Source organism: Micromonospora sp. NPDC047521 (assembly GCF_055587305.1).
Genome location: NZ_JBVJGN010000008.1, coordinates 173,015 through 230,237, shown reverse-complemented (window position 1 = coordinate 230,237; position 57,223 = coordinate 173,015). Strand labels below are relative to the sequence as shown.

The following is a 57,223-nucleotide window of genomic DNA, read 5'->3' as shown; positions in this document are numbered from 1 at the left end:
TCGGGGTGGAGACCTTCCTGCGTGTCTCCATGACTCTGGTACGTGGCTGCTCCTCGACCGGCTGGATGTACAGCCTCGGGGCCTCGCACGCGCTCATGGCCGCGACGATGTTCGACGAGCGGGCGCAGGCGGAACTCTTCAGCGGCGGGGACTTCGTGTGTCCCAGTACCGCGGTTCCCAGCGGATCCGCAGTACCCGCTGCCGGCGGCGGCTGGACGGTCAACGGCACCTGGTCGTACTGCTCCGGGGCGCCGTACGGGACCCACTTCATGGCGCACGCACTGATGCCCGGGGAAGGTGGACGCCCCCCGTCGACGCTGCTCTTCGTGGCGCCGCGGCGCCAGTGGGTGCGGCTGGACGACTGGGGACAGCTTCTGGGCCTGCGGGGTAGCGGTTCGCACAGCATCACGATGGAGAACAGCCACATCCCCGACCACCTGGCTCAACCCGGCGTACGGATCGTCGAGCACGACGCGACGTCGGGCACGCCTGGGCGGACCCTGCACGGCAACCCGGAGTACGGTGGCACGCTGCATGCCTTCATCAGCCTCCTCAACTGTTCCATGGCGGTGGGCATGGCGCGGGGAGCGCTCGACGCGTACGAGGACCTGCTGCGCGACCGGACGACTCTGGCGCCGCCGATGGTGCCCCGCTATCAGGACCCGGACTACCAGCTCTGGTACAGCGACGCCTTCGGGATGATCGGTACCGCCGAGGCGGCCCTGCTGAACGCGATTCAGCAGTGGCACCACGTGGCGGCCCAGGGTCCGGCCGCCGCGACCAGGGAATCGGACCTGCGCCTCTCGGCCATCTGCCGTCAGGCCGCCAACCTGTGCTGGGAAGCGATGGGGCAGTACATCATCCCCACGGCGGGCTCGAGTGCCCTGCGGCACGGTGAGCGCCTCGAGCGGGTGTGGCGGGACATGTCCACGCTGCGCACCCACGCCGGCCTCTCGGTCCTGCTGCCCACTGTCGCCCTGCGCGGGCTCGCCAGGACCCTGGCGCGCTGACGCGCTGCGCGAGCCTGGCGCGCTGCCTGCCCTTGGCGCACGACGACCCCTGAGTCGGCGCCGACGACGATCCCGACCCGGTGCACCACCGCCTGGAGGGATCGTCAGGCGTGCCCATGGTCGCAGGATCGGTGTCGGAACGCCGGCGTCGAGGGCTGTCGCACCACGACACCGCCGGCCGATCGAGCCGACCTGCGGTGCGCGGACGGCGGCCCGGCCACCGCAGGATCTCCGGTGGTCCTCACCGGCTGTCCGGTGGCCGCTCCCGTACCGGGCGTACGCACGAGTCAGCACCGCCGCGCGGGGGACTCCCGGCGCGCGGCGGTGCTGCCCATTGCGGTGGAGTTCGGAGCGCGATCGGCGTCGACCGGCCGGTCGCACGAACGCCCGGCCGGCCCTTCGGCCGTCAGCCGCTCGACCCGCTCGCGGCCGATGCGGATGCCGTCACGGCGCCACCGCCGGTGAACCCGGTCCGTGCGGGTGCGACAGGCCACCGCCCGGATCGCGTCACGCGGTCAACAGCTCGAGCCGCTCGGGCCCGTCGCTGATGATGTCGAGGAAGTGCTGCCTGATGTCATCGACGAGGCTGGAATCGTGCAGGTCGGTGCGCACCTGCACGGCGACGTGGAGCCCCTCCGGGGTCGGCGTCACCAGGAGCATGACGACGAAGAAGGACTTCGTGGCGAACGCGGTGCCCTCGCTCACGAGAACCCCGTCCATGTCACCGAGGCTGAGGCTGGGCGTCGAGTTGTAGTTCAGCGCCACCATCCGGTCGAGGGGGATCACTCCCTCGGAGCCGCTGAGCGCGTCGGCCAGATCCTTCGGGGCGAGCAGGGCGTCACGCGCGGACATGGCCTGCTGATACGAGCCGCGCACCCGCGCGAGGAGGTGCCGACCCGAGCGGGACGGACCATTCGGCCGCAGCAGGATGGTGCCCACCCTGTTGGTGACGGTCCTGTCGATCACCTCACCGGAGTTGTTCGCGATGGGCACCATCACCGCGAAATCCGGCAACGCGCCCGCCCGGACGATCGACTCCACGTAAACCGCCGCTATACCGACGGACGGCGGCATGCCATTGGCTCGGGCGTAGTCGTTCCAGGACCGTAGCTGGGACTCCGGTACCTGGAAGCTGCGCAACACGGCCGGACCCGCGGGCGAGTACCGCGATCCGTCATGCATCGGGGTTGCCTGTGCCGCCCCGTCGCTGCGGCCCGGGAACTGGCAGGTCGGCAGCTCATGCAGTTCGTCGCGCCAGTACTGACGCTGAGCCTCGATGTCCGACGACGCGAGCTGGTGCCGGAAGTCGCAGGCCATCTCGGCGAGTGAAGCCGTCCGGCCCGGCCACTGCGGCGCCTTTCCGGCCACCCGCGCCGCGTAGGCCACCGGTAGTTCTGCCGTCAGGATGTCCCACGAACGACCGTCGAAGCCCGAGTGGTCCACCGCCACCCCGAACAGGGTGCGGCCGCTCTCTCCACTGCGTACGAGCACGCACCGCCAGACCTTCCCCTCGTCGACCCGCAGCGGTATCCGCAGGGTCCGCCTGAGTGCCTCGGCCGCTGCCTTGTCACTGTCCTCGTCGGCCAGCCGATGAAACTCCGCCTGTCCCGGATCGGCAGGCACCTCAGCGAGGCCGAGCTCCGGACCGTGCAGATACCGGGCGTGCAACGCCTGGTGACGGCGGTGAACATCGGTTGCGGCACGCTCCAGAGCGGCCACGTCGATCTCGCCGTCGAACCACCAGGCGATCTCGACCACGATCTTCTGCGGAACCGTTTCGGCCTGGATCGGAGTGATGGCCACGAGTTCGTCGCCTTCGGCGGCGGAGGGCGTGGTGGGGACGTCCGGTTCGATTCTCGCGGGGGCTCGGTTGGTATCGATCCAGGCGGCGAGCTGGGCCACGGTGGGAGTCCGGAAGACCTGGGTGAACCTGACCCGCACCCCTGTCATCTGCTCCAGCCGGGCACAGGCGACAGTCACCCACACCGAGTCGAGCCCGAGATCGAATACGGAAGCCGTACGCGGCAGGCCAGGAACGTCAAGCATCTCGGCGAAGAGGCGCTCGACCATGACCTCCGTCTCGCCTCGTGGGCGCTCGTCCCCGACAACGCCGGACCCAGCAGCGGTATCGGAGGCCTCCAGGGCTTCTTGCTGCGTCATTTCCACTCCTCGAAGGGATGGCAAGGGCTGGCAACAACGGTTGCCCAGGAGCCGAGGATCGCTCGACCCTCTCCGGCGTGGCACCTCTCGGGTTGCCTCCCCCACCCACGTCAGACACCGTCACGACTTCGCCGGGCCCGGGGCAATCCCTGAGGTGCGTCCCGGCGAACCGGCTGCCACGTTGGGACCCGCACAGGACCTTCAGCTCCGGCATCGCGAATGGGGAAAGGTATGGGATCCAGCTCCGACCGGGAACAGCTCGCCACACAAGCCACTGAGGCACCGTCGGCGGAGCTGCCCGAACCACTGTTCGCCAACCCGTCGGCCTACCGGGCCCCCGGCACGCGCCAACAGGAGACCCTCTGCTCGCTGTTCGCGGAGGCCCTCGGCGTGGCCAGGGTGGGAATGGACGACAGCTTCTTCGACCTCGGCGGCCAGTCACTAAACGGCGTCCGGCTGATCAACCTCATCAACAAGGAACTCGGGTCGGAGCTGTCGATCGACGAGTTGTTCGACTTCCCGACCGTCGCCGAACTGGACCAACACCTCGGGACCGACGGGTACGGGGCTCCCACTCAGCATCAGACGGCAACCAGCAGGAGGCAGGCGTGACCACAACCGACGCCGAGGGTCGGGCCGCAGCGGCCACGGTGGCCCCGCTATCTCTCAACCAGGAGTTCAACAGCCTCTTCGACGGGGGCGGCGACGACGGCCCGTTCGGTTGCCGCAACCACGCGGTCTCCGGGTGGCGCGTCACGGGCGGTCCCGTCGACAGTGACGTCCTGCGCGATGCGCTGCTCGACGTCGTGACCCGGCACGAGGCGCTCCGGACGCGCATCGCCGGGCCGCCCGACGACAGGTACCAGGAGATCCTGCCGCCGAGCCCGGTGCGGTTGGATGTCCGCGACTTCCCCGCCGTTCCCGAGGCGTCCCGCGAGGAGCTGGCCGAGGCGCTGATCCACGAGATCGAGACGGAGACGATAAGCGCGTACGATTCGCCGTTCCTGCGTGCCACGCTGGCCAGGTTCGATGACCGGGACGCGGTCCTGGTCCTGATGGCGCATCACATCAGCGTCGACGGACAGTCCCTGACGGTGATCGTTCGGGACCTGGCCAATCGCTACGCCGCCCGGACCGGGCACAGCGTTCCGGACCTGCCAACGGCCCCGCAGTACCGCGAGTACGGCACCTGGGAGCGTGAGGTCGCCACATCGGAGGCGGCGCGCGAGTACTGGCGCCGGCGGCTGGACGGCGCCCTGTTCACGGCGATGCCGACAGACCTGCCGCGCTCGATGGGTCTTGCCGAGTCGACGGCCCGGCACCGCTTTCTGGTGCCGGGTGACGTGGTGTCGGCCGTCGACCGCGTGGCCAGGTCGAACCGGGCCACCCGCTTCATGGCCATCGCCGCGATCTACCAACTGCTCATCAATCGGCGGACCGGCGTCACGGACGTGGTGATCGCGACGTTCACGCCGGGCCGCGGTGGAGGGCTCTTCGACGAGACAGTCGGTTCGCTCTACAACTTCGTACCGCTGCGAACGGACCTCAGCGGGTGCAGGTCGTACGAAGAGGTGCTCCAGCGGACCCGGCGGACGTGCCTCGAGGCGTTCGCGCACGACATACCGTCCATTCAGATCTTCAACGAGGCGCCGCAGCTCATGGGCCCGGTGATGACCGACAACGCGACGGCGATGGTCCTCCAGAGCGTCCCCCTGAACCCGATCGTGGACGCGCCCGGTGACCTGAGGTACGTGCAGATCACCCGTCTGCTGAAGTCGCAGGAGCTGGCTTCCGCGGTGCCGGACGGCGCGCTGTGGGACGTGAACAAGGATCTGTCGGGCGATGCCATCGGGTCCGTCTCCTACAAGAGAAACCTCTTCCACGAGGAGACCATCGCCTCCATGGCAGCGGAGTTCGGTGAGATCGCACGCGCCTTCAGCTCGTCCGCTGACGCTTCACCGGGTCTGGTCTGACATCCGCGCCGCGAGGAAAGGACGTGCTTCGTGACAAGTAACCCGAACAGCATGCGATTCGGTATGTTCGTCCCCCAGGGTGGCGATTTCGAGCTGGCCGGCATACCGGCGACCAAGCAGTGGGACGTGATACTCGATCTCGCCAAGGCCGCCGACGCCGGGCCGTTCGAGTCGATCTGGGTCTTCGACCATTTCATCACTGATCCGCCGTCCGACGAGTCGACGTTCGAGGCATGGTCGATGATGGCGGCCTTCGCCGCCAGCACGTCACGGGTACGGCTGGGGCAGCTCTGCACGTGCGTGGGCTATCGCAATCCGGCCTACCTGGCAAAGGTCGCGGCCTGCATCGACGTCATGTCCGGCGGCCGGCTGGACGTGGGCATCGGCGCGGGCTGGTACGAGCACGAGTGGCGTAGTTACGGCTACGGCTTCCCCAGCGTCGCGGACCGGCTGGGCATGCTCGACGAGTGCGCGCAGATCATGCGGCAGATGTGGACGACAGGCTCGGCCACCCTGCTGGGGAAGCACTACCAGATCGACGGGGCGATCAGCCGGCCGCTGCCCCTGCAGGAGGGCGGGATCCCGCTGTGGATCGGGGGCGCCGGTGAGAAGAAGACCCTGCGGACCGCGGCGAAGTACGCGCAGTACACGAACTTCGGGGCGTCGCTTGAGGGGTTCAGCCACAAGTCCCAGGTCCTGGCCGAGCACTGCAAGGATGTGGGCACCGACTTCGACGCGATCGTCCGCTCGGTCCTGCTCAATGTGACGATCGGCGAGACCGAGAAGGATGTCGCCGACAGGTTGGCCTGGGTCCGGGCCCACTACGAGCCGCTGCTGCCGGCCAAGCAACTCGAGGCTCTCCTCGGTTACTGGACGGACGGCCTGATCGGCACACCGGAACAGATCGTGGAGCAGCTGAACAAGGCCGGCAAGCTCGGCGTCGGGTACGTGATCGCCAGATTCATCGACGCCGCCTACGACCGGACGAGCATGGATCTGTTCGCCACCAAGGTGCTGCCGGAACTGACCAGGTAATTCTCGCCCGGAACAGCACCCGGGGGTGGCTCAGCGGGCGGCCGGCGCCACCGTCGCGTGGCGCGACCCGGTCCAGCAGCGGTGACGCGGTCACCGCTGCTGGACCCTTTCACGAACGGGGGCGGCCGAGCGGACCGTGACGCTCGCCGCCAGCCCGGCAACGCCGAAACCCGACCTGCCCGACCTCGTCGTTCGGACCACACAGCAGCTGAAGATTTCACTCTGCAGCGGTTACCATCGATTGCCGCACCGGCCTCGTGGCCGAGGCGGCGGTCGCTGTCGAACGGGCGGGCTGAGTCGCCGATCGGGCGAGTTGAGGGGGCGGCGGGTGTCGGCTGGCGGGTTCTCGGCGAAGCGATGGGTTCGGGTACGGGACCTGCTCGAGCGTCTCGTCGGCTCTGGTTTCGTTCCCGGCGCCCTGGTGGCGCTCTCCCGCCACGGCGAGGTTGTTGTCGAAGCCACGGGAGCCCTCGCGTTCCAGGGCGCCGGGGCGGGGATCCCGATGGCGGGAGACACGATCGTTCGGTTGGGGTCGATGACGAAGCCACTCGTCGCCGCGTGCGCGATGACCCTGGTGGAGGACTGCACACTGCGTCTGGACGACCCGGTGGACGACCTCCTGCCGGAGCTCGCGGACATGAGGGTGCTCGCCGATCCGGCTGGGCCGCTGCACGACACGGTCGCGGCGAACCGCCCGATAACGCTGCGGGATCTGCTGACCTTCACCCTCGGTACCGGCACGATCATCGCCGATCCGGGAACGGTTCCGATCGACGAGGCGCTGAACGCGATCGGCAGGCGGGATCTGGACGAGTGGGTGCGCGACCTGGGGGCGCTGCCGCTGGTCCATCAGCCGGGTGAGCGCTGGATGTACGACACCGCCGCCGACGCCACAGGTGCGCTCATCGCCCGGGCCACAGGCATGTCCGTCGGGGAGGCCCTGCGCGAGCGGATCTGTGCGCCGTTGGGGATGAGGGACACCGGGTTCAGTGTGGACGGTGACAGCCTCGGCCGGTTCGCGACGGCGTACGAGCGGGACAGCGGCCCCGCCGGCGAGGCGGTCGTCGAGGACCGTCCGGACGGTCGGTTCAGCCGGCCGGTGACGTTCGAGGGCGGTGGTGGTGGGCTCGTCTCGACTGCCGACGACTACCTCGCCTTCGCTTCGGCTCTGCTCGCCGGAGGCACCCGCCATGGCGAGCGGGTCCTCTCACGGCCGTCGGTCACCCTGATGACGACCGACCATCTGACAGCCGCGCAGAAGGCGGTGTCCGGATTCGAGCCCGGGTATTTCGACAATTTCGGCTGGGGTTTCGGGATGGCGGTCATCACCCGGCGTACCCGCCTGGGTCCCTCGGTCGGCAGCTACGGATGGCCCGGCTTCTACGGCACGGCCTGGTACAACGATCCCGCTCAGGACATGGCGATGGTCGTCGTCATGCAGCGGGCGCACATGGGGGATCAGAAACTTCCGCTGTGGAGCGACTTTTGGACCGCCATCTACCAGGCGATCGACGACTGAGCCGCACAGCACCGTCGGCAGCCACCGCTCGCCCCCACCTCGGTCGTCAGGTTGGTCGGAGGTGCCGACAGGTACGCCGACTCGCGCATATCGGTCGATGGAGTTGACGGTGCCAGCCAGTCGATCGTGTTAACGTCTCCCAACCACTTTCATCCTGCGGCCAGTTCGGAGGGTTGACGATGCCGACGAGCGAACGCGTCGACAGGCGCTACAGCGATGAGGCCGGCCGGCTGGTCCCGTGGGCCGAGGCCGAGGCGAGGCTGGCCGCGGCGGATCTCGCCTGGGTGGTGACCGTACGACCGGACGGCCGTCCCCACGCGACGCCTATGGTGCCGGTGTTCCACGACGGGAAGGTCTACTTCCACACCGGCAGCACCGAGGTGAAGTACGCCAATATCCAGGCCAACCCCCACGTGCTCGTGCTCGCCGGCGACACCGCCTGGGAGCAGGGTCTCGACGTGGCCGTCGAGGGGATCGCCGTGCCGGTCACCGACGACGCTCTGCTGCGCAAGCTCGCCGAGCTCTACCGCGGTCGCTGGGACGGCCGCTGGCAGCTCGACATCAAGGACGGCGCCATCGTCTCGGATATGCCCGACACCCAGATCGTGGCCTTCGAGGTGACGCCGAGCAGGGCGTTCAGCCACGCCAAGGGCGACCCGTTCAGCCAGACCAACTACCGCCTCTGACCCCAGCGGTGCCGACGCGGCCGGGCCGAGCGCAATGCCGCTCGGTCGCAGTTGACGATGAGCCCGCGCACCACGCGACACACCCGCGCAACGACGCGGCTCGCGGCAGCCGGCCCCGCCCGTCAGGCCGCCGACACCGTCTTGCGACACCGTGATCACCGCCGCTGCGCTGCGCTGTGAGCACCTCGACCACCGCGCCGGCCTGCCCTGACGCGCGCCATCCGGACGCCTTTCGCGACTCCGGCCGCCGTGGGATCCGCACCGTGCGGGCGCCGACATCTCCACCGGGCGCCCGGCAATCTCAAAGATGCCGCATCTGCTGCTCAAGCCGCATTGTCGTAGAACGAGCACAATGCGGCCCTGGTCAAGGACGCCAGGGCAGCTGAGATGCGGAAGGAAGATCTGCGTGTGACCGTTGACATCGCCAACACCCCGGGGCAATACGATCGGACACTGGCAGAAGAGTTTCCCATTCTCCCACCCACACAGTACGACTCCACGATTGTCGGGGTGGGCACGGCCTCGTCCGCCACGTCCTACTCGCAGCAGGACCTACTGGACACCTTCGCGATCTCCGACCCGAAGATCCGCTCGGTCTTTCTCAACAGCGCGATCCGCCGGCGCTTCCTGGAGCTACCGCTCCCGGCACCGGACGGCACGCCGTCCTCGGAGACGCAGGCGGACCTTCTCGGACGGCACAAGAAGCTCGCCGTGGACATGGGAAAGCGCGCCCTCCAGGCATGCCTGGACGACGCCGGTGCGACGATTTCCGATATCCGCCACCTGTGCTGCGTGACATCCACCGGATTTCTCACGCCGGGGCTCAGTGCCCTGCTCATCCGCGAACTGGGCATCGACAGGCACTGCAGCCGGACCGACATCGTCGGGATGGGATGCAATGCCGGTCTCAACGCCCTGAACGTGGTGTCGAGCTGGTCCGTGGCCAACCCGGGCGAGCTGGCCGTGGTGTTGTGCACCGAGGCCTGTTCCGCCGCCTACGTCCTGGACTCGACCATGCGCACCGCGGTCGTGAACAGTCTGTTCGGCGACGGCGCCGCCGCGCTGGCCGTGGTGGGCCGCCCCGCCGGCGAATCCGCGGGCACACCTGGTCGTCCGCGCATCCTCAAGTTCGCCAGTTGCATCATTCCCGACGCGGTCGATGCCATGCGCTACGACTGGGACAGCGTCCAGAACCGGTTCAGTTTCTTCCTCGACCCACAGATCCCGTACGTCGTCGGCGCTCACGCGGAAATCGTCGCGGACCGCCTGCTGGCGAACACCGGCCTGCGTCGCAGCGACATCGCGCACTGGCTCGTGCACGCCGGAGGCAAGAAGGTGATCGACGCGGTGACTGTCAACCTGGGACTGAACCGTCACGAGGTCCGGCACACCACAGGCGTTCTACGTGACTACGGCAACGTATCAAGCGGATCGTTCATTTTCTCGTATGAACGGCTCCTGCAGGAGAGAGTAACCGCCCCGGGCGATTATGGAGTGCTGATGACCATGGGTCCTGGTTCCACGATCGAGACGGCGCTGGTCCAGTGGTGAGCGCGGAAACCGTCCGGAGAGGTAGGGGTGAGCAGGATGCCGCCGACGGCGCGCGAGATGACGTGGCGCTTCGCATCGACGGCTCGAAACCCCTGACGATGGAGTCCGTCGCCGCTGTGGAGGCCATCTGCGCGGCGGCCGAGTCGGAGATGTCCACCACCATGCTTCCGGTGCAGGTGACCGGGACGCCTGGCAAGGACTGGGCCCACGGCCTGGACGTGGCACTTGTCAGCAAGTGGGAGCGGTCACTGCGCCGGCTCGAGCGGCTCACCGTCACGACTGTCGCTGTGGCCTCCGGCGACTGCGGTGGCCTCGCCCTGGACGTCCTGCTGGCGACCGACTACCGGATCGCCACGCCGGACATCCGGCTGTCCCTGTTCGTTGACGGGGAGGCCACCTGGCCGGGCATGGCGGTCTATCGACTCGCCCAGCAGGCCGGCGGGACCCGGCTGCGCCGAGCGATTCTGTTCGGTGCCCACCTGGACGCGCAGGAGAGCGTCGACCTGGGCCTCGTCGACGAGGTGACCGACGATCCGACCACGGCCCTGGCCGCCACCGCCGAGATGATCAGCGGTCTCTCCGGCCGGGAGCTGGCCATCCGCCGGCAACTGATGTTCGATGCGGCGAGCACCAGTTTCGAGGACGCGCTCGGTCGCCACCTCGCAGCCTGTGACAGAGCCCTGCGGCGGGCGGCCGCTGCCGGGACGCCGTAGCGGATCCCACCCCGAGGTCGCGCCGGGAATCCGGGTGAGTTGGGGCCGTGGCTGGCGAGCCACGGCCCCAACTCACCTTTCGTCATGTGGGCGGGCAGCCGGCGGCCCGGGATGGTGGAGGCGGACCGGCACACCGCGGCGTGGAGGCACCCCGCCGTCAGGACCCGCGGACCTGTGGCTACGCCGAGCTGAGCAGGCGATCGACGTGTCGGTGGGCAGGCCCCTGGCACTGTGAAACCGACCTGGTCCGGTGACGGGCTCCGGTCACGCGGAAGGCGACCGGCGCTCTGGTGAGCACCGGTCGCCAGTGACGTCCCGTCGGACAGCTCAGTCGCGCGGGCAGTTCTGGTAGACCGCCAACTGCCACCTGTCGTCGCGCCGAACCAGGATCCAGGAGGCCCGGATGGCGTCCCGGTCCGCCAGTTCCGTCTCACCGGACGCGATCACCCCGCCCGTGGTCAGCAGCGCCACGGCGCCGTCCGCGAGCGGCTTGAGGTCGATGGGCGTACCGGTGACCCGGGTGCCCTCGTACGGGCCGGCGTAGCTGGCCGACATGAACTTCCGGATCTCGTCGCGGCCCTTCTTGTAGACGCCGGGAAGGATCAGCGTTCCGTCCTGGGTGAACAGGTCGGCGAACGCGTCGGCGTCGTGCGCGGCCCAGGCCGCGACCATCCGCGCGGGTACGGCGGCGATCTCGGCCTGCTCGGCGCCGGAGATGGACGGCGCGGCGACCGGGGAGGAATTGGTCGTCATGGTCTCTCGCTTTCGTCGTACCGGATCGGACACTGCTCTGCTGGGCTGGTGCACGCTCGGGCGCCGGTGACCCGGGCGCCGGCGCGGTCAGCGTCTGAGGGAGCGGGCGAACGTGCGGATGTCGCCGACCAGCAGCTGCGGCTGCTCCAGGGCCGCGAAGTGGCCGCCACGGTCGAACTCGGTCCAGTGGGTGAGGGTCGGCATGATCTGTTCGGCGAACCGGCGTATCGGCCGCACCGCGTCCTTGGGGAACGACGCGACACCTACCGGCATCGCCAACGGCCACGGCCCGCCCCAGGTCCTGGCGAAGTCGGCGTCCATGTGGCTCGACTCGTAGTACAACTGGGCGCTGGACCCGGCGGTCGCCGTCAGCCAGTAGATCGACACCGCGGTGAGGATGGCGTCGCGGCTCACCGCGTCCTCGGGCACCTTCGCCGAGTCCGTCCACTCCTTGTACTTCTCGGCGATCCAGGCGAGCTGCCCCACCGGTGAGTCGGTAAGCGCGTACGACAGCGTCTGCGGACGGGTCGACTGGATCCGCTGCCAGCCGGTGCCGTCCTGCATGAACCGGCCGGTGAACTCCAGCCGGGCCAGGTCCGCCTGGTCCAGGCCGGCCATCGCCGCCGGGTCCTGCGGCGGGAAGGTGACGCACATGTTGAGGTGGATGCCCACGACGTGCTCGGGGTCGGCCAGGCCGAGCCGCAGCGAGATCGGCGTGCCCCAGTCTCCGCCCTGGACCGCGTAGCGGTCGTAGCCGAGGCCGCGCATCAGTTCCTTCCACGCGCCGGCCACCCGGCCGGTGTCCCAGCCCACCTGCCCGGTGGGGCCGGAGAACGCGTACCCGGGGATCGACGGGATGACCAGGTGGAACGCGTCGGACGGGTCGCCGCCGTGCTTCACGGGGTCGGTCAACGGCTCGATGACGTCCAGGAACTCCGCCACGGTGCCCGGCCAGCCGTGCGTCATGATGAGCGGCAACGCGTTCGGTTCAGGTGACCTGATGTGCATGAAGTGCACGTTCGCGCCGTCGATCTCGGTCACGTACTGCGGGTACGCGTTCAGGCGTGCCTCGGCTGCCCGCCAGTCGTAGCCGCTCTGCCAGTAGTCGGCCAGTTCCCTGAGGTACCCCAGCGGTACGCCTCGGCCCCAGCCGACCCCTGGCATCTCGTCCGGCCAGCGGGTGTTGGCGAGCCGCTGCTTCAGATCGTCGAGTTGGGACTGCGGAACCTCGATACGGAATGAGCGCATCCTGCACCTCCAAAACTAGTCACGGGCCTCTGCGAGCGGCGCGGTGGCCGCAGGCGTACGGCCACCGGATTGCCGGAACGTCCGAAGAACCCTGCCGGGGCGAAGGAGAGCCGACGGCTCGTCGACGAGGCCGGCGACCCTCATGAAGGCATTGGTGAGGCTCTCGTCGTGGACCGCCGCCCGCTGGAGCCGGGCGACGTAGCTGTTGATCATGCGGACCTTGGCGGTCCGGCGGCCCTCCACTCCCGAGTAGCCGAGGTCCGCGATCGCCGCGAAATCCCAGGGTGAGTCGATCTGGCGGGAGATCGCCTGGAAGAACTCACGCGCCGGTGGCACCTTGGCCTTCGTGAGCTGATCGGCCAGGACCTGGGACTCGATGGCGGCGACAGCCATGCCCTGTGCGTACACCGGGTTGAAGCTGCACACCGCGTCCCCCATCACCAGCAGGCCCTCCGGGAACCGGGACAGTCGCTCGTAGCGACGGCGGACGCTCGCCGGGAAGCGGAACATCACCGGGTCGTCGATCGGCTCGGCCTCGCGGATCGACTCGTAGATCTCCGGCACGGGCAGCGACCGGACGAAGGCGAGGAAGCCTTCGGGGTCGGTTGGCGGGTGGTCACCGAGTACACCGGTGAGGGACAACTCGACGCGGCCGTCCTCCCCGGGAAGCCGGTAGTAGAAGGCGCCACGCGGATGTGAGGGGGTCGCCGCCGCGATGATGGCGATGTCGCTGCCGAACGGATCGCGAGGTACCCGGTAGTGACGCGTGGTGTAGGCGAGATCGACCTTCACCCGGTCCTCGGTCGGCCGGGAATAGCCCAGCTCCTCCAGCCAGGCCGGCGTCCGTGACCCTCGGCCGGTGGTGTCGATGACCAGGTCGGCGGAGAGCACCTCGGGGCCCGAACCTCCGTCCCGGGCCTGCACGCGCACCCCCGTGACGCGGGCCGCGTCGGGGGTCGTCTCCAGCCCGACGATGTCGTACTGCTGGAGGAACCGGACATTGCTTATCGCTTCCACCCTGCCGCGTACGAACCGCTCGATGACAGGCCGGGTGCAGGGCACCGAGAGCAGGCCCGTCTGTGCCTGGCGAAGCTGCATGCCGTTGAAATACCAGCGGATGTCACCGCTGAAGTCGCCCGGCCGGACACCGGCGGCCTCCAGCTCCGCCATGAGGCCGGGGAACCGCTTCTCGAAGATCTGCTGGCCGCGGCCGACGAGGCCGTGGGCGTGGCGGCCGTGCGGCACGCCGCGCCGGGGGCCCGTCACACCGGCCAGCTCGTCCCGATCCACCACGACCACTTCCGGGTAGACCCCGGCGAGTACGTCGGCGGCGAGCAGGCCAGCCAGGCTCCCGCCAAGTACCACCGCCCGGTTACCGAGCTGATCAGGCATCGCGATCTCTTCCTTCCCTGTGGGGCCAGGAACGTGCGCCTTGACGTACCGGCGGCCGCCGTATCGGGCAGGCGAAGGCCCGTCATTCGCCTCGTGTCCCGGCGGAACCAGAGCCAGAATCGGGGATGGCGGCGGGCCGGGCACCTTGCGCTGTGCTCCGGGACCGGGACCTGACGCCCCGTGCGCAGGAACCGATCGAGCACCGTCCGACAAGGCTCCGGGGGCTCATCGGCGAAGACTGGCTATGGACGACGGTCAGTCGATTCGATCATGAGCTGGCGATGACCTGGCGGCACCGATCCCTGGGCGGCGGTTGGCCCTCGGACGGCGGGGCCGCCAGCCGCATCGGCGGCGCGAGTGCACGAGGGAGCGGCATGACGCATTCGGGCGACGAGCGGATCCTCAAACGGTTGAGCCCCGGCGACACCGATCCGATCCTGGTAGCCGACTTCCAGGCGATGTCCATGTCACCGCGCCTGAGCGAGATGCTCAGCGAACGGATCCAGGGCCGGGCCGTGTTTCAGATCGATCCCATCGGCGTGCTGTCCGAGGACCGCCGGTACCTTCCGCTGCCGGAGCTGGCCGCAGCCTGCGTGGCCGAACTCCTGGACGCTGGCGCGGACCACGGCCAGGTGCAGGTCATCGGGCACTGCAGCGCCTCGCCGCTGGCCCTGCGGGTCGCGGGCCTGCTGTCAGCCACCCTTCCGGTCACCGCCGTTCTGGTGAACCCGACGTGGCCCGACGACGACCACGTGATCGGGAAGTTCACCGAGTTCCTCGGCAAGTTCGGTCCGACCACCCGCACTCCCCCGGACCTGACGGCGGACCCCGAACTCGTCGTGTCGACAATGGAGCGGACCCTCCTGGACGAGGTGAACGCCCTGGCAGCCAGCAGGGGTCTCAGCGGCTCGGCGGGAGCGTTCTCCGACCTGGTGGTCTGGTATCGCGCCTGGCTGGCCTTCGTGCTGGCCGGCCGGAACGACACGCAGGCCGGGCCGGCCGCCGGACGAGCCGCGGTGACGGTGCTGTCCGACTCGCCCTCGACCCTCACGGTGCCCGGCCGGAACGAGGACTCCTACCTGGTGCGCGAGCTGCCGGCGCAGCCGGTCGGCACTGTCACCCCCGAGCTGGCCGAGATTGTCGCCACGACCATCGTGCCGAACCTCCGGACGGCGTGACGAACCCGTCCGAGAGCGACGACCACGAACCCTGTTGCGGGCCGCCTGTGCGATACGGGCGGCCCGCATGTCGTCGACCGCCTGGTGGACGGCGGACCCGACGGTATCCACATCGACAGCCGCAGGACCGTCCCGTACGTGTCGACGTAACGGCGGTGACGGCAGGGCCGGCCGGACCGATCCGTCGGTCCAGCCGGCCCTGCCCCGGTTCCGTGGCCCCGGCCTGGCGCGTGGGGCGCCGGCCAGGGCCTGTCCGGATCACTTCACCGCATCGACAGCTGTCAGATCGAGGTCTTCCTGCGCCTTCGGCCTGGTCCGCTCACCCCACCGCGTCACGGCCGGCATCAGCAGGCTCGGCAGGAGGAAGAACACGCCGAGTCCGATCAGCCCGGGCACACCGAGGCTCAGAACCACACCGAGGAGCAGCGCCGGAGCGGCCGCGTTGCCGGTGCCGGCGAAGATCCCGCTGAAGCCGTCGTACTGTGCCTGCGCGTGCGGCGGAGGCAGTTTCAGGGCCACCGAGAAGAGGCCTGCCGTGTGCATGATCTCGCCGTAGCTGTGCAGCACCACTGCCGCGATCACCACCACCAGCGCCGCCCAGCTGGGCAGCCCGGCCGCAACGGCGAGCACGCAACAGCTGAGGAGGAAGGCCAGCCCGGCCCGCCGCCAGGCGAGCCCGCCCTGCCGGATCGTCTGCACCTGACTGCCGAGACGGACCTGGAGCAGGATGATGAAGACCGTGTTGATCGCCAGGGACACCGGGATGGTCCACCGCGGGGCGTTCGTGTTGTCGACCACCCAGAGCGGAAGCAACAGCGTGAGGACGTAGAACTGCGGGTGCATCAACGCCTTCAGAAGCGCGAACGTGACGTACGGCTTGTCACGCAGGGCGATCCAGCGCGGACCCGTGGCCGGCCTCGGAATCGGCTTGTAACGCGGCAGCCTGTCGAGAACCAACCAGGCGACCAGGAAGCTGAGCAGGTTGATGACGATGAGCGTGCGATACGCGTTGGCGGTGCCGAGCTGGATCGCGATGCCGGAGGGTATCAACCCGAGCGACAGGCCCACGTTCGTGACCGCGTAGATCGAGGAGCGGAAGGCTGGCGCGTCCTCGCCGGCCACCCGTCGCAACAGCGCTCCCTCGACAGTCCCGAGCGCATTCGACGCCACCAGGTGCACACAGGAGGCGACGAGGAAGCTGATGAAGTCGCCGATGAAGAGGATGCCCAGCATCGACACGGTCTCCACCAGCAGCAGGGCCCTGATCACCTGGACGGGCCCGCGCCTGTCGGCGAGTTCACCGAGCGGGAGAGCCATCACCAGCGCGGCGGTGAGCGCGATGGTCAGGCCCAGCCCGACCTGCGCGGCGGAAAGGCCCACGACGCGGGTGTAGTACAGCGGCAGGCTTCCAATCAGCAGCCCACTTCCGAACGTGTTGATGAGCGTGGCCACCACGTACAAGCGCTTGGGGCCCGGCTCGCTGGGAAAAAGGGAGCTGACAACGCGAACGGGATTCCATCGCGGCATGGCTCGGCCTCCGATCTCTGTGTCGGTCGCTGGCACACGATCTCGGATTCGGCCTCACGGTGACATCTCCGGGCTTGCCTGGCCGTACGCCCGCCCGGCGTCGGTTACGCCTGGCCGCCCAGGGCAGTCAGCTCGAGCAGGCTGTCGGCCTGGCTGAGCTCTTCGACGCGGCGGTCATAGGCGGAGTACGTGTGGAACACGTCGCCGCTGTCCCGGATGAAGCAACTCAGGCCGACGATCTCGACCGGGATCTCGCTCACGACAAGCTCGATCGGCGAGCCGGCAGCCAGGATCTGCGCCTTGGAGTCGAAGTTGTACATCACGGGGGCGACGCGCTCGTCCAACGTGGCGTGAAAGTCGTAGTTGAAGTCGCTACCGAACGACGAATACCACGGGAAATGCCACCGCTTCCATCCCGGGCTGGCCCTGAGCTTGGTCAGCGGCGCGCGGGACACGGCGACGAACGCCGTGTCCCGCGTCCGCATCGACGCCAGAAGTCCCGGATGGAGTCTTCCGGAGAACGCCGAGCAGCTCGGGCACGCGTCGTCCCAGTCCGGATCGAACATGAGGTGGAAGACGATCAGCTGACGGCAGCCCTCGAACAGCTCCGGCAGGGTCGCCCACCCACGGGCGCCCTCGAAGACGTAGTCCTTGTCGATCCGTACCATCGGCAGACGACGGCGGGCGGCGACCACCGCGGCATGCCGCGGGGGGAGCTGCTCCTCCCTGGCGAGGAGCGCCCTACGGGCCGTCAGCCATTGATCGCGGGAGACCACCTGCGGCAACACCATGAGCATCTCCTCTTCGGTTGATCGGGCCCATCAGACGCGGCCAACCTCGACCGCTGCCGACCCGTCGACCCCAGGGCCATCTGCCGTCGCCCGTCCGAGTCCAACGGGAAGGGTCAGCTGGCCAGCTGGTCGCGTCGGCGGGTGAGGTAGGCCCGTTCCGCGGGGTTGCCGGCGAGATCGATGGCCCGGTCGTAGGCCGTCCGCGACTCGCCGCCGCGCCCGGCTCGCCGGAGCAGGTCGGCGCGAGCGGCGTGGAAGGCGTGGTACCCGTCGAGGATCCCGGCGAGCCGGTCGATCTCAGCGAGCCCGACCAGGGGGCCGTCGACCTCGGCGACCGCGACCGCCCGGTTGAGCCGAACGATCGGCGACGGGTCGAGGAGCACCATGCGGCCGTAGATGGCGACGATCGTGGACCAGTCGGTGTCCCGGGCGGAGGGGGCGTCGGTGTGGACCGCGTTGATGGCGGCCTGGAGCTGGTAGCACCCGGGTGGGTCACCGCCGGTCGCCGTCGCCCTGACCCGTTCGTGGACCAGGGCTCTGCCCTCGGCGATGAGGGCGCGGTCCCATGCGCCGCGGTCCTGCTCGTCGAGGGTCACCAGTTCCCCGGTACGGGACACGCGCGCCGGCCGCCGGGCATCGGTGAGGAGCATCAGGGCGAGCAGGCCGGCCACCTCGCCGTCGTCCGGCAGGAGGGTCCGGAGCAGGCGGCCGAGGCGGATCGCCTCGTCGGTGAGGTCGACACGCAACGGGTCGTCGCCCTCGCTGGCGAGATAGCCCTCGTTGAAGATGAGGTAGACGACTGCGAGCACGCCGGCGAGCCGCTCGCGGATGTCGTCTTCCGAGGGCACCCGGTACGGGATGTGCGCCGCTTTGATCTTCGTCTTGGCGCGGGTGATCCGTCGCGCCATCGTCGTCTCCTGCACCAGGAAGGTGCGCGCGATCTCGGCGACGGTGAGGCCGCCGAGCAGCCGCAGGGTGAGCGCCACCCGGGCCTCGATCGCGAGCGCGGGGTGGCAGCAGGTGAAGATCAGCCTGAGTCGGTCGTCCTCGACCGGACCGGTCGGCTCAGGAGGGGTGTCGTCGTACACCATCAGGGCCTCCTGGTGCTTGGCGTCGCGCTGCAGCTCCCGACGGAGACGATCGATCGCCTTGCGGGTCGCGGTGGTGGCGAGCCAGCCGCCCGGGTTGGGCGGCACGCCGTCGCGCGGCCACCGCTCCGCCGCCGCCGCGAACGCCTCGGCCGCGGCCTCCTCGGCTATGTCGAGGTCGCCGAAACGGCGTGCGAGGCTGGCGACCACCGGTGCCCACTCCTCGCGGTGGGCACCGGTGATCGCCTGCTCGACGGTGGGGCCACTCACGGTTGCGGCAGCGTCCGATCGGATCCCTCGGTGCGGAAGGGACGCACCTCGACGGCGCCGCCGCACGCTCTCGACCCCTCGGCGGCGAGCACCAGGGCCACGTCGAGGTCGGCCGCCTCGACGACCCAGAAGCCGTCGAGTTGCTCCGCCGTCTCCAGGTAGGGCCCGTCAGTGAGGACCGGCTTGCCGCCCTGTCCGTCGACGGTGGTGGCCGTCGTCACGGGCTCCAGGCTGTCGGCGAAGACGAAGTGACCGTCCCTGCGGAGCCTCTCGGTGAAGGCGCCGGCGTCGGCGGACGCCTGCGGTGTGGCCTTCCCGGAGGGGCAGGTGCCGGACTCGGTGTGCTCTGCCGGTCCGTAGACGGACAGCAGGTACCTGGGCACCAGACTCACTTGTCTCCAGAACCGTTGAACCGGTTCTGCCCGGGATTCGGGAAGCGGTGCACCTCCTGCGGCCACTCGAGCGCGGTCGCCAGCTTGCCGGCCCAGTGCCGCGCCGCCTCGTCGTCAGCGACCTCGATGACGGCGAAGCCGCCGAGGTGCTCCTTGGTTTCCACGTAAGGGCCGTCGCTGAAGACGGGCTTGCCGTCGACCGACTCGACACTGCACACCGCGGTGGACTCGTCGAGCCCGCCGTTGCTGGAGATCAGGACACCCTCGGCCCGCATCTCCTCGATGACGGCCAGGACGGCTACGCCCTTCTTGCCCATCTCCTCCGCCGTGTGCGGACCCACCCACTCATCGTTGAAGGCGATCAGGTACTCCGTCAAGGTCGTCTCCTCTCATTGCCCGGACGAGGGCCTCTCCCGACTCCTCGTGCACGGCGGTCCGGCCGTCGCCGCCGTACGTTAGTTCTACGAACGGGTGCACCTTGATACGACACCATCCCGGCAACTCGTTTTCAAGCAGCCTCGAAGTAGAGCCTGAGGAAGGGGATCCCCCCGTCCTCCGAAGGGCCCTCGGCCCTGGTCACGGCATACGCCTGGCGCTGCGCGACGCCACCCGCGGGCACCCCCCGGATCACCGCCGGTGGCCCCAGCCGGCCTCGACCACGGCCCCATCCGAGCCCAACCGGCTCTCGAGGTCACCCGGGCAGAGTGATGACGGATCGTGTTGCTCTGCTCACGGAGGCCCCCATGAACAGTGCCATCAAGTCCGCCATCGCGCGCATCTGGGAGGGCTACAGCGAGCCGCTGTCGCTCGACGAGATAGCCAAGAGCGCAATCCTCAGCAGGTTCCACTTCTCCCGCGTGTTCCGGGCCGCGACCCGGGTCTCCCCCGGGAGGTACCTGTCTGCGGTCCGCATCTACCAGGCCAAACGCCTGCTCGCCACCACCTCGATGAGCGTCACGGACATCTCCCTGGCGGTCGGCTTCAACAGCCTGGGGTCGTTCACCAACCACTTCACCGACAGCGTGGGCACCTCGCCCAGCCGCTTCCGACGAATGTGGACCGAGGGCATCCGCGGGACACCCCAGCCCGAGGACGAGGCTCTGCCCGAGTCGGGCACCATCACCGGCACCGTCACCCTGCCGGCCGGGTACGCCACGGCACGCGTCTACATCGGCGCGTTCGACACCCCGATCATCCAGCGGCGGCCGGCGGCCTGGACCGTCGTCGAGGCCGAGGCCGGCACGAAGGCACGCTACTGCCTGCCCGACGTCTCCCCCGGGCAGTGGTTCGTCAGGGCTGTGGCGACGGCGGACAGCGTCGACCCGGAGCCCTGGACCCGACGCTCGCTGCTCCTGGGTGACGTCGATCCGGTCACCGTGGCGGACCGGTCCACCAGCATGGTCGGCATCGCGTTGCGGCCGAAGCGCACGACGGACCTGCCCATCCTCTACGCGATTCCCGACCTGGAGGCTCACCGTTCGGGCCGTCCCGTGCGGGCTGCGGCGGGCCGTACCGCCGAAGTGGCACCCCGGGGCAGATAGCGCGACGCGCGTCGGGACCGGTGGCGCGACGCGCGCCGGTCCCGACGCCGCGTGGGGCCGCACCACGGCGGTGACGCAGGCACACACGAAAAGGTCCGCCTCCGCGGCGCCCTCGGGCGCCCGCGGAGGCGGACCTCTGTGTACCTACCGCTTGGCGAACTGACCGGGACGGCGCCCCGGCCCGGCCGGCCCCCGGTACGCCTGGGCGACGTCGAGCCAGCGGTCGGCCTCCTCGCCCTGCGCGGTCAGGGACAGGTCGTCGCGGTGTCGACGGCGGCTGACCAGCAGGGCGAAGTCGACGGCCGGGCCGGTCACCCGCTGGGTCGCGTCCGGCGGCCCGAACTCCCAGACCACGCCCGAGGGACCGGTCAGCTCGACCCGGAACTCCTGAGTCGGCGGCGTCAACCCGTGCGCCTGGTAGCCGAAGTCGCGGGTACGGAAGCCGAACCAGGCCAGGTGGCCGATCCGGTCGGTCAGCTCGCGGGTCCGTCCCAGCGCGTCGGCGATGTCCTGCCCGTGGCCGAACAGCTCCATCATGCCGGCCGCGGCCAGCACCGACGGCGGCAGCGGGGTGACCAGCCACGGGACGGTGCCCGTCGGATCGACAGCGGCGAGCGCCTTGGCGGCGGTGTCGCGTTCCTGCCGCCACCTCTGCACGAGCGCGTCGGTGGGCAGCTGCATGTACGCGGTCAGGGCGTTGTTCACCGCCGCCTGGAAGTCCCGCCTGGCGTCGGCCACATGCTCGGCGAAAGCGTCCGGGTCGGTTGCCGACAGCGCGGCCAGGTGGGACACGAAGGCCAGGTGGGCGATCTGGTGCTTGACAGTCCAGCCCGGCGCCGGCGTGGCAGTGGACCACTGATCCGGGCTCAGCCCGGTCACCAACGCCTCGACGTCGTCGCCGTCAGCGATCAGATCATCGTAGACACTCGTCTGGTTCGACACGGATCCTCCTGATGTTCGGCTAAACCGAGGGGACTGACACGGGCTGGCCGTCACGGCCGTTCACCGCCACAGGTGTCCGGCGGCTGGCCCGCTCCCCCGGCGGCAGCGACCCGAGATACCTGACGTCGACGCCGCGGGACTGGGCGGCCCGGACGATGTGCGGCACGGCGCGCTCAGCGATCGCGGCGATGGTGAACGCCGGATTGACTGTCAACGCCCCGGGCACCGCCGAGCCGTCGGTCACGAAGATCCCCGGGTGGTCGCGCAGCTCGTTCGTGTCGTCCAGCGCCGAGGTCTCCGGGTCGTCGCCCATCCGGCACGACGCCAGCGGATGCACCGTGTACGCCCCGATGACCTCGTTGGTCCAGGGCATCACCCGGGCGAGGCCGTCGCGCTCCAGGATGTCGCGGATGTCCGCGTCGGCAAGGGCCCACCCGCGCCGGGTGTTGGCGGTCGGCTCGTACCGCAGGTTGCCCCGGCTGAGCATCTGCATGGAGATGCGGTCGGCGTTCCCGGTCTCCGGAGGAGGACCGAAGACGCCTTCGTTGTCGTCCTCGGACATGATGAAGATCGTCAGCCAGGACTGCCAGCGCCGCAGGATCTCCTTCTTGTCCAGCCCGAACCAGCTCGGTCCCTGCGCGTCGGGCGCCTGGGCGAGAATCGTGCCGAACCCCGGGGGGAAGTACAGCTGCTCCAACGAGTAGCGACTGAACTCGGGCAGCGAACCGTCGAGGCGGTCCCAGCTCGCGGCGGACGGCCCGCGACCGATCTGGTTGGCCGCGTACGCCAGGCCGTCGCCCCGGTCCAGTCCCAGGACGTCACGGACCCGATCCTCGTTGAGGATCGCCGTGTTGAGCCGTTCGCCGTTGCCGGAGAAGTAACGCCCGACAGCTTGTGGCATCGCCCCGAGGGTCTCCTCGGACCGCTGCAGGATGACCGGCGTCGCCGCAGCCCCGGCCGCCACCACCACCAGCTTCGCCTCGATGACACCCTCGTCGACCTGCACCCGGTAGTCGACCGGGTCGACCACCGTGTAGCGGACCAGGAAGTCACCGTCGGCGGACCGCTCGATGCGCTGCACCTCGTGCAGGGGCCGGATCTGGGCGCCGTGGTCGACCGCCGCCGGCAGGTAGTTCAGCAGCAGCGACCGCTTGGCGTCGAACTTGCAGCCGGACATCATCCAGTTGCAGTTGGTGCACAGGTCGGTGTCGATGGCCGCCGCGACCGGGTTGGCCGTACGACCGGCGTGGTCACAGGCCGCCGCGAACACGCCACCGGCGTACGTGACGTCGTCCCACTTGCTCTGGGTGATGGGCAGGGCCTGAGCCACCCGGTCGTACCAGGGCTCCAGCGCCTCCCGGGTGATGGACTTCGGCCACATCCTCCGGCCGAGGCTGCCCTCGCGTTCGAACACGAAGCGCGGGGCGCGGGGCATGGCCGCGAAGTAGACGACGCTGCCGCCGCCGACGCAGTTGCCGCCCAGCACGTTCATCCCCTCGCCCATGGTGAACTCGAACACCCGGGTCGACGACGAACCGAACTTGAAGTCGTGCTCGAACTCGTCGGCGGTCAGCCACGGGCCGCGTTCCAGGACGACGACCGAGGCGCCGCCGGCCGCCAGGTGGTACGCGGGGATCGCGCCGCCGAAGCCGCTGCCGATGACCAGGACATCGGTCCGTTCGTGGGCTGTCACTGCGGATCTCCTCTCGGGGTCGTCCGCGGGTGGATCGCGGCAAGGGCACGGCCATAGGAAAATCGGGGGAAGCGCCACGCACCGTCCGGGTCGGGTGGCATGAACCCCATCTGGGTCAGACCTGGGTGGCCGGCGGCGAGGGCGTCGGTCGTACTCATGTGGGCGCCGGTGTCCCAGGCCATCGCGCTGAACATGGCCAGCGCGACCCACAGCTCCTGCTCCGGGTGGCCGGGCGCCAGCAGTTCCCGGGCCAGGGCGATCCGGTCGGCGAAGGACAGCGCCACGAAGGGCGGCACCGCGGGATCCAGGTCGAGACCGGTCCGGGTGCCGTAGTCGCGGGCGTGCTCGTTGAGCCCCTCGGCCAGGCTGTCCAGGGTGCCCGCCAGCCCGCCCTCGGGTGAGAGCATCAGGTCCACGGCTCCGGAGGCGACGGCGCCGCCTCCGCTGGCCGCGCCGGCGACCGCGCGGTCGCCGGGATCACGCCGCTCACCGGGAATGATGGTGTCGGCGTACGCCTCCAGGGTCATCACCTGGTCGGCGGTCAGGGCGTCGAAGTTGTCCACGTACCTTCCTTTACGGCCGCGGCGTGTCGAACAGGCTGGGAAAACGCGTGGTGAGACCCAGGTCGCCGCGGGCCTTCATACGGCCCCGCAGGAACAGGATCTTGGCGTTGGCGTTGCCGGTGACCATCCTCAGGAAGTCGACCGGACCGAGGGTCAGGGTCAGACGGGCCGGGCGTGTGGGCTCCAGCGACGCCGTGAGCGTTCCCTGCGTGATGACCAGCTCCAGCGTGTCGGTGCCGCCGTCGGGACGCCCGGTCACCTTCCAGTGCACCACCGCGTCGAGGTCGCCGGCCCGGTCGGCCCGGAAGACCGCCGGCAGGTCCTCGACGATGTCGTGCACGATCGACGCGCGGCGTGGTGACTGCATCAGGGCCAGCAGCTCGCCTGTGGAGGCGGCCTTGACCTGTCGGGCAAACGCGAGCCGGTCCTGCAGCGGGCTCGTGTCGACTGGGCTCATCCGTCGAATCTCCTGTCGGGGTGCGCCACGGGTTGCACCGCCTGTCATCGGCGTCGGTGGGAACGAGGCGGTTGCCCTCGACCATGGCACCGCCGGCCGTGGTCGGCCCTCTCCCACCGTGCCGTCCGCACGAACACGAGTGCCGGACGCCTGGGCGCCCGGCACTCGTGTCCCGTCTCGAACGGAAGGACCGCCCTATCGCACGGCGATCCGTGAACGGTCGCGGACGAGTTCGGCAGCGGTGGCGAACGCGTCCGCCCCGTCCAACTCCCAGACCCGTACGGGCCGGGCCGACAGCACAGTCACCGCCCCCACGTATCCCGGCTCGGGCCGCAGGTCCACGATCTGTGCCGTCTCGACCAGCTCCGGCCGGTCGGTGAAGCCGGTCAGCCGCACCTGTCCGTGCGACGCCCCCACTGTCACGTTCGACATCGGGAGGCGTAGACCGTCGCCCGTCGCCTTGAGCACCGACTCCTTGCGGGTCCAGCAGTGGTAGAAGGCCTGGAGTCGGGCCGAGGGGTCCTCGATGGCGCTGAAGTCCCGGCGCTCGGCCTCGCCGAACACGAATCCCAGCATGTTGTCCATGTCCACGTCGGGGTCCACCTGCTCCACGTCCACCCCGACCGGCCCGTGCTCGTACAGCGCGACCGCGACCCGGTCGCCCGAGTGCGAGAGGGAGACGTTGGGTGTGCCTCCCACGACCTCGGGGCGGCCGTGCAGCCGTCCGCAGTCCGGGCACTCCCGCCGGAGCCACACATCGAAGGGATCACAACCGGCCCACCCGGCCACCGCGACCTTGACGAGCGCGGTGGCCGAGGTGAACCGTCGTCGCGCCACCACGTTGTGGAACGACTCGGCGCGGGCCCGTTCCGGTTCGCTGAGCAACTCCTCGCACCAGTCGGGCGCGTCCGTCGGGTCGATGCGCCACACACAGCAGTCCGTGGGGCGGACCGCCGCGCCTGTGTCACCGCCCGAGACACCTGTCGTCACGTCAGCTCGCGGGTGCCGGCGCGGCGACCGCCGGCCGGCGGCGCTCCCGCAGCCACTTCAGCCACCACATGGCGCCCCGGCCGAGGCAGACCAGTGTGGTCGCGAAGAACAGGGTGTACACGATGTTGAACTGCATCAGCACGCCGTACACGACGCCCACGCTCATGCCGAACATGAACTGGTGAAGCGGCTTGCTCGGGGTGGTACCGGGGTCGGTCACCATGTAGTTGGTGTAGAGCAGGAACGCCACACCTGTCATCGGCACCAGCGCCGCCCACAGGTTGACGTCCCAGACCCAGTGCCGCACCAGGGCCTGGATGACGAACGTGCCGACCCAGCCCAGGATCAGCGGGACCTTCTTGGTCAGTACGGCGTTCAGCACCGTACCGGCGGTCAGCAGAACGATCGGGATCATGATCCGGAACACGTCCGGAACATGCTCGGTGAAGTGGTACGGCGGGGCGATGTTGACCCAGGAGAACAGGACGAGGCTCATGGTGATGCCGAAGTTCGACGGGTTCATGAAGTGCCGCATCCGCCCCTTGATGGGTGCGACGAGGACCGCCTTCTGACCGACACCGATCACCACGGCTAGGGCGATCGGCCAGAACCTGTCGTTCGCGTACAGCAGCATGTTGACCGCGAGCGTGGTGATGTAGGCCGGTAACAGGAAGGTGAAGACACCCCACGCTCCATGCCCGGCGAAGGCCGGGGTGCTCCGGGTCGCCCAGGCGGCGATAAGCGCGATCACGATCTCCAGGCCCAGACCGATGGCCAGGGCGAAGAACGGCCAGGCCCACGGCTGCTCGAACCCGAGAACCGTGTAGCCCAGGATGTTGAAGATGCTCATCGAGATGGCGAAGTTCCGAAGCGCCAGGTAGCGCGGGTCCCGGCTGTCCACCCGTGGTGGCCGGCCGGCTCGCCTGTCCTCCGCGCGCCGCAGCGCCGGCGGCACCGGCACGTCCCTGGCCGGCGACGGGAGGGTGATGGTGCTGGATAGGTGGTTCTTGCCGCGCCCGTCACCTGTAGAGATGCTGTCCGTCGCCGTCATTTCGCTGCTACCTCCTTGACCTGGTCGGTCAGCATCAGGTCGTGCCAGCCGGCGGCCAGGTCGACCTTCTGCACCCGGGCGTTCCCCTGAAGGTCCCGCCAGCTGATCTCGGCCGACACCGGTTGCGAGCCCTGGTCGCCGAGACCGAAGAACACGTCGAAGCTCCGCTTGCCGGAGTGGCCGCCGCCGCCGTCGAGCTGGGCGACCTGCCGGCGGCCGTCGGCCGTGGTCACCACGACCTTGGCGCCGTACGCAGGGGTGCCGATCGGTCCGGCCGCGGCGCCGGCCGTGGCCGGTCGGTGCAGGCGCAGGCCCACGAAGTCACCACGGTCCGCGCTGTCGTTGCGGTAGAAGGCCGGCGCACCCCACTGGCGGGCGATGGCGAACTCCTGCCCACCGTCGCCGTCGGTGTCGGCGACCGCCACACCCCGGGTCGGGATCGGCACGTCCAGGCCGAGCTTGGCACTGATGTTGACGAACCGGTCGCCGTCGCGCACCCAGAACGCCATGGGCTCGTGCCCGGCGATGTCGTCACCCGGCTCGGCCTTGGGCCACATGTCCGGGTTCTCCAGCAGCAGGTCGTTGCTCATGGCCAGTTCCTGTAGCCAGTTGAACCGGTTGATGGTGCCCTTGACGAAACCGCAGGCCTGTACGACGGCCAGGTGGCCGCTGTTGTCGAAGTCGGCCATCTTGGAGTCCCAGCCCCAGCCGGTCCAGGCCATGTCGAGGTCGGCGGCCTCGTTGCGGAACGGCGCGATGCCCTTCTCCAGCTTGGCCTTGGCACCGGCCTCGCTGCTCTCGGTGTTGATCCAGGTGAGGTTGCTCTCCTCCAGACCCCACGGAGTGGTGATGTTGCTGACGAACGCGTCGAACTGGCCGTTGCCGTTCAGGTCACCGAACTCGATGGACATGCCCTTGAACGAGTCGTGCCCGACGACCAGGGACTTGGGCGTGAGCGCGTCCCGCTCGCCCTCCACCAACTCGAACCTGATGTCGCCCCTGGTGGACCGGTTGTGGAACATCCGGTCCTGACCGAAGTCGTTGGCCAGGTAGAGCTCGGGCAGCAGGTCGCCGTCGAGGTCGGCGGAGCTGGCGCCAAGCGTCCAGCCGGTCGCGAAGCGGGGGTTGATGGCCGGTTCCTCCTCGAAGGACACCGACGTCGCGGTCGCCCCGGTCCAGCGCAGGATGTGCGCGCCACCGGCGTTGGTGGCCCGGGACATGGAGTGGTTCATCTGGACGTTCGGCTGCCCGTGGGGGTCCAGCACGCCGCTTTCCGGGAAGTAGTTGAACACCCCGAGGTCGGGGTGCCCGTCGCCGTCGAAGTCGGCGACCGCGACGGCGTTGGTGTTCCACTGCTTGCCCTGGTAGGTGCCGCCGGGGCCGGTGGACGGCGCGATCAGTTCGGTGGGCTGGTAGCTGGCCAGGGTCAGCGGGCCCTGCTGGCCCCGGTGCAGGAACACCACGGGGGTACGCCCCCAGTAGTAGACCAACAGGTCGTTCCAGCCGTCACCGTTGTAGTCGCCCGGGACGCAGCCCATCGGCGCGATGACGTCGTTCATCGGCAGGGGGGCCGGGTTCAGCACGAAGGGCTGGTAGTTCTCGCCGCCGGCCGGGGCCGGGGTGACGATCGCCGCGTCGGTTCGCGTGTCGACGAGACAGAGGTCGTTCGCCACACCGCGACCGTCCAGGTCGTTGATGGAGATGGCGGCGCCGACCGACGAGATCCACGACCGGATGTGCTTGTACCTCGGGTTGACCACCCGCACCGACTTCTGCGGGAGGTTCTCCGGCAGCGCGATCGGCATTTCCGTGAACCGGAACTGCGAGGCCAGTGCGGCCTCGTCGGCTGCGGAAATTGAGGGCCGCTGAGCCACCACGAACAGCGTGGTGCACAGGACGAGGACGAATAGTGCTGGGGCGAGTCTGCGGACCACCGCGACTGGGCTCGATCGCATTGGATCCTCTCATCTCGACGGAGAAGGCGTCAGCCGACGCCGGACGGCGGCAGCGGTTCCTGCCGAGGAAATCGTGGGTTCTGCGCCGCGGGGCGTCTTCTCGCGAAATGCGCAATGGTCCGGTGGTGAACACGCCGAGGACCCGGCAGGCCACCGAAATGGCCGAGCCGGGTCCGCGGTTTGGAATGGGACGGAGTTTGTGAACCTGTCGGCGGCCGTGGCCGCCCGGTCGTGCCGGTCGGTCCTACGCGGCGCCGGTGGACCCCGGCTGGGCGGGCACCGTCTCCGGCGACTCGTCGGTACGCAGGAACTGGCCGTTGAGGAACAGCAGTGCGTCGTCGCCGGGTCGGCGCCACAGTGACAGCACCCGACCGACGTAGATCGTGTGGTCGCCCGCCTCGTGGTACTGCTCCAGCTCGCATTCGAGATGGGCGAGCGACCCGTCGATGAGCGGCGCGCCGCTGTACGCCCCCGGAGACCACGACACCGCGTTGAACTGATCCCGGCCGACCGGCCGCCGCTTGTCGGCGAAGTACCTGGCCAGCGCGCTCTGGTCGGCGGCCAGGATCGACACCGCGAAGGCCGGCCGCTGCTCCAGGACGTCGTGCATGAGGGCGTCGCGCCCGACGCAGACGAGGATCAGCGGCGGGTCGAGGGAGACCGCGGTGAAGGAGTTGGCGGTCATGCCGTGCGCGATCTCTCCACCCACCGTCACCACCGTGACGCCTGTGGCGAAGGCGCCGAAGACCCGGCGCAGTGACGCCTTCTCGTGGACCACGTCCTGGGTTGGCTGGAGCCTTTCCACATTCGCCTCCGGGGGCCGTCTAGGCATAGGGCTGCAGGGCCTTGGCCAGCGCCTCCGGCACGCGGGCCGGAGTCGTGCGGGTGTTGGGGCCCCGCATGCAGGCGACCCGTTGACTGCCGCGCGCGACGAGCGTCTCCCCGCTCCCGTCCACCCGCACGTAGTCGAAGCCGAACTGCACCTGGGTCTGCGCCAACTCGGTCAGGCGCATCCGGATGGACAGTTCGTCGAAGGCCGCCAGTTCGGCGAAGAACTCGCAGTCCACCTTGAGGGTGAACAACTTCAGGTCCTGCTGGAGATCTTCGAGGACCTCCGGCGCCCGGTCCTTGAGGAACATCTCCCGACACCGGCCCTGCCACCGCAGATAGTTGACGTAGTAGACGTTGCCGACCATGTTGGTTTCCTCGAACCCCACGGTGTGGCGATACTCGTAGTATTTCGTCACTGCCTATTCACGCCCTCCGCTGAGAATGGCCACGGCGACCGTTTCCGGTGCGCCGGACACCCGGGTGACAAAGGTGGCGACCTGGCGGTCACCGCATCCGAGCACGACCCATCCGACCGGTTCGGTCGAGACCAGGTGCCACTCGTCGGCGGCGGGCAGGCAGTCCAGGGCGGCCTGGATCCGCGTCGCCGCGGCGTCGAGCGGTTCCCCGGCGGCCTCGGCGACCTGACGTGCCAGCTCGATCCGGGAACCGAGCCGGTCGGCCCACTCCGCCGGGGTCTGGCGCGTCACCGGGGTGACCGCGCACCCGGTCTGGTCCGCGGCCGCGACGCACAGGGCGAGACCGGCGGCCGAACTGGCCGACACGTTCCGCTCCCCGGTGACCCGGGGCTGGCCGTCCCTGGTGTAGCGGACCTTCGTCGGCGCACCCAGTGCCCGACCGACCGCGATGGTGGTCGTCGACTGGGCCGGTCCCGCCGGAGCGGGTTCGACCGCGACCGAGACCGGGGAACCCAGCACGTCCCGCATCGCCCGTTCCAGGTAGCAACCGAGCAGGACCGGATGCCAGGGGCCCGAGCCGTCCTGCCTTCGTACGGCCCGCAGTCGCAGGCCCTCCCACCGTTCGACGACGGTGCCGGCCGCGTCGCGCAGCGCGATGTCGTACACGTAGGTGTCGCCGTCGCGTGAGCGTTCGGTGGCGCGGAAGCGCAGGGAGTCGGCGTCGAACATGGCCGGGCCGGCCGGCACGATCCGCTCGATGCCCTGGGGCAGCAACGTCGCGTCGGGTACGCAGACCTGGTTGCCGTGCATCATCGCGTCCCGCACACCCGGATCGCCGAGCAGCAGGGTGGACGGCAGGTAGGCGGCGAACCAGTCGGTCGCGGCGTCCGCCGCCACCGTGGCGTCCACGTCGCGCGCGGCGGCCAGGTGGTACGCGCGCAGGCGCTGGAACCGGCGTCCCTGGAACAGGACCGGACCGTAGAGGTCGGTCGCCGGGTCGAGTGGCACCTCGGGCAGGCCGGGTTCGACAGGTTCGGGTGCCCCCGCCGCCGGAGGTGTCGGCGTGAAGCACAGCCGGGCCCGGAAGTGGTCGGCGTTGAACCCGGTCTCCTCGCTGCGCAGCGCGACCTCCACGGTGTCCGGGCCGGTGACGACGGCCGCGATCCGGATCCGGGTGCTGCCGTGCGGCGGCACGACGATCGGTCGGAGGAACTCCGCGTTCTCGATCACCGGCGCGTTGACCGCACCGGTGACCGCCGTCGCGACCTGTGCCATGGCCTCCATGCCGAAGACCGCGGGGAAGAGCTGGTTGCCGTCGAGCAGGTGATCGGCCAGGTACAGGTCGGTTCCGTCGCTCAGCTCCACCTCGCAGATCAGCTCGACCCCGTGGTAGCGCACCACCGGGCGTTCGACGAACCGCAGCAGCGGCAGTTCCGGCTCGTCGTAGCGCATCGTGTCGATGCCGTGGGTCCGGCCGCTGATCACCACGGTGTTCGGGCTGTCCGGGTCGGCCAGCAGCCGACGGAGCACGGCGATCCCCTGCTCCGGTGGGATGGCGCTCACTCCGTCGCGGTCGAGTTTCTCGACCACGTCCAGCCGTTCGCCCATGCCGACGCCCGACCACACCGACCACTCGAGGCAGAGTGTGCGGCAGTGCGGATTCTGCCTGCCGAACTCGGCGGTGGCGTCGTCCAGCCATTCGTTCGCCGTGGCGTAGTGGGCCTCGCCGGGCAGTCCGGCGCGGCCGATGATGCTGCCCAGCGTGACGAGCAGGCGTACCTGTCCCGGGTCGACGGCGGCCAGCACCGCGCGCAGGCCGCCCACCTTCGGCGCGAGCGTACGGCCGATGGTGTCCGCCTGCAGGGTGAGCAGCGAGGCCGGCTCGTTGCGGCCGGCGCCGTGCAGCACCGCGGTGATCGGGCCGAGCGTCGCGGTAAGCGTCTCGACCGCACGCCTGGCCGACTCGGGATCGGTGACGTCGGCCCGGGCGTACTGGACTGTGACACCTGCCTGCGCCATCCGCTGAAGGTTCGCCGACAGTTCCGCGTCCTCCGCCGGGTCGGACCGGCCCAGCAGCGCGAGACTGGCCCCGCTGTCCTGGGCCATGGCCAGGGCGCACTCGGCGGTGATGCCCTTGCCGCCTCCGGTGACCAGCAGCACGTCCTGCGCCGCGAGGGCCTGGACGGTCCGGGCCGGTTCGAAGGGCAGCACCCGGAGGGTCGGGGTGCGGCGGGTGCCGTCCGCGTCGTAGAACACCTCGGTGAAGGACTCCGTCACGGCCGTCTCCGCCGTGACCCGTCCGACCGCCTGATCCGCGTCGGCCAGGTGGACCACCGTCACCCGGGTCTGCGGGGACTCCAGGTGCAGCGTCTTGGCGAACCCGGCCGCGCCCCGGCCCTGCTGGACCAGGACGAAACGGCGGTTCGGCGGGCCGGCGAGGACCACCTTGGCTCCGCGCAGGGCGAGTTCGATGTCCTGCTCGGCGCAGTCCGGTGGCAGGCAGACCAGCACGCCCGCGCCGACCCCGGCCCGCGTCAGGGCGGCGCTCAGGTCCTGCGCGTACGGGTGACCGGCCGGCGCGAAGACCTGCCACTCGCCGTCGGTGTCCCTTGCCGTCCGGGGCGGAATCGGTGTGACGTCCAGGTCCACCGACCAGGGGCGGACCCAAGGTGCCGCTCCGGCGGGCGCCACCGGAGCGGCCGCCTGGGCGGGTTCGGTGTCGCGGGCCATCGCCTCGTAGGCGTCCGCCAGCTCCCGTACGGTCGAGGTGGCGAAGTTGGGCGGTGTCTGCCCGACCGGGATCTTGAGCTGGGTTGCGACCTGGTTGACGATCTGACCCACGGTGATGGAGCTCAGGTGCAGGTCGTCGAGCAACCGGCTCTCCGGACGCACCAGGTCCAGTGGCAGCTCGGCCCGTTCGGCGGCGAGCCGCCGCAGCAGCTCCAGACTGGAGGTCGCGGCATCGCCGGCCACCGCCGCGCCCGCGCCGCCCGCCGGTGAGTCCGTCGGGGCCTGGACCGACGGCGCCGCGACGGCCGGCTGGACCGGTACGTCGATGTCGAGTGCCGGGACCGCCTCGCAGGGACTGGCGAAGAACGACTGCCTGGCCCCGATCTCCAACGGCTTGAGCAGCCGGCCGTGGAACAGGCTCGAGTCGACCTCGGCGGCGCCGACCACGAACGCCGCCCCGACCACCCGCAGCACGCCGGTCAGCGACTCGTCGTCGCTGTCCAGGGCCACCGCGCGCAGGTCGGCGGCCGTGGCGAGCCCGGTGAGCACCCGGCCGGGACCGACCTCGATCAACAGGTCGACCTCCTTGCCCACCTGCGCGAGAGCCTGCTGGAACAGCACCGGATCGGTGATCTGGTTGCGCAGCAGCCCGGTGAGGTCCGCGTCGGCCGGCAGCAGTTCGCCGGTCACCGAGGACATCACCCGGCCGGTCAGCGGCGCCCAGGTCTGGCCGTCGAGCGCCGCGGCGAACACCCCTGCCGCCTTCGCGACAAGCGGCGAGTGGAACGCGTGCGACACCGGCAGCCGCCCGGCGACGTAGCCGGCTTCGCGGGCCCGGACACAGGCCGCCTCGACGGCCTGGACGCGCCCGGCGATGACCGTCTGCTGCGGGCTGTTGTAGGCGGCGATGACGACGTCCGTGCCGTCGATGATCTGCTCGACCTCGACCGCCGGGGCGCTGATCCTGGCCATCGTGCCGGTCACGCCGTGCTCGCTCATGGCCTGGCCGCGCTCGGCGGCGAGCCGTAGCAGCGCGTCCTCGTCAAGGGCCCCGGCCCAGTGCAGGGCCGTGAGCTCGCCGAGGCTGTGACCGAGGGCCACCGAGGCGTGCAGCCCGAGCGAGGCCAGGACCCGCAGACCGGCGATCGACCCGGTGACGATCCGGGGTTGCGCCACCTCGGTGGCCACGGTGTCGCGGTCGGCCGGCAGGGCGGCCTTTGCGTACACCGCGTCCGCCTCGGTGAAACGGCGTCGCATCGCGCCGCCGCTGGTCCCCTGCCCGGAACCCTGGCCGGGGAACAGGAAGCCGACCTGACCCCGCCGGGCGAAGTACCCGAGCAGCGTCCGCCCGTCGGCGCTGAAGCTTGTCGTCTCGCCAGCCTCGACCTTCTCCAGCAGGCTCCGCAGGCGGTTGGTGGCGTCCGCAGGCGAGTTGGCCACCACGGCCGCGCGGAACGGCAGGTCACGCAGCCGCTGGTGCAGGGTCGCGGCCAGGTCTCCGAGCTGGGCGTACGAGATCACCGGCACGAAGTCGACGAGCTCCCGCAGCCGGTCCGACAGTTCGGTGGCCGACGCCGCGTCGATCAGCAGCAGCTCGTGGTCCTGGATGGCGGTGGCCATGGCGCGGGTCCGCACATCGAATCCGTTGCGCCGCTTGGTGTTCTCCAGCACGACGTGGGTGTTGATGCCACCGAAGCCCATGGCGGTCACGCCGGCGCGGACCGGGCCGGTGGCCGGCCACGGCTCGGCCTGACGCAACACCCGGAGCGTCGCGTCCGGTGCGGTCAGCAGGTCGTGGGGATCGCTACAGCCCAACGCCGGCGGCAGGACCTGGTGGTGCACGGCCATCGCGGCCCGGATCAGACCTGCCACACCGGCGGCGGCCTTGGTGTGGCCGATCATCGCCTTGACCGAGCCGACCACTGCCGGCGTCCCGGTGGCACCGGCCGCCCGCCGCGCCTCGGACAACGCGCGCAGCTCGGTCGCGTCGCCGACGGAGGTGCCGGTGCCGTGACCCTCGAACATGCTTACCGTCTCGACACCGAACCCGGCGCGCTCGTACGCCCGCTGCATCGCCAGTTGGTAGCCGCTGAACTCCGGCCGGGTCATGCCACCCTTGCCGTCGGAGGACATGCCCCAGCCGGCCACTGTGGCGATCACCCGCTGGTTGCTGCGCAGGGCGTCCTCCTCGCGCATCAGGACGATCATGCCGCAGCCCTCGCCGGGCCAGAACCCGTTCGCTCCCCGGTCGTAGACCTTCATCTCGCCACGGGCCAACGCCCCGGTCTTGGCGAAACCGATCATCTCGAACGGGTCGATCGACAGGTCGACCCCGCCGGCCACCGCCACGTCGACCACACCGTCGACCAGGTTGTTGCAGGCGGTGGCCACCGCCAGCAGCGACGACGAGCAGGCGCCGTCGACGGTGAAGCCACCGCCGTTGAGGTCGAAGTAGTTGCAGATGCGGCCGGCGATCGTGTTCGACAGACCGCCGGCGAGGGTGTCCTCGTCCACCTCGGGGAAGGGTGCCTTGTAGACGCCCTCCAGCTTGGCGATGAACGCGCCGAGCCGATCGTCGTCCCAGCCCTCGCGGCGCAGCGCGGCGGCGACCGTACGCCTGACGAACGGCCAGCGCAGCCGCATCTGACCGGCGCGGGAGAACTCACCGGTCAGGCTGTTGCCGACGACGACGGCCGTACGCTGGCGGGGCAGCCCCTCGCCGCCGGGGAAACCGGCGTCGGCCAACGCCTGCGACGCGACATCCAGGGCGAGCCAGTGGGTCAGGTCGGTCGACCGGTACGTGCTGCCGGCGACCTTGAAGGCCAGCCGGTCGAACTCGTAACCCTCGATGACGGCGGCCATCCGGGCGTAGAACCGGTCTGGTGCGTCCGGGTCGGCCGACCAGTAGTCGTCGAGGTTCATCCGCTCCGACGGCAGTTGGCGGAACGCGCGTCGCCCGGCGACGGCGTTCTCCCACAACTCGCGTGGGCTGTTGGCATCGGGGTAACGGCAGGCCATACCGACAATAGCGATCCGGGTCATTTTTGCTCCGTGGCGGTTTGTTCGTAGTGTCCGGAACGAGCAAAGGCATCCGAAATCCGTTGGCGCCAGACTTCGAACGCCGGTACCTGGTCGTCGCCCGGAAGGTCCACCATCGCCTCATCGGTGACCTTCTGCGCCAGCGCCACCGGCTGGCCACAGAGGATCCGGGTGGCCGTCTCGTTGTGCGGGCAGACCAGGTTGGCTCTGGCGCGGGCACCTGCCGCGAAGGCGGCGCCCTGCGCCAGCTGGGGTCGATAGTCCTTGGCCTGCTCCCACAGGGCGGTCAGTTCGGCCTCCGTGGCGCCACCGGCGTAGGTGGCGGCGAGCCCGATGCCGCTGTAGAGGTCGGCCCACCGCTGGCGGGGGTAGCGCTCGACCAGGCCGATCACGACGTCGACGTCGGTGCCGCCGATGAACCAGAGCGCACGACCGATGCCCTGGTCGATGGCCCGTGCGGCGTAGTCCCGCGCGGTCCCGTCACGCCACGGGATCGAGCTGTCCTCGTACCTGTCGTAGACGTACCGCTCGGTGCGGAAGTAGGCCTGGTGGAACCCGTAGCCGTCGAGCACCAGCCAGCGCAGCAGCGGATCGGGCGCGTGCAGCCTCGACCAGCAGATCCGGGGCAGTCGCGCCATGGCCCACCCGACGCCGACGTACGCCATGTAGATGTGGTCGGCGCCGGAGCCGGCCAGATAGCGTTCGACATTGCGCCCGCCGGGGCGCATGCCGTCGCGGATAGCGAAAGCCATGGCGGCGCCCTCATTGGCGAAACCACGGAACCGGGGGGTTATGGCCGCCAGCGGCGCTTCGGCGTCAGCCGGTGTCCGAGCCTGGGCGGCGATTCCGAAGCCGTCAAGAAATGTGCCACCGACGGTCTCCAGCAGCGTGCGCGCCTCGGGGCTCTTGACGTGGAATCCGCGGACATCCATCCTGGTGGCGGATCGGTTGGGTGTCATTACCTTGCGGCGAATCACTCGAAGAGCGTTCATCGGTGGGCTACTCCTGTGCCACTAGGCCGACATTGGAAAGCGTTGTACGCCTCGCCATCTACCTGAGCCTGGCAAGACGTCGCTGAAGTGTCTTCTTTGGTGTTGCCGAGGGCCGGCCGGGTCTAACGGTCGGATCCGGGCCGAAATCCGCAAAGGCGGAAACGGTCCGGATGCGATACCGCATCCGGACCATTCAATGCGGCCGGTGGCCACCGGGAGATGCCGTGGGCCAGCTGGTGGACCCGGCACACGGCCTAGGGCCGGTGGGGCTGGGGCCGGTGGATGAGCATGACCAGCAGCGCGATGACGGATCCCGCGGCGACGACGGTGAGCACGACGCTCAGCGGATCGCTGCCGAAGTGGTCGTGGCCGCCGGCGGCCGGTCGCGCGGCGTCGGCGGGCGCCTCGGGGGAGGCGATCGACGAGGACACCCGGAAACGGTTGGTGCCGGTGAAGGTACGGCCGTCGGTCAGGACGACGTGGTAGGCGAGCACGTAGTCACCGTCGGCCTGGATGGTCACCGACTTGTCGATCTTCGCGCCGGACACCACAGGCGCGCCGGACGGCACCAGGTGGCCGCCGTCGTCGGAGACCCCGATGTGGATCTGCGCGGGCCGCACCGCCTCGTCGAAGGTGAGCGACACCTGGCGGGGCGGCTCGCGCAGGGCCGCGCCGTCGGCCGGGTAGACCGGCCCGAGGTCGGCGCCCCGGCTCCCGGCGTACATCAGCACGCCGATCGCGACGACGACGACCGCTCCGGCCGCCGCCGCGAGCCGCCCCCACCGGGTGGTTCCGTTCATCGCCGTCAGACCCGGACCAGCTCGCGGGCGCACGTGCAGGTGGTGAGCTCCCGCTCGGCGGGCTTGGGGCGCAGGTGGAAGTACATGGCCACCACCATCGGGACGAAGACGACGGTGTTGTAGAACAGGTGCAGCTCGACCCGCGGGTAGAAGTACTGAAGGATGCTGGTCGGCACCGCGGCGCCGAACAGGTAGCTGTGCGTCTGCGCCTGGATCAGCAGCAGCAGGTGCTCGATGTGGTGCCAGAACTGGATGGCCAGCGCCACGGTCCACCACGTCCGGGCCCGGCCGACGAATCCGTCGCGCAGGGCGAACAGGCCGATCAGCATCACGATCGCGTAGCCGTAGTGCAGCAGCTCGGACGAGACGAGCCACGGATAGAACTGGCCGAGAACACCCCGCGCCTGCGGGCGCGGCTGGTTGAAGGCCCAGATCTGCGCAGCCTGCACCAGGTGCTCGGCCCAGTGGGCCAACACAATGAACATGAACACACCGAGCGTCAGTCGATGACCCGCCCCGTTCATCCAACTGACAGAACGCTGGTTGTTTCTCGCTAGCGTGGCCACATGCCCCTCCGCACCATTTTGAAGGCACCCGACGGCGCCGACTCAACGATGGGATCATACCGGCGGCGACCCATCTCGTAAATTGCTCCGATGCGTACCGGACGGCCGTCGTATTGGCAGTTGTAAGTCGCAATACCGGTCACTCGGCAGCTTGTGCAAGCATTTTTCCCTGCCCGTCGGCGCACTGCGCGCAAGAATCGACGGACTGCCCACCACCATGCCAAAACGGGTGATTACACACCTGCGGCAGTGCGTTTTTATCCCGGATTGCCGGCCCGTCCGGAGCAGGAGCAATCTGGAACAGTCCACCGGCCCGATTCGGCCAGACAATGGCGTCCATGACTCTGCATGATCACCGCCAGGCAATCACCGTGCCGCCGAGCAGCGGGCCCCAACGCCGGGGCCGGATCATCCTCGGCAGCGTCGTGGCCGGCGTGCTGCTGGCCATCCTCTGGTCGTTCGAGTTCGTCGACCACGTCATCGGCGACAACGTCGCCAACACCCTGCTCGGCCACGACGCCAAGGCCACCGCCATCGGCGGCACACTTGCCGGCCTCGCGTTCGCGTTCGTCTCCGGTCTGGCCGGCACGTTCACCGCCTGCAACATCGCGATGGCGGCGTCCATCGGCCCGATGAGCCAGGCCAGCGCCGACTCCCCCACCCGCAGCGGCCTGCGCAGCATGCTCAAGCCGGTGGGATGGCTGACTCTCGGCATGGTGACGGTCTCCGGTGTCTACGGTTTCGTCGGAGTGCTCATCGGCGATCGACTGCCGCAACTGTCGACCGAGACGGCCGGCGGCATACCCGTACGCCTCTGGCAGTCGATTGTGGTGTTCGGCCTGGTGGGTCTGGCCTTCGTCTACCTGGGGCTCGCCGCGCTCGGCATCCTCCCCGACCCCTTCGCCCGGCGCCCGGTAGCCCGCGTGGTCACCCTCGGCGCGCTCGTCGGCGCCTTCCTCATCGGCCGCCCGTATCCGCTGTTCAACAAGCTGTTCCACTGGGCCGTCGACAGTGGCAACCCGCTGTACGGCGCCGGGGCCTTCATCCTCCAGTCCCTGGGCAACATCGTCATCGTGGCGGCCCTGTTCAGCCTGATCGTGCTGCTCAGCCGGGGGCGCGCCATCGCCTGGCTGTCCAGCGACCCGGCCCGCACCGTCGCGGTGACCGGCGCGCTGCTGATCGCCCTTGGCGTCTTCACAGTCGTCTACTGGGACGTCCGGCTGCCCGCCATGTTCGGGCACGGATGGTTCCCCACGATGCCGTACAACAACTGACCAGGAGACGCCGGCCGGCGGGGGTGGACAGCCACCGCCGGCCGGCTAGGAGTTCGGCATGTGGACGACCCGGAGGTAACCGGGCAGCAGCCACGGCCGGGGCCCGCCGATGACCACGTCGCGGCGCAGCACCGCCGAGAGCATGCTGATGCGCCCGAACAGCATGAGGTTGAACCGCGCCGGACGGTAGGTGATGCGCGCGTCGAGCGGGGCGTCGGGCGGAGCGATGGTCAACCGGCCGTCCTTCAGGACAGTGGTGGTCTGCGCCGTGTACGCCGACCGGTACGCCACCGCGACCGGGCGCGCGGGCTGGCGCGCGCCGGTGTCGATGAGGACACCGTGGTCGTGCCGCACCATGTCGAGAAAGAACAGGTCGAAGAAGAGCGCCGCCTCGGCGTCCGGCATCGACCACGGTCGGCCCGTCGCCCGGGCGATGTCCCAGCCGTGGACGAGGAGTTCGTTCGTCAGGTGGGCGAACAGGCCCGCGACGGTGACCGACGCCCCGCCGAGCCAACGCACGACGCTGCCCGGATCGGTGTGCGCGCTGGCCCGGAGCAGGCGTTCGACGGTGTCCGACAGGTCCCGGCACAGCACGTCGGCGTCCCGCTCGGTCAGGTGCCTCATGACGAGCACGTTGAGCGACGACACGGTGTCCACCGTCGTCCTTTCCAGCGCGCCGGCGAGCCCGGGCACCGGCGGCGGCTCGACATCGGCGTCGACAAGCGAGACGTAGAGCATCGCGATGGACAGCACGTGCACCGCCGTGTCCGACACGGTCCAATCCTTGGTAACCATGGTGCTCGCCGGCGTCGGGCACGATCTGACAAGCGCGATGAAGCGCTTCGTGGCCTGGTGCACGGCGGTCCGGGCATCGGGCCAGCGATCGAGGGCGTTCGTCGTCACCGCACCACTCTCACATCGGACCGGACGGCGGCGGATCCTCCAGCGTGCGCGGTTCGGCATGTGTGCATCGAGACGACACGGACCCCTTGGGCGTGTCCGTCCCCCGTCCGGCAACGCGCGAGGTGGGCGCCCCGGCACCCGATGCGAAGGTGTCGACATGACCGAATTCGACGCCGGAGCCGCACGGCGAGGGTGGGCACCGGCACTCGCGGTCCGCACCACCGCCGCCGGGGACGTCGCGGCGGTGGCCTGAGCGAGCGCCGCCGCTGCGCCGGACGAGCCGGTGTGGCGGCGGTGTTTTCCACAGGCACCGACCCTCACCCACCACCTGACGCAGAGACGGGATCGGGATGACCACACTGTTCGCGCGCGCGACACGCCGCGCCGGCCGTTCGCACTTCCGGTACGTGCGGCCGGTGCCGTTCGCCTCGGCCACCGGTCTCGTGGGCACCGTGTACCGGCGGATCGAGGCGGAGTTCGGGATGCTCGCCCCTCCCGTCGCCCTGCACTCCCCCGCACCGTCGGTGCTGGCGGCCAGCTGGTCGATCCTGCGTGAGGTGCTTGTGGTGCCCGGGTTGGTCGCCCGCGCGGACAAGGAAGCCGTCGCGGCTGCCGTGTCACTTGCCAACAACTGCCCGTACTGCGCCGAGGTGCACAGCACGACGCTGCGAGGGCTGGTACGCGGGAGAGACCCGGAGGCCATCGCGGCGGGCCGTCTCGAGCAGGTGGCCGACCACCGGTTGCGGACGCTCGCCGGCTGGGCGGTCACATCCGCCGAAACTCCCGGCCCGGCTCCCTTCCCCCGCGCCCAGGCGCCGGAGCTGGTCGGCACGGTCCTGACGTTCCAGTACATCAACCGCATGGTCAACGTCTTCCTCCAGGAGTCGCCGCTGCCGCCGGTACAGGGCATCGCCCGCGATGTGGTGCGGCGAGGAGCCGCCCGGGTGATGCGGCGGTTGGCCTCCTCGGCTCCCCTGCCCGGGCTCGACACCGACGACCTCCTGCCCGCCGCGCAGCTGCCCGACGACCTGCGGTGGGCCGAGAGCAGTCCCACCATCGCCAGTGCCCTGGCCCGCGCGGCCAGCGCGATCGACGAGGCTGGCGAGCGGCGGCTCACGACCGCGGCACGCGACATGGTCCGCGCCGCCCTGCGGGAACCGGGTCGCGACGCGGGAACGGCACCGTGGCTCCAGGAACGGCTCGACGCCCTGCCGGCCCGGGACCGCCCGGCGACCCGCCTCGCACTGCTCACCGCCGTCTCGTCGTTCCGCATCACCGATCCCGTCGTGGCTGGCGTACGGGCGACAGGCGCGGACGACGCGGCGCTCATCGAGATCACGTCGTGGGCGAGCCTGACCGCCGCCCGCCACATCGCGGCCCGTCAGGACATGGGGAGCGACGACCACGGCGGGTGATGTCGTCAGGCCTGCGAACGCCGCGTCTCGGCGGGTGGACACGGCACGGTCACGTCAGGGGCAGGGTGTACGCGCGCAGACGTCGATGACCTTTCCGGTGAGCAGGAAGACCGCCTTCTGTTTCTGGGCGCCGGGCTGGGCGCGCGGGAACTCGTGTGGGTCGTCGCCGTACTCCGGCCCCGCAGGGGCGAGGTTGGTCGGCGGGGGGGCGTACGCCGCGCCGCTGTTCCAGACCACCATCGCCGAACCGGTGTACGGGTAGCTGCGGATCGGCGCAATGCCCCAGTACGGCCGCACGTCCGCTGACCAGCCGTCGGCGAGCGCCGGGGTGTGCAGGCGGGCGCCGATGGTGCGCGCCTGCACCTCGGCCGCCGCGGGCGAGACCTGGTGGTCGCCGAAGGCCACGTGCATCAGCACCTGGTGTGCCGGGGTGTTCGGCAACGGCTTGTCGGTCATGTGCTGGGCGTACCCGTTGGCCTCGGAGCGGTCCCACAGCATCTGGAGCAGCGCGAGGATCAGCTGCTGGTCCACCCTGTCCGGGTAGTAGCCGTCCAGGACCGACTGGAACGGCGCGAAGTCCACGCTGCGTTGCAGCAATGTGGAGTAGTTCATCGCCGGTACGCCGAGCACCGACCGGGTCCAGTCCTGGGCGATGGCGGTGAGCGCGCCGCCGTTGATGCCGCCCTGGCTGTTGCCGTCGTAGCGCAGCCCGCCGGCCACGTCGATGAGCGGTCGTGCGCTGTCGTCCCGGAACGCCGGGTGGGCGGCGAACCCGCCGGGGTGGATCATCGCGCGGCCCAGGAAGAGGAAGTTCAGGAAGCTCTGCTGCAACCGGTCGGCCACGGCGGGGAAGGCGCTGAGGTCGGTGAAGGCGCCCGCCACGTAGGGGACGTCGGCGGCGGCCATGCCGATCCAGCTGGTCGCGCAGAAGGTGAAGTCGTGCGTGTTCGACATCGTCTTGACGTTGCCGGCGTTGATCTCGGTGGGCCTGCCGAGCAGACCGTGGCCGTAGAGCGAGAGGTGGGCGGGCCTCGCGGCGGAGGCGCTGCGCGGGATGTTGCAGACGAAGTCGGCCGCCACGGTGGCGCCGGACGGCGTGGGCAGGGCGTTCGGCGTCGGTGGCGTCCCGTCGCCGCCGGCCGGGCCGTAGTGCAGCCGGGAGCCGGGGCCGCCGTCGCCGCTCAGGTAGGACGGCACCCCGATGGTTCCGGTCACCTGCCGGGCGATCAACGGGTCCTGCTCGGGCGCGTAGTCGGTCACCTGGGTGACGGTGAACGAGGGTGCGGCCCGGCGGAGGTCGGCGAAGGCGCTGTCCCGCATCGCCAGCATCCGCCCGGTCAGGCCCTGCCGGCTGGCGACTGTGAAATCCCAGGCCAGGTAGAGGCTGTGCCGCTTGACGCCGGTCCGGTTCAGATCGGCGAGGATCCGCTTCATCTGCGGGACGCGGGGATCCCGATGACCGAGGCCGACACCCCTGGTGTACGCCGTGAACGCCTTCGGCGCCGGGATCAACGCCCCCGTACCGTCGCGCATGCTCCGCAGGCCCACGACGTACCGGGTGCCCTCGGTAAGCGCTACCGCCGGCCGGATGATCAGCGACTGCCGGTCCGGCTGGCCGGCGGCGTGCGCGTCCAGCTCGGCCCAGTAGGGGGTGCGCTCGCCGGTCCGCGTGTTGAGCAGCACGATCGGGGCGTCCGGCGCCAGCGAGCGACCGATGTCGGTGACAGGTGCGATCCGGGTGGCCGTGGCGTCGAGGCCGGGCACCCGCACCAGGATCGGCGAGCCGGGGCTGAACCCGTCCTGCCTGTTCCATTCCGTCGGGTCGATCGGCGTCCCCTGGACGTTCGCGGGCATCGCGGACGCCGAGAACCGCACCCGCTTGCCGGTGGGGCTGGTCCGGTCCGGCACGGTGAAGTAGTCGTTCGGGAACGGCAGCAGGCAGGCCGTTGGGTCGATCGGGTCGCAGCCCGGTTGCCCGGTCGCGCCGGGAGTCGCGGGCGGTGCCGCGGCAGCGGCCGGAGCAAGCAGGACGGCGACCGCCGTCACCAGCACGGACACGGCGGAACGGAGCCGTACGGGGGTCACACGCATCTCCTTCGACGGTGGACGATGGCTCGGTGCGGGGGCGAGGGTGGTGGGTGGTGGGTGGTGTTCTTCCTACGCTCGTGAACGGATCTCAGCAAGGTGTGGTGACACTCCCCCGGGCGGCGGTGGCAGCACCCGGGCGACGCCCCGGCTGAGGACCAGCCGGCCGGTACCGTCCACGGCCTGGAAGGCGGCGCCGTGGCGGCGGCGCCAGATGCGGATCGTCAGGGTGTCGCCGGGATACATGGGTGCCGTGAAGCGCGCGTCGACGCGGCGCAGCCGGGCCGGGTCCGATCCGGCGACCGTGTGCAGCAGGGCACGCCCGGCGTAGCCGTACGTGCAGAGCCCGTGCAGCAGCGGCCGGGGCAGGCCGGCGCGCCCGGCGACCGCTGGATCGCTGTGCAGCGGGTTGCGGTCGCCGCTGAGGCGGTAGAGCAGGGCCTGGTCGGCTGGCACCTGGTAGCTGATCTCGTGGTCGGGTGGTCCGGCGAGGGCCGGCCGGGCGGGCGCCGGAGCCCGGACGCCGCCGAAGCCGCCAGCACCTATGACGAAGAAGCCGGCGGTGGCGGTGGCCAGCGGGCGGTCCCGCTCGTCGCGGATCCGGGAGACGACGCGGACCAGGGCGCCACTGCCCTGGTCGTACACCGAGGTGACGGCGGCGGTGGTGCGGGCGGTGCCGGCGGCGGGCAGTTCGCGGTGCAGCACCAGGGACTGCTCGGCGTGCCGGACGGCCGCCGGGTCGCCGAGCGGGGGTGGGTCGGCGGCGAGCAGGGCCGCGAAGGTCGGTAGTGCCGCGTGTGGGTGGCCGGCGGAGTTCTCGGTGGTGAAGCGCAGTTCGGCGGCGGGGTCGGGCTGTCCCGCACCGACGCCGAGGGCGTACAGCACCGCGTCGGTGCTACTCCAATGCCGTTCGACTGTGCGCTGCCAGTGGCGCAGCGAGGCGGGGCTGGAACGGTCGCCGGGCAGTTCGGCGCCTGCGCGACGCATCATGGGAAGCCCTTGGTCGTGAGTCTGGACGGTAACGAACTGCTGGTCAGGGGGTCGTGATCTCTTGACGGTGTGCTCGGCCACACAGTACCGTCCCACATTAAGCAACACGGACCACCATATGAGCCGGTCGAGGACTGAGGTAGCCATGAAGATGCGAACGTTGCGGGTAGCGGCCGCGGCTCTGCTGATAACGGTCTCCGGGGCCGCATGCGCCGAGAACCAGACGGCCGACGAGGCCGGTGGCTCCGCCGCCGCACCGTCCGCCAACGTCACGTTCGGCGTGGGCGTCGACCCCGCGTACTCGCCGATCTACCTCGCCGACCAGGACAAGCTGTTCGCCGAGGCGGGCGTCAACGTGACGGTGACCCAGTTCCAGGAGGGCACCGGCGGCCTGGACGCGATCCTGGCCAAGCAGGGCCAGTTCACCGCAAGCACCGAGTCCAGCCTGCTCAACCGGGCCACCCGCGGCGACATCAAGGGCCTGGCGGTGTTCTCCCAGTCCCCCAGCTTCATCAAGCTCGTCGCCCGCTCCGGGATCGCGGACGTGGCCGCCATCAAGAAGTACGGCGTCGTGCCCGGCACCGTCAACGAGTACGCCACCAACAAGGTCCTCGCGTCCAAGGGCATCAGCCGCGACGCGGTCGAGTTCGTCAAGGCCTCCCCGGCCGAGATGCCGGCGCTGCTGCAGCGCGGCGACGTCGACGGCTACATCATGTGGGAGCCGTGGCCGTCGCGCGGCGTCGCCAACGGCGGCAAGGTGCTGCTCACCAGCGGCGACATCGGCTACGTCTACAACCTCGTGATCGGCGTCGACGGCGCCTGGTACGAGGCGAACAAGGACGCCGCCAAGAAGGTCGTCGACACCGTCGGCAAGGCGTGCGAGCAGCTCACCGCCGATCCCGCGAAGTCCGGCACGGTCACCGAGAAGGCGATCAAGGTCCCGGCGGCCGAGGCGCAGACCCTCCTGGAGGGCGTGGAGTGCAAGGTTCGCGACTTCACCGACGAGGATCTGCAGCGCTACGCCGAGATCGCCAAGTTCCAGCAGGACAGCAAGATCGTGCAGAAGGCGGCGGACCCTGCGACGGTGATGGTCAGGGGCCTGGTGTGACCTCCGACGGCACGCGTACGGCCATCCCCACCGGCCGGTCGTCCTCGACCGGCCGGGGCGGGGACCCCGTCTCCCTGCGGGACGTCGACATCCGCTTCGGCGACTTCGACGCGGTGCGCGGCGCGACGCTCGACATCGCGGCGGGCGAGTTCGTCTGCCTGCTCGGGCCCAGCGGCTGCGGCAAGTCGACGCTGCTCAACGCGGTCGCCGGGTTCGTCACACCGGCGGGCGGCGAGGTCACCTGCGGCGGCGCCCCGGTCAGTGGGCCGGACGTGGCGCGCGGCGTGGTGTTCCAGAGCGCGGAGGCGCTGTTCCCCTGGCTGACCGTCCGGCAGAACGTCGCGTTCGGCCCCCGGATGCGGCGCATGCCGAAGACACAGCGCACCGCCGTCGAGGACCGCTACCTGGCGATGGTCGGGCTCAGCCACAGCGCCGACAGGTTTCCCAGTCAGCTCTCCGGCGGCATGCGGCAGCGGGCCCAGCTCGCCCGGGTGCTCGCCAACGAGCCCTCCGTCATCCTCATGGACGAACCGTTCGGGGCCCTGGACGCCCAGACCCGGCTGGTCATGCAGGTCGAGCTGGATCGGATCTGGCGCGACACAGGCGCCACCATCCTGTTCGTCACCCACGACATCGGCGAGGCGATCCTGCTCAGCGACCGCATCGTCACCATGACGGCCGGCCCCGCCGCCGCCATCAAGAACGTGTACCCCTGCGATCTGCCCCGGCCCCGCGACCTCACCGACCCGGCCAGCGCCGCCCTGTTCCGGCAGCTGCGTGAGGACATCGGCGAGGAGGTGGCCCGGACCCTGCGGGCCCAGGGACTCGACGACGGGCACGACGGCCGACCGGCCGGCCACCAGGAAGGGGCGAGACGATGACCGTCGACGTGCGTACGGACCCGGCGCCCACCCCCGTCGAGCCGCGCCGCCCGGCGCGTCGGGCGAGCGCCCGGCCCCGACTGACCAGGATCGGGCTGTCGCTGCTCTCCGTGGCCCTCGGCATCGCCGTCTGGGACCTGGTGAGCCGCAACTACACAGCGTTCTTCCTGCCGTCGCCGATGCTGACCTGGCAGGGCGCGGTCGATCTGGTCCGTGACGGCACGCTGTGGGACTCGGTCAGTGCCTCGTCGACGCGCATCCTGACCGGCTGGGCTCTCGGCGTCGTGATCGGCGTGCCGGTGGGGCTGCTCATGGGGTGCATCCCCTGGTTGCGACTGATGCTCGACCCGTACATCCAGTTCTTCCGGTTCGTCCCGCCGATCGCCTTCGTCACGCTGGCGATCATCTGGCTCGGCCCGGGCGAGGCGTCCAAGGTCGCGCTGATCTTCTACACCACCGTCTTCATCGTCGCGCTCAACACCCTGGCCGGGGTGCTGGCCGTCGACGATCTGCGACTGCGGGCGGCCCGCGCCCTGGGCGCCTCCCCGCTGCGCAGCCTCGTGTCGGTGGTGCTGCCGTCCACCGTGCCGCACGTCGTCACAGGTGCCCGGCTCGCCATGGGCAACTCGTTCCTGACGATCGTCTCGGCGGAGATCGTCGCGGCGCAGAGCGGGTTGGGCTCGCTGATCTGGACCGCCCGCAACTACGCCAAGACCGAGTGGGTCTTCGTCGGCATCCTCGCCCTCGGCCTGCTCGGCTACCTCTTCGACTGGATCCTGCGGACGGTCGCGCGGGGCACCCTGCGCCGCTACGGCGTCACCTTCTGACGCCCTCAGGCGTCACCGCCGCACGGTCCCCCTCCCACGAAAGGCACTCCCGCATGCTCTGCATCGGCGTCGACATCGGCGGCACGTTCACCGACGTGATCGTCTACGAGCCGGCCACCGCACGGCTCGCCGAGGCGAAGACCCTGTCGACGCCGCACGACCCCGCCGTCGCGATCTTCGAGGGGCTGGCCAAGCTCGGCGTCTCGCTGGACGCGGTGGAACGGTTCGTGCACGGCACCACGCGTGTGACGAACGCGCTGTTGGAGGGCTCCGGCGACCCGGTAAGCGTGGTCACCACCGCCGGCTTCCGCGACGTGTTGGAGATGGGCCTCGGGCATCGGCCGAGGCTCTACAGCGTCAAGGAGGCGGCACGTCCGTCGCTGGCGCCCCGCTCGCTGCGGCACGCCCTGCGGGAACGGATCGCCGCCGACGGCGAGGTCACCGAGCCACTCGACCCGGATCACCTGGACGAGGTGCTGGACCGGGTGGCGGCCGCCGGGCCAGGAGCCGTAGCGGTCTGCCTGCTGCACTCGTACCGCAACCCCGCCCACGAGCGGGCGGCGGCGCTGCGGCTCGCCGAACGCCACCCCAACCTGGTCTGCACCGTCTCCTCCGACGTCGTACCGGAGCAGGGCGAGTACGAACGGTTCGCCACCACCGTGCTCAACGCCAGCGTCCGGGGCGCCGTGGCCGACTACCTGCGCGGGCTCGGCACCGCCCTGGCGGGTGCCGGGTACGTGCAGCCGCTGTCCATCATGACCAGCAGCGGAGGCGTCGTCTCCACCGACGAGGCCAGCCGCCTGCCGATCAACCTGGCGCTCTCCGGGCCGGCGGGCGGTGTCGCAGCCGCCGTCCACGTCGCGGGCCTGGCCGGATACTCGAACGTGATCACCTGCGACATCGGCGGCACCAGCACCGACGTCTGTCTGATCAAGGGCGGCGCGCCGCTGATGACCAGCGACGGGACGATCGCCGGGTACCCGAACAGGACATTCCAGGTGGAGATCAACACGATCGGGGCGGGCGGTGGTTCCATCGCCTGGCGCGACCTCGGCGGCGAGCTGCGGATCGGGCCGCGCAGCGCCGGTTCCACGCCCGGCCCCGCCTGCTACGGCCGTGGCGGCACCGAGCCGACCACCACCGACGCGCACCTGCTGGTCGGGCACCTCGACCCGCAGGAGAGCCTGGGCGGTGAGGTACAGCTGGATCCCGCGCCGGCGGCGGAGGCCGCGACGGCGCTCGCCGGGCAGCTCGGGCTTGACGACATGGAGCTGGCGCACGGCATCCTGCGCCTGGCCACCATCAAGATGACCAGCGCGATCAAGGAGATCTCCGTCGCACGCGGGCACGACCCGCGCGACTTCGTGCTGATGCCGTTCGGCGGGGCCGGGCCGATGCACGCCACCGCGCTCGCCGACGAGTTGGGCATCCGCCGGGTGCTGGTGCCGCCGGTGCCTGGCAACTTCTCGGCCCTGGGGTTCGTCACGGCCCGCGCCCGTCACGACTACGTCCGTACCGTCCTGGTGGCCGCCGACGAGCCGGGGCTGGCCTCGGCACGGGCGGTCGTCGCGGAGTTGCAGGACGCGGCCCGGGCACAGCTCAAGGCGGAGGACGGCGTCGAGGCCGACCAGGTCTCGTTCGCGCTGACCGTGGGAATGCGCTTCCGCGGACAGAGCCACGACCTGGCGGTCGCGGTGGCCGACCTGCCCGCCACGGCCGAGGATCTGGTGTCGGCGTTCCACGACGCGTACGCCGAGCGGTACGCCTACGTGCGCACCGGTCACCCGGTCGAGATCGTCAACTGCCGGCTGACCGCCTTCGGGCCCAGCCCCGAGGTGCGCTTCGCCGCGCCGTCCGGCGACGAGGCCCAACCGGGCCACACCCGGCTGTACGGGCCGGACGGCTGGGTGGACGCCGTGGTGTGGCGACGCGCCGAACTGGCGCCCGGTGTCGCGGTGACCGGCCCGGCAGTGGTGCGCGAGAACGGCAGTACGACAGTCGTCGGGGCCGGCTGGCGCGGCGCCGCCGACGAGCACGGCAACCTGCTGCTCACCCGGGACTGACCATGTCGTCACTCGCCCTCGACGCCGTCCTGCTCGACGGGGCGGCCCGGCACCCGGACCGGCCGCTGTACGCGTTCGCGGAGCTGGACCACCCGGTCACGTACGCCGAGTTCGCCGAGCTGGCGGGTCGGGGCGCCGCGGTTCTGGCCGCCCACGGGATCGGCCGCGGTGACCGGATCGCCGTGTGGTCGGAGAACAGCCTCGCCTGGCTGACGTTGCTCGCGGCGGCGGCCTGGCGCGGTGCCACTCTGGTGACCCTGCACCCGGGTCTCACCGCCGCGGAGTTGGCCGAGACGGTGGCCCGCGCCCGGCCCCGCCGGCTGTTCGCGGCCGGTCGGATCCGCGACCGGGACGCGACCGCCGACGCGGCAGCGGCCCTGGCCGGCTCGCCGTACGCGCCGGACGGTGTCCACGCGCTCGCCGACGACGGCGGCCGGGGCGCGCTGGCGACGTTGGCCGGCTGGTCGGAGGCGCCGCCCGAACCGGCAGGTGACGCCGACGCCGTGCTGAACATCCAGTTCACCTCCGGCTCCACCGGCCCGGCCAAGATGGTGGCGCTCAGCGCCCGGAACCTGGTGCGCAACGCGCAGTGGACGGCCCGGGCGGCCGGGCTGCGCCAGTCCGACACCCTCGCCTCACCGCTGCCGCTGGCGCACGCCGCAGGGCTCAGCAGCGGCGCGGTGCTCGCGCTGGTCACGGGGGCGCTCTGGGTGTCGACGCGCCGGTTCCGCTCGGAGACCGTGCTGGACCTGGTGGAGCGGCACCGCTGCACAGTGCTCCAGGCCGTACCGACAATGGCCACGATGCTCGCCGACCGGGTCGAGGGCGAGCCCGGCCGGTGGGACCTGTCGTCGCTGCGCGTCGGCTTCCTCGGCGGCGCGCCGTGCCCGCCCGCGCTGCGCGAGCGCACCGTGCGCGTGCTGGGCCTGGACCGCACGGCCGTCGTCTACGGTCAGACCGAGGCAGGTCCCACGATCAGCGTCGACCCGGGCGACGGCAGCTGCGCACCGGTCGGCCGGACCGTCGGCCGGATCGTGCCCGGCCTCGACGCGGCAGTGGTACGGCCCGGCACCGGTGACGCCGTACCGACGGGCGAGGCGGGCGAGCTGCTGGTGCGCGGTGAGTCGGTCATGTCCGGCTACGTCGACGACCCCGCCGCCACCGCCGCCGCCCTGACCACCGACGGCTGGCTGCGCACCGGCGACCTCGGCGCGATGACCGCCGAGCGGGTGTTCACGCTCACCGGCCGGGTCAAGGAGCTCATCATCCGTGGCGGCGAGAACGTCAGCCCGGCCGAGGTGGAGGCCGCGCTGCTCGACGACGCCGCCGTCGGCCAGGCGTGCGTGCTCGGCGTGCCGTCGGCGCGCTGGGGCGAGGAGGTCGGCGCACTGCTTGTCGCCGCGCCCGGCACCCGGCTCGACACCGAGGTCGTCGTCGCCGCCGTCGCCGCGAGGCTCGCCCGACACAAGCAGCCCACGCGGGTACGCGCGGTCGCCGCACTGCCCCTGCTGCCGTCCGGCAAGGTCGATCGGCGCGCCGCGCTGGCGCTCCTCGAGGGGGAGAACTGATGCAGCTCGGGTCGTGTTTCCTCGATTCGCTTACCGTCACCAGCTTCTTCGGCAACGCCGAGATGCGTGGAGTGTTCAACGACAGGCAGCTCATGCAGTCCTGGCTGGACGTGGAGGCCGCGCTGGCCCGCGGGCAGGCGTCACTCGGGATCATCCCCCGGGCGGCCGCGGAGGCGATCACCGCGGCGGCACGGCTGGAGAAGCTGGACACCGCGGCGCTCGTCGCCGACGCCGAGGACACCGTCCACCCGCTGGTGCCGCTGGTGCGCGCCCTGACCGCCGCCTGCCCCGGTGACGCGGGACGCTACGTGCACCTGGGCGCCACCACCCAGGACGTGATGGACACCGGGTTCGTGCTGCGTGCCCGCGCCGGCCTGGACGTCGTCGGGCGCCAACTCGACGAGCTGGTGCGGCTGCTGCGCCGGCTGGCGCTGCGGCACCGCAGCACACCCATGCCGGCGCGTACGCACGGCCAGCAGGCCCTGCCGACCACGTTCGGGCTGCGCTGCGCGGTGTGGCAGAGCGAGCTGCAACGCCACCGGGACCGGCTCCGGGAACTGCGCGCCCGGCTGCTGGTGACCAGCATGGGCGGGGCGGCGGGCACGATGGCGGGATACGGGCCGCAGGCGTTCGCGCTGGAGCGGACCGTCGCGGATGACCTGGGCCTGGCCGTGGCGGACACCCCGTGGCACGCCACCTCGGACCGGTTCGCCGAGTGCCTCATGGTGCTGGGCATGGTGGCGTCCAGCGGCGAGAAGCTGGCCCGAGAGGTGTACTTCCTGGGGCGTACCGAGGTCGGCGAGGCGTACGAGCCGCAGCGCACGACCCAGGTCGGCAGCAGCACGATGCCGCACAAGCGCAACCCGATCCGCTGCGAGGCGGTGATCGCGGCGGCCGGCACGCTTCGCGCGCAGGTGCCGCTGGCCCTGCAGACGATGGTGGCGCAGGACGACCGGGACATGGGCGTCGGCATGACGCTGTGGAAGCTGCTCCCGGAGTGCTTCATCCTCATCGGTGGTGTCCTGGAGCGCCTGGTGGAGGTCTTCGGTGACCTGGGCGTGAATCCGGACCGGATGCGCGCCAACCTCGATCTCACCGGCGGGCTGGTGCTGTCGGAGGCGGTGATGCTGCGGCTGGCGGGCGCGCTGGGCCGCGAGGAGGCGCACCACCTGGTGATGCGGGTGGTGCGCGACAGCCTGGAGCAGGACCGCCCCTTCGCTGACGTGTTGCGCGCAGACCCGCAGGTCGCCGCCGCCCTGCCCGGCGAGGATGTCGCCGGGCTGCTCGACCCGCTGTCGTACGTCGGTCACGCCGCAGCCCTGGTGGACCGCGCCCTGCTCACCTCGGAGTCGCCATGACCAGCGCACCGTCCGCCTCGTCGCCAGTGCTCCTCGACCGGGCGGGCCGGCTGGCCCGGATCACGCTGAACCGCCCACACCGGCGCAACAGTTTCGACCTGGCGATGCTGGCCCGGTTCGAGGACGTGCTGCACGAGGTGGGACGCGACTCCGAGGTGGAGGTGGTGGTGCTCACCGGCGCGGGGCCGGCGTTCTGCGCTGGCACCGACCTGGACGAGCTGGCCGGTCTGGACGCGGCCGCCACCATGCAGGTGCAGCGCCGCACGGCCGAGCTGGTGGAGCGCTGGTACCGGTTGGAGCAGACGACGGTGACCGCGTTCAACGGCCCGGCGATCGGCTCCGGCGCGGTGCTCGGGCTCGCCGCCGACCTGCGCGTCGCGGCGGACAGCTGCTTCTTCACGTTTCCGGAGGTCACCTTCGGCATCCCGCTGACGTGGAGCGGCATGGCGATCCTCGCCGACCTGGTGGGGGCGGACCGGGCGAAGCGCTGGCTGCTGCTGGGAGAGCGGATCGGCCCGGCGGAGATGCTGCGCCACGACCTGGTCACGGCGGCGGTGCCGGCCGACGAGCTGGGCGCGGCGTGTGACGCGGTGGTCGAGCGGCTGCTTACCGTCTCGCCGGTGGGCCGGTCCATGACGAAGCGGGCCGCGCGCCTGGCCGGACCGCGGTTCGAGGCCGCCGCGAACGACTCCTACCTGGGTGCGCTGAGCGTCGCGTTGCGGCCGGCCGGCCCCTACCCGAAGGGCGGGCAACGGTGAAGGTGTACCAGCTGCTGGCGGACGCGCTCGTCGCGCACGGCGTCGACACGGTGTTCGGCCTGCTCGGCGACGCCAACATGTTCCTCGTCAGCGACCTGGTCGGCCGGCACGGGGTGCGGTTCGTCGCGGCCCGCAACGAGAACGCCGCAGTGATGATGGCCGACGGGTACGCCCGCGCGACAGGCCGGTGCGCCGTGGCAACTGTCACCCAGGGGCCAGGGCTTGCTGTGGCGGGTGCGGCGCTGACGATCGCCCGCCAGGCGCGTACCCCGCTGGTGCTGGTGGCGGGCGACACGCCGCCCGGGGATCCGGGGCACGTGCAGAACTTCCCGCAGCAGCCGTTCGCCCTGGCGACAGCGGGCCACATGGTGCCGGTGGTGGACGCGGCGGGGGCGGTCCGTGACGTCGCGGCGGCGTTCCGGCTGGCCCGCACCACAAGTGGGCCGGTGGTGCTCAATGTGCCGATGGACCTGCAGGACGAGGACGTCGCGGATGACGTGCCGCCGCCCGTCGCGGTGGCCGAGCCGCGCCCGCCGGCGCCGCTGGCGCCGCACCCGAACGACGTGGCGATGCTCGCGCAGCGGCTGCGGAGCGCGCAGCGCCCGGTGGTGCTGGCCGGTCGGGGCGCGCAGGGAGCCGAGGCGGCGGTACGGGAGTTGGCGGATCGCAGCGGAGCGGTGCTGGCCACCACGCTCATGGGCGCGGGCCTCTTCGCGGACCACCCGTACTGCCTGGGGGTGGCGGGTGGACTGGCCCGGCCGCTGACCCGGCGGGTGCTGGGCGAGGCGGATCTGGTGCTGGCGTTCGGTGCCGGGCTGAACCGGTGGACGGCGGATCACGGCCGGTTGTTCGCCCGGGCCGAGGTGGTGTGCGTCGACACCGACGGGGCGGCGCTGGGTGCGCGCTGGCCGGTGGACGCCGGCGTGGTGGGCGAGGCGGCGGCGGTGGCGGCGGCGGTCTCGACGGCACTGCCGCCGGTCCAGCGGCCCCAGTGGCGTTCCGCGGAGCTGGCGCGGGAGGTGGCGGCGGCCGACCCGTTCGCCGGTCTGGTCCCCTTGCGGGCGGCGGACCGGATCGACCCGCGGGCGTTCCTGCGGGTGTGCGCCAGGCGGCTGCCGGCGCGCCGCACCACAGTGGTGGGGGTCGGGCATTTCGGCGGCTGGCCGAACCTGCTACTGGATTCACCCGCGACAGACCGGGCGCTGATCGCCCCGTGGGACTTCGGCAGCATCGGCGTGGGGCTGCCGTTCGCGGTGGGCGCCGCGGTGGGCCGCCCGGACCGGCCGGTGGTGGCGTTCGAGGGTGACGGGAGTCTGCTCACCGGGCTCGGTGAGCTGGACACGCTCGCCCGCACGGGTGCCGCGGTACTGCTGATCGTTCTGGACGACGCCGCGTACGGCGCGGAGGTGCGCAAGCTGCGACCACGGGGGGTGGATCCGTCGCTTGCCCGTTTTCCCGAGCGCGACCTCGCCGCGGTGGCGCGGGCACTGGGTGTGCCTGCCTGGACGGTGACGGACGAGGCCGGTGCCGACGCCGCGTTCGACGCGGTGCTGCCGGTCACCGGCCCTGCCCTGCTGCACGTGCGGGTGCACCCCGACGCCGTGCAGGAACACTTCTGAGCCGGTCAGTCCCCCCAGATCGCGCCGACGCCGTGGCCCATCTGACGCGACAGTTCGTCAGCGGTGCGGACGGCGGCGGCGGCCAGCTCGGCGACGCGGGCCTCGTCGAGGCGGAAGATCGGCCCCGAGACGCTGATCGCGGCGGTGACGTGGCCGAGCCGGTCGCGTACGGGCGCGGCGACGACGCGCAGGCCCTCCTCGCTCTCCTCGTCGTTGAGTGCCCACCCCTGCTCACGGACCTGGTGCATCCGCTTGGCGAACGTGTCGAGGTCGGTGATGGTGTTCCGGGTCAGCGGCGTGAACCGGGTGCCGGCGAACATGGCCCGGATCTGCTCGTCGTCGAGGTCGACCAGCAGGGCCTTGCCGGCCGCGCTGCACCACAGGGGGATGCGTCGGCCGAGGCGGGAGACGAGCTGCACGTTGCGCGTGCCGTGCTCGATGTAGATCGACAGGGCGTCCGAGCCGTCGCGGATGGACAGGTTCACCGACTCGCCCTCGTCCTGGGCGAGTTGGTGCAGCAACGGCCGGGCCAGGGCGTGCATGTCGAGCCCGGCGAGGAAACAGGCGCCCAGCTCGAAGACGGTGACGCCGAGCCGGTAGGCGCCGGTCTCGTCGTTGCGTTGCAGGAAGCCGGTGTCGGCGAGGGCCCGGAACAGCCGGCTGGCTGTCGACTTGTGCAGCCCGAGTTCACGGCTGACGTCGCTCACCTTGCGTTCGACGCTGCCGCCGCGGAAGGCCAGCAGCACGCTGAGGGCGCGGTCGAGCGCCTGGGTGCCGGACTCCCGGGTGACGGGTTCCTCCGCAGCTGAAGAGGGTTCTGCGGCCTGCGACATCTTGCTTCCCACTTTCTCGGTTGATAGTGTTTCACAATATAAACCACGGACCACATTATGGTCCACGTGAGGTCAAGGCCGAACCGCTCGGCACAACGAGCCGGAACACATGAGGCGTCGCATGACCAAGACGTTGAACCCGATCGACCTCGAGATCGTCACCGAGGGTCTGATCTCGATCGTGCGCGAGATGCGCCAGACGATCTTCCGCACCGCGCACTCCCCCGTCATCGCCGACGCGCAGGACTTCTCCTGCGCACTGTTCGACCCCAAGGGCCAGATGGTCGCCCAGGGGCGCGACATGCCCGGGCACGTCATCGCCATGCCGGCCTCCGTCGCCGAGATCTTCGCGGACTTCGCCGACGAGATGCGCCCCGGCGACCTGTACATCGTCAACGACCCGTACCGGGGCGGCAGCCACCTCAACGACGTCACCCTGATCACCCCGGTCTTCGTCGACGGCGAACTGTTCCTCTTCCCCTGTGTGCGCATGCACTGGGCCGACATCGGCGGGATGACCCCCGGCAGCGTCTCCGGGCAGGCCACCGAGATCCTCCAGGAGGGCCTGCGCATCCCGCCGATCAAACTGATCGAGCAGGGGCGCCCCAACGCCGCCGCGTACGCCATCCTCTTCGCCAACGTGCGGATGGCCGACGAACGGCGCGGCGACCTGGAGAGCTGCATCGCCGCCTGCCACACCGCCGAGCGGCGACTGCGCGAACTCGTCGGACGCTACGGTGCCGAACTCCTGCTCGACAGCGTCGCCGCCAACATGGACCGCACGGAGCAGCGGCTGCGCGACCGCATCCGCGAGTTGCCCGACGGCGTCTACCGCTACGAGGACTACCTCGACCTCTACACCGACGGTCGGTACGACCCCGCGCTGGTGCGCTGCGTGCTCACTGTCGACGGCGACGAGATCGACGCCGACTTCCGCGGATCGTCCACACAGGTCGCGGCAGTCGTCAACTCGTCGCATGCCATGACCGTCGCTGGCGTCTTCATCGCCGTCAAGAGCGCGCTCGACCCCGGCGGCCTGGTCAACCACGGCGCCTTCCGTCCGCTGCGGGTGCACACCGAGCCGGGCACCGTCGTACACGTCGCCTATCCGGCGCCCGCCAACGCCCACAGCGAGGTGCGCAAGCGCGTCATCTCCGCCGTCATGGCCGCGCTGAGCCAGGTCGCGCCAGACCTCATCGCGGCCGACCAGTTCGGAACCACCTTCCAGAACCTCATCGGTGGCGTGGACCAGCGCACCGGCCGGCCCTACCTGTACTACGACTACCCGGCCGGCGGCAACGGCGGGTTCCTCGAATCCGACGGGCCGAGCGCGATGAACCCCGTCGACCTCGGGGACATCTCCACAATCCAGTCCGTCGAACGGCTGGAGACCGAGATCCCCATCCTCGTCGACGCGTCCGAGCTGCGCCTCGGCTCGTGCGGCGACGGAGTACGCCGAGGCGGACTCGGCAGCCGACGCGAAACCCGACTGCTCGCCAGCACCGGCGCCTACTCCGTACAGACCGACCGCACCACTGTGCCGCCGTACGGTCTGCACCACGGCGGCCCCGGTGCCCCCACCGTCACGTTCGTGGTCCGCGCGAGCGGCGAGCGTGTCGACTTCGAGACCCCCGGCAAGGTCGCCGGCTTCCCGATGCGCGCCGGTGACGTCCTCGTCATGGAGTCCGC

The 57,223-nt window shown here is 70.6% G+C and carries 48 protein-coding genes (2 of these 48 cut by a window edge); 21 read left to right on the top strand and 27 right to left on the bottom strand.

Annotated features, from left to right (window positions below):
• Positions 1 to 1,010: the 3' portion of an acyl-CoA dehydrogenase family protein gene (locus ACZ6N8_RS19485; RefSeq protein WP_466011658.1), read on the top strand. It extends 226 nt beyond the left edge of the window; the window shows 1,010 of its 1,236 coding nt (coding positions 227-1,236); the start codon falls outside the window, past its left edge; its stop codon occupies positions 1,008 to 1,010.
• 507 nt (positions 1,011 to 1,517) lie between these two features.
• On the opposite strand, the gene ACZ6N8_RS19480 is transcribed toward ACZ6N8_RS19485, so the two are convergent.
• Positions 1,518 to 3,170 (bottom strand): condensation domain-containing protein, encoded by a 1,653-nt coding sequence (locus ACZ6N8_RS19480; RefSeq protein WP_466011782.1) that lies wholly within the window; start codon positions 3,168 to 3,170, stop codon positions 1,518 to 1,520.
• A gap of 231 nt (positions 3,171 to 3,401) precedes the next feature.
• Between ACZ6N8_RS19480 and ACZ6N8_RS19475 the strand changes: the two genes are divergently transcribed.
• The 7 genes from ACZ6N8_RS19475 to dpgB all read left to right on the top strand — a co-directional run bounded on the left by ACZ6N8_RS19475 (position 3,402) and on the right by dpgB (position 10,647).
• Entirely contained in the window at positions 3,402 to 3,782 is a 381-nt protein-coding gene (locus tag ACZ6N8_RS19475) for an acyl carrier protein (RefSeq protein WP_466011656.1), read from the top strand.
• A complete protein-coding gene (locus ACZ6N8_RS19470) occupies positions 3,779 to 5,143 on the top strand; it encodes a condensation domain-containing protein (RefSeq protein WP_466011654.1) in 1,365 nt (454 codons plus the stop codon). The genes ACZ6N8_RS19475 and ACZ6N8_RS19470 overlap by 4 nt, the downstream gene beginning before the upstream one ends.
• Before the next feature lie 51 nt (positions 5,144 to 5,194).
• A complete protein-coding gene (locus ACZ6N8_RS19465) occupies positions 5,195 to 6,178 on the top strand; it encodes an LLM class F420-dependent oxidoreductase (RefSeq protein WP_466011652.1) in 984 nt (327 codons plus the stop codon).
• Between the two features lie 136 nt (positions 6,179 to 6,314).
• Positions 6,315 to 7,697, top strand: a complete 1,383-nt coding sequence (locus ACZ6N8_RS19460; RefSeq protein ID WP_466011651.1) for a serine hydrolase domain-containing protein — start codon at positions 6,315 to 6,317, stop codon at positions 7,695 to 7,697.
• Between the two features lie 179 nt (positions 7,698 to 7,876).
• The gene (locus ACZ6N8_RS19455; RefSeq protein WP_364363139.1) at positions 7,877 to 8,383 is read left to right on the top strand and encodes a pyridoxamine 5'-phosphate oxidase family protein; all 507 of its coding nucleotides are present in this window, start codon (positions 7,877 to 7,879) and stop codon (positions 8,381 to 8,383) included.
• Between the two features lie 387 nt (positions 8,384 to 8,770).
• Entirely contained in the window at positions 8,771 to 9,934 is a 1,164-nt protein-coding gene (gene dpgA, locus ACZ6N8_RS19450; protein ID WP_466011649.1) for a 3,5-dihydroxyphenylacetyl-CoA synthase DpgA, read from the top strand.
• Positions 9,935 to 9,996: 62 nt separating this feature from the next.
• Positions 9,997 to 10,647 carry an enoyl-CoA-hydratase DpgB gene (gene dpgB, locus ACZ6N8_RS19445; protein WP_466011648.1) on the top strand — a complete coding sequence of 217 codons (651 nt, stop codon included), beginning with the start codon at positions 9,997 to 9,999 and terminating at the stop codon, positions 10,645 to 10,647.
• Between the two features lie 327 nt (positions 10,648 to 10,974).
• Here the strand turns inward: dpgB and ACZ6N8_RS19440 are convergent, their stop codons facing one another.
• The 3 genes from ACZ6N8_RS19440 to ACZ6N8_RS19430 all read right to left on the bottom strand — a co-directional run bounded on the left by ACZ6N8_RS19440 (position 10,975) and on the right by ACZ6N8_RS19430 (position 14,040).
• Positions 10,975 to 11,400, bottom strand: a complete 426-nt coding sequence (locus tag ACZ6N8_RS19440; protein WP_466011646.1) for an SgcJ/EcaC family oxidoreductase — start codon at positions 11,398 to 11,400, stop codon at positions 10,975 to 10,977.
• Between the two features lie 87 nt (positions 11,401 to 11,487).
• Positions 11,488 to 12,648 carry an epoxide hydrolase family protein gene (locus ACZ6N8_RS19435; protein ID WP_466011644.1) on the bottom strand — a complete coding sequence of 387 codons (1,161 nt, stop codon included), beginning with the start codon at positions 12,646 to 12,648 and terminating at the stop codon, positions 11,488 to 11,490.
• 15 nt (positions 12,649 to 12,663) lie between these two features.
• The gene (locus ACZ6N8_RS19430) at positions 12,664 to 14,040 is read right to left on the bottom strand and encodes an FAD-dependent oxidoreductase (protein WP_466011642.1); all 1,377 of its coding nucleotides are present in this window, start codon (positions 14,038 to 14,040) and stop codon (positions 12,664 to 12,666) included.
• A gap of 374 nt (positions 14,041 to 14,414) precedes the next feature.
• Here ACZ6N8_RS19430 and ACZ6N8_RS19425 point away from each other — a divergent pair, with 374 nt between their 5' ends.
• On the top strand, positions 14,415 to 15,218 hold the full coding sequence (locus tag ACZ6N8_RS19425; RefSeq protein ID WP_466011641.1) for a hypothetical protein: 804 nt from the start codon (positions 14,415 to 14,417) through the stop codon (positions 15,216 to 15,218).
• Positions 15,219 to 15,476: 258 nt separating this feature from the next.
• Here ACZ6N8_RS19425 and ACZ6N8_RS19420 read toward each other — a convergent pair whose 3' ends face one another.
• The 5 genes from ACZ6N8_RS19420 to ACZ6N8_RS19400 form a co-directional block, all read right to left on the bottom strand.
• Positions 15,477 to 16,673 carry an MFS transporter gene (locus tag ACZ6N8_RS19420; protein ID WP_466011639.1) on the bottom strand — a complete coding sequence of 399 codons (1,197 nt, stop codon included), beginning with the start codon at positions 16,671 to 16,673 and terminating at the stop codon, positions 15,477 to 15,479.
• A gap of 176 nt (positions 16,674 to 16,849) precedes the next feature.
• Entirely contained in the window at positions 16,850 to 17,536 is a 687-nt protein-coding gene (locus ACZ6N8_RS19415) for a DUF899 domain-containing protein (protein ID WP_466011638.1), read from the bottom strand.
• Between the two features lie 113 nt (positions 17,537 to 17,649).
• Positions 17,650 to 18,894 carry an RNA polymerase sigma factor gene (locus ACZ6N8_RS19410; RefSeq protein WP_364363112.1) on the bottom strand — a complete coding sequence of 415 codons (1,245 nt, stop codon included), beginning with the start codon at positions 18,892 to 18,894 and terminating at the stop codon, positions 17,650 to 17,652.
• Positions 18,891 to 19,286: a YciI family protein gene (locus tag ACZ6N8_RS19405; RefSeq protein ID WP_364363109.1), complete on the bottom strand. Its 396-nt coding sequence runs from the start codon at positions 19,284 to 19,286 to the stop codon at positions 18,891 to 18,893. Before ACZ6N8_RS19405 ends, ACZ6N8_RS19410 begins: the two co-directional genes overlap by 4 nt.
• On the bottom strand, positions 19,283 to 19,663 hold the full coding sequence (locus ACZ6N8_RS19400) for a YciI family protein (RefSeq protein ID WP_364363106.1): 381 nt from the start codon (positions 19,661 to 19,663) through the stop codon (positions 19,283 to 19,285). The genes ACZ6N8_RS19405 and ACZ6N8_RS19400 overlap by 4 nt, the downstream gene beginning before the upstream one ends.
• Before the next feature lie 366 nt (positions 19,664 to 20,029).
• On the opposite strand from ACZ6N8_RS19400, the gene ACZ6N8_RS19395 reads away from it, so the two are divergent.
• Positions 20,030 to 20,827: a helix-turn-helix transcriptional regulator gene (locus ACZ6N8_RS19395; protein ID WP_466011637.1), complete on the top strand. Its 798-nt coding sequence runs from the start codon at positions 20,030 to 20,032 to the stop codon at positions 20,825 to 20,827.
• 144 nt (positions 20,828 to 20,971) lie between these two features.
• On the opposite strand, the gene ACZ6N8_RS19390 is transcribed toward ACZ6N8_RS19395, so the two are convergent.
• The 14 genes from ACZ6N8_RS19390 to ACZ6N8_RS19325 all read right to left on the bottom strand — a co-directional run bounded on the left by ACZ6N8_RS19390 (position 20,972) and on the right by ACZ6N8_RS19325 (position 38,192).
• The gene (locus ACZ6N8_RS19390) at positions 20,972 to 21,769 is read right to left on the bottom strand and encodes a TIGR03084 family metal-binding protein (RefSeq protein ID WP_466011635.1); all 798 of its coding nucleotides are present in this window, start codon (positions 21,767 to 21,769) and stop codon (positions 20,972 to 20,974) included.
• 19 nt (positions 21,770 to 21,788) lie between these two features.
• Complete coding sequence (locus ACZ6N8_RS19385; protein WP_466011634.1) at positions 21,789 to 23,462, bottom strand: GMC family oxidoreductase N-terminal domain-containing protein; 1,674 nt, start codon at positions 23,460 to 23,462, stop codon at positions 21,789 to 21,791.
• On the bottom strand, positions 23,459 to 23,989 hold the full coding sequence (locus ACZ6N8_RS19380; protein ID WP_466011780.1) for a DUF5987 family protein: 531 nt from the start codon (positions 23,987 to 23,989) through the stop codon (positions 23,459 to 23,461). Before ACZ6N8_RS19380 ends, ACZ6N8_RS19385 begins: the two co-directional genes overlap by 4 nt.
• A 46-nt stretch (positions 23,990 to 24,035) precedes the next feature.
• Positions 24,036 to 24,392 (bottom strand): SCP2 sterol-binding domain-containing protein, encoded by a 357-nt coding sequence (locus tag ACZ6N8_RS19375; protein ID WP_387123374.1) that lies wholly within the window; start codon positions 24,390 to 24,392, stop codon positions 24,036 to 24,038.
• A 285-nt stretch (positions 24,393 to 24,677) separates the two neighbouring features.
• Positions 24,678 to 25,472, bottom strand: a complete 795-nt coding sequence (locus ACZ6N8_RS19370; RefSeq protein ID WP_466011633.1) for a 4'-phosphopantetheinyl transferase family protein — start codon at positions 25,470 to 25,472, stop codon at positions 24,678 to 24,680.
• A gap of 1 nt (position 25,473) precedes the next feature.
• Positions 25,474 to 26,523, bottom strand: coding sequence for an enediyne biosynthesis protein (locus ACZ6N8_RS19365; protein ID WP_466011631.1), 1,050 nt, complete (start codon positions 26,521 to 26,523; stop codon positions 25,474 to 25,476).
• Positions 26,520 to 28,478, bottom strand: coding sequence for a CRTAC1 family protein (locus tag ACZ6N8_RS19360; protein ID WP_466011629.1), 1,959 nt, complete (start codon positions 28,476 to 28,478; stop codon positions 26,520 to 26,522). The genes ACZ6N8_RS19365 and ACZ6N8_RS19360 overlap by 4 nt, the downstream gene beginning before the upstream one ends.
• Before the next feature lie 244 nt (positions 28,479 to 28,722).
• Complete coding sequence (locus ACZ6N8_RS19355) at positions 28,723 to 29,310, bottom strand: flavin reductase family protein (RefSeq protein ID WP_466011627.1); 588 nt, start codon at positions 29,308 to 29,310, stop codon at positions 28,723 to 28,725.
• Positions 29,303 to 29,725: an acyl-CoA thioesterase gene (locus ACZ6N8_RS19350; RefSeq protein ID WP_364363082.1), complete on the bottom strand. Its 423-nt coding sequence runs from the start codon at positions 29,723 to 29,725 to the stop codon at positions 29,303 to 29,305. Before ACZ6N8_RS19350 ends, ACZ6N8_RS19355 begins: the two co-directional genes overlap by 8 nt.
• Positions 29,726 to 29,728: 3 nt before the next feature.
• Complete coding sequence (locus ACZ6N8_RS19345) at positions 29,729 to 35,497, bottom strand: type I polyketide synthase (RefSeq protein WP_466011625.1); 5,769 nt, start codon at positions 35,495 to 35,497, stop codon at positions 29,729 to 29,731.
• Entirely contained in the window at positions 35,494 to 36,486 is a 993-nt protein-coding gene (locus ACZ6N8_RS19340) for a DUF1702 family protein (RefSeq protein ID WP_466011624.1), read from the bottom strand. The genes ACZ6N8_RS19345 and ACZ6N8_RS19340 overlap by 4 nt, the downstream gene beginning before the upstream one ends.
• 254 nt (positions 36,487 to 36,740) lie before the next feature.
• Positions 36,741 to 37,286, bottom strand: a complete 546-nt coding sequence (locus ACZ6N8_RS19335) for a copper resistance CopC family protein (RefSeq protein ID WP_466011622.1) — start codon at positions 37,284 to 37,286, stop codon at positions 36,741 to 36,743.
• A gap of 5 nt (positions 37,287 to 37,291) precedes the next feature.
• Positions 37,292 to 37,771, bottom strand: a complete 480-nt coding sequence (locus ACZ6N8_RS19330) for a hypothetical protein (protein WP_466011620.1) — start codon at positions 37,769 to 37,771, stop codon at positions 37,292 to 37,294.
• Positions 37,772 to 37,991: 220 nt separating this feature from the next.
• On the bottom strand, positions 37,992 to 38,192 hold the full coding sequence (locus tag ACZ6N8_RS19325; RefSeq protein ID WP_466011618.1) for a hypothetical protein: 201 nt from the start codon (positions 38,190 to 38,192) through the stop codon (positions 37,992 to 37,994).
• Between ACZ6N8_RS19325 and ACZ6N8_RS19320 the strand changes: the two genes are divergently transcribed.
• On the top strand, positions 38,191 to 39,126 hold the full coding sequence (locus ACZ6N8_RS19320; protein ID WP_364363069.1) for a hypothetical protein: 936 nt from the start codon (positions 38,191 to 38,193) through the stop codon (positions 39,124 to 39,126). The two genes, ACZ6N8_RS19325 and ACZ6N8_RS19320, sit on opposite strands and share 2 nt — an antisense overlap.
• A gap of 45 nt (positions 39,127 to 39,171) precedes the next feature.
• Here ACZ6N8_RS19320 and ACZ6N8_RS19315 read toward each other — a convergent pair whose 3' ends face one another.
• Complete coding sequence (locus ACZ6N8_RS19315; protein ID WP_466011616.1) at positions 39,172 to 40,089, bottom strand: maleylpyruvate isomerase N-terminal domain-containing protein; 918 nt, start codon at positions 40,087 to 40,089, stop codon at positions 39,172 to 39,174.
• Positions 40,090 to 40,379: 290 nt separating this feature from the next.
• On the opposite strand from ACZ6N8_RS19315, the gene ACZ6N8_RS19310 reads away from it, so the two are divergent.
• Positions 40,380 to 41,444: a carboxymuconolactone decarboxylase family protein gene (locus ACZ6N8_RS19310; RefSeq protein WP_466011614.1), complete on the top strand. Its 1,065-nt coding sequence runs from the start codon at positions 40,380 to 40,382 to the stop codon at positions 41,442 to 41,444.
• A 54-nt stretch (positions 41,445 to 41,498) separates the two neighbouring features.
• On the opposite strand, the gene ACZ6N8_RS19305 is transcribed toward ACZ6N8_RS19310, so the two are convergent.
• Entirely contained in the window at positions 41,499 to 43,535 is a 2,037-nt protein-coding gene (locus tag ACZ6N8_RS19305; protein WP_466011612.1) for a hypothetical protein, read from the bottom strand.
• Positions 43,536 to 43,601: 66 nt separating this feature from the next.
• Positions 43,602 to 44,519, bottom strand: a complete 918-nt coding sequence (locus ACZ6N8_RS19300) for a MaoC family dehydratase (protein ID WP_466011610.1) — start codon at positions 44,517 to 44,519, stop codon at positions 43,602 to 43,604.
• Between the two features lie 145 nt (positions 44,520 to 44,664).
• On the opposite strand from ACZ6N8_RS19300, the gene ACZ6N8_RS19295 reads away from it, so the two are divergent.
• From ACZ6N8_RS19295 to ACZ6N8_RS19260, 8 genes are read left to right on the top strand one after another with little or no spacing between them, the layout of a single operon-like run.
• Positions 44,665 to 45,627 (top strand): ABC transporter substrate-binding protein, encoded by a 963-nt coding sequence (locus ACZ6N8_RS19295; protein WP_354824267.1) that lies wholly within the window; start codon positions 44,665 to 44,667, stop codon positions 45,625 to 45,627.
• Positions 45,624 to 46,508: an ABC transporter ATP-binding protein gene (locus tag ACZ6N8_RS19290; protein WP_466011608.1), complete on the top strand. Its 885-nt coding sequence runs from the start codon at positions 45,624 to 45,626 to the stop codon at positions 46,506 to 46,508. The genes ACZ6N8_RS19295 and ACZ6N8_RS19290 overlap by 4 nt, the downstream gene beginning before the upstream one ends.
• Positions 46,505 to 47,335 carry an ABC transporter permease gene (locus tag ACZ6N8_RS19285; protein WP_357980893.1) on the top strand — a complete coding sequence of 277 codons (831 nt, stop codon included), beginning with the start codon at positions 46,505 to 46,507 and terminating at the stop codon, positions 47,333 to 47,335. Before ACZ6N8_RS19290 ends, ACZ6N8_RS19285 begins: the two co-directional genes overlap by 4 nt.
• Before the next feature lie 53 nt (positions 47,336 to 47,388).
• Positions 47,389 to 49,398 (top strand): hydantoinase/oxoprolinase family protein, encoded by a 2,010-nt coding sequence (locus ACZ6N8_RS19280; RefSeq protein ID WP_466011606.1) that lies wholly within the window; start codon positions 47,389 to 47,391, stop codon positions 49,396 to 49,398.
• Between the two features lie 2 nt (positions 49,399 to 49,400).
• The gene (locus ACZ6N8_RS19275; protein WP_466011604.1) at positions 49,401 to 50,966 is read left to right on the top strand and encodes a class I adenylate-forming enzyme family protein; all 1,566 of its coding nucleotides are present in this window, start codon (positions 49,401 to 49,403) and stop codon (positions 50,964 to 50,966) included.
• On the top strand, positions 50,966 to 52,324 hold the full coding sequence (purB, locus tag ACZ6N8_RS19270) for an adenylosuccinate lyase (protein WP_466011603.1): 1,359 nt from the start codon (positions 50,966 to 50,968) through the stop codon (positions 52,322 to 52,324). Before ACZ6N8_RS19275 ends, purB begins: the two co-directional genes overlap by 1 nt.
• Entirely contained in the window at positions 52,321 to 53,082 is a 762-nt protein-coding gene (locus tag ACZ6N8_RS19265) for an enoyl-CoA hydratase/isomerase family protein (RefSeq protein WP_466011601.1), read from the top strand. Before purB ends, ACZ6N8_RS19265 begins: the two co-directional genes overlap by 4 nt.
• Positions 53,079 to 54,701, top strand: a complete 1,623-nt coding sequence (locus ACZ6N8_RS19260) for a thiamine pyrophosphate-binding protein (RefSeq protein WP_466011599.1) — start codon at positions 53,079 to 53,081, stop codon at positions 54,699 to 54,701. The genes ACZ6N8_RS19265 and ACZ6N8_RS19260 overlap by 4 nt, the downstream gene beginning before the upstream one ends.
• Positions 54,702 to 54,706: 5 nt before the next feature.
• Here the strand turns inward: ACZ6N8_RS19260 and ACZ6N8_RS19255 are convergent, their stop codons facing one another.
• Positions 54,707 to 55,534, bottom strand: coding sequence for an IclR family transcriptional regulator (locus ACZ6N8_RS19255; RefSeq protein WP_466011597.1), 828 nt, complete (start codon positions 55,532 to 55,534; stop codon positions 54,707 to 54,709).
• A 121-nt stretch (positions 55,535 to 55,655) separates the two neighbouring features.
• On the opposite strand from ACZ6N8_RS19255, the gene ACZ6N8_RS19250 reads away from it, so the two are divergent.
• Positions 55,656 to 57,223: the 5' portion of a hydantoinase B/oxoprolinase family protein gene (locus ACZ6N8_RS19250; RefSeq protein WP_466011596.1), read on the top strand. Its footprint extends 472 nt past the window's final position; only the first 1,568 of its 2,040 coding nucleotides appear in the window; it begins with the start codon at positions 55,656 to 55,658; its stop codon lies beyond the right edge, outside the window.

What these genes read in the sequence shown, in the direction of transcription:
- ACZ6N8_RS19480 (WP_466011782.1), bottom strand. Translation starts at nt 3,170, where the DNA reads ATGACGCAGCAAGAAGCCCTGGAGGCCTCCGATACCGCTGCTGGGTCC.
- ACZ6N8_RS19475 (WP_466011656.1), top strand. Translation starts at nt 3,402, where the DNA reads ATGGGATCCAGCTCCGACCGGGAACAGCTCGCCACACAAGCCACTGAG.
- ACZ6N8_RS19465 (WP_466011652.1), top strand. Translation starts at nt 5,195, where the DNA reads ATGCGATTCGGTATGTTCGTCCCCCAGGGTGGCGATTTCGAGCTGGCC.
- ACZ6N8_RS19455 (WP_364363139.1), top strand. Translation starts at nt 7,877, where the DNA reads ATGCCGACGAGCGAACGCGTCGACAGGCGCTACAGCGATGAGGCCGGC.
- dpgA (WP_466011649.1), top strand. Translation starts at nt 8,771, where the DNA reads ATGCGGAAGGAAGATCTGCGTGTGACCGTTGACATCGCCAACACCCCG.
- ACZ6N8_RS19440 (WP_466011646.1), bottom strand. Translation starts at nt 11,400, where the DNA reads ATGACGACCAATTCCTCCCCGGTCGCCGCGCCGTCCATCTCCGGCGCC.
- ACZ6N8_RS19435 (WP_466011644.1), bottom strand. Translation starts at nt 12,648, where the DNA reads ATGCGCTCATTCCGTATCGAGGTTCCGCAGTCCCAACTCGACGATCTG.
- ACZ6N8_RS19430 (WP_466011642.1), bottom strand. Translation starts at nt 14,040, where the DNA reads ATGCCTGATCAGCTCGGTAACCGGGCGGTGGTACTTGGCGGGAGCCTG.
- ACZ6N8_RS19425 (WP_466011641.1), top strand. Translation starts at nt 14,415, where the DNA reads ATGACGCATTCGGGCGACGAGCGGATCCTCAAACGGTTGAGCCCCGGC.
- ACZ6N8_RS19415 (WP_466011638.1), bottom strand. Translation starts at nt 17,536, where the DNA reads ATGGTGTTGCCGCAGGTGGTCTCCCGCGATCAATGGCTGACGGCCCGT.
- ACZ6N8_RS19395 (WP_466011637.1), top strand. Translation starts at nt 20,030, where the DNA reads ATGAACAGTGCCATCAAGTCCGCCATCGCGCGCATCTGGGAGGGCTAC.
- ACZ6N8_RS19380 (WP_466011780.1), bottom strand. Translation starts at nt 23,989, where the DNA reads ATGACCCTGGAGGCGTACGCCGACACCATCATTCCCGGTGAGCGGCGT.
- ACZ6N8_RS19375 (WP_387123374.1), bottom strand. Translation starts at nt 24,392, where the DNA reads ATGCAGTCACCACGCCGCGCGTCGATCGTGCACGACATCGTCGAGGAC.
- ACZ6N8_RS19365 (WP_466011631.1), bottom strand. Translation starts at nt 26,523, where the DNA reads ATGACGGCGACGGACAGCATCTCTACAGGTGACGGGCGCGGCAAGAAC.
- ACZ6N8_RS19360 (WP_466011629.1), bottom strand. Translation starts at nt 28,478, where the DNA reads ATGCGATCGAGCCCAGTCGCGGTGGTCCGCAGACTCGCCCCAGCACTA.
- ACZ6N8_RS19355 (WP_466011627.1), bottom strand. Translation starts at nt 29,310, where the DNA reads ATGCCTAGACGGCCCCCGGAGGCGAATGTGGAAAGGCTCCAGCCAACC.
- ACZ6N8_RS19345 (WP_466011625.1), bottom strand. Translation starts at nt 35,497, where the DNA reads ATGACCCGGATCGCTATTGTCGGTATGGCCTGCCGTTACCCCGATGCC.
- ACZ6N8_RS19340 (WP_466011624.1), bottom strand. Translation starts at nt 36,486, where the DNA reads ATGAACGCTCTTCGAGTGATTCGCCGCAAGGTAATGACACCCAACCGA.
- ACZ6N8_RS19335 (WP_466011622.1), bottom strand. Translation starts at nt 37,286, where the DNA reads ATGAACGGAACCACCCGGTGGGGGCGGCTCGCGGCGGCGGCCGGAGCG.
- ACZ6N8_RS19330 (WP_466011620.1), bottom strand. Translation starts at nt 37,771, where the DNA reads ATGTTCATTGTGTTGGCCCACTGGGCCGAGCACCTGGTGCAGGCTGCG.
- ACZ6N8_RS19320 (WP_364363069.1), top strand. Translation starts at nt 38,191, where the DNA reads ATGACTCTGCATGATCACCGCCAGGCAATCACCGTGCCGCCGAGCAGC.
- ACZ6N8_RS19325 (WP_466011618.1), bottom strand. Translation starts at nt 38,192, where the DNA reads ATGGACGCCATTGTCTGGCCGAATCGGGCCGGTGGACTGTTCCAGATT.
- ACZ6N8_RS19315 (WP_466011616.1), bottom strand. Translation starts at nt 40,089, where the DNA reads ATGCCGAACCGCGCACGCTGGAGGATCCGCCGCCGTCCGGTCCGATGT.
- ACZ6N8_RS19310 (WP_466011614.1), top strand. Translation starts at nt 40,380, where the DNA reads ATGACCACACTGTTCGCGCGCGCGACACGCCGCGCCGGCCGTTCGCAC.
- ACZ6N8_RS19305 (WP_466011612.1), bottom strand. Translation starts at nt 43,535, where the DNA reads ATGCGTGTGACCCCCGTACGGCTCCGTTCCGCCGTGTCCGTGCTGGTG.
- ACZ6N8_RS19300 (WP_466011610.1), bottom strand. Translation starts at nt 44,519, where the DNA reads ATGATGCGTCGCGCAGGCGCCGAACTGCCCGGCGACCGTTCCAGCCCC.
- ACZ6N8_RS19295 (WP_354824267.1), top strand. Translation starts at nt 44,665, where the DNA reads ATGAAGATGCGAACGTTGCGGGTAGCGGCCGCGGCTCTGCTGATAACG.
- ACZ6N8_RS19285 (WP_357980893.1), top strand. Translation starts at nt 46,505, where the DNA reads ATGACCGTCGACGTGCGTACGGACCCGGCGCCCACCCCCGTCGAGCCG.
- ACZ6N8_RS19280 (WP_466011606.1), top strand. Translation starts at nt 47,389, where the DNA reads ATGCTCTGCATCGGCGTCGACATCGGCGGCACGTTCACCGACGTGATC.
- ACZ6N8_RS19275 (WP_466011604.1), top strand. Translation starts at nt 49,401, where the DNA reads ATGTCGTCACTCGCCCTCGACGCCGTCCTGCTCGACGGGGCGGCCCGG.
- purB (WP_466011603.1), top strand. Translation starts at nt 50,966, where the DNA reads ATGCAGCTCGGGTCGTGTTTCCTCGATTCGCTTACCGTCACCAGCTTC.
- ACZ6N8_RS19265 (WP_466011601.1), top strand. Translation starts at nt 52,321, where the DNA reads ATGACCAGCGCACCGTCCGCCTCGTCGCCAGTGCTCCTCGACCGGGCG.
- ACZ6N8_RS19255 (WP_466011597.1), bottom strand. Translation starts at nt 55,534, where the DNA reads ATGTCGCAGGCCGCAGAACCCTCTTCAGCTGCGGAGGAACCCGTCACC.